We start from the raw sequence: 56,074 nt of genomic DNA on the forward strand, positions 1-56,074 counted from the left end.
ACAGTTTCGCGTCGAGGTCCTGGGACCGTTGTGAGCCGTCGATGGAGGCGCCGGGGATGTTCGAGGCGACGCGCAGGTTCTTGTAGTCGTGGAGTTCGTCGATGACCAGGTAGTCGATGCCGGTTTCCTCGAAGCTGATCCCGGGGTCGCGGGGCTGGTCGAGTTTGGCTTTGAGTTTCTCTTCGGCGCGCAGGATCTGCTTCTCGATGGCTTTGACGCGGGACTCGGCGCGGCCGCCGGCCTCAGCCGCCCGGGTCAGGGCGGCGCGGATGTCGCGGGTCTGGTCGGTGAGGTAGTCCAGTTCCCGGCGCGGGTCCAGGGAGAGGGCTTGGAAGGCGGTGCGGGTGAGGATGACCGCGTCCCAGTCGTTGGCGGCGACGCGGGCGACGAACGCGCGGCGTTTGTCGGCGGTGACGTCATCGGCGCCGGCGGCCAGGACGGTGGCGTGGGGGTAGAGCTGCATCCAGTCGCGGGTGAACTGCGCCAGCAGGTTGTTGGGCACCACGATCGCGGGTTTACGGATCATCTGGAGGCGTTTGAGTTCGGTGGCGCCGATGATCATCTCCGCGGTCTTCCCGGCGCCGACGACGTGGAACAGGCCCACGGAGGGCTCGTTGAGCATCCGCGCGACCGCCGCCCGCTGATGCGGCCGCGGGGTGAACGAGCTCACCAAACCGGGGAACGTCAGCTGTTGACCTTCGGCGCTGTAATCGCGCAGCACGATCGAGTTGAACCGGCGGTTGTACTCGGCCTGCAGCCGCGCACCACGCTCGGGGTCCTCCCACACCCACCCGGCGAACCGCTGCGCCAGCAGCCGGGCTTTCTCCTGCGCGGCCTCGGTCTCGGTGGCGTTCAACGTGTCGATTGTGCGGCCGTCACGGTCGGTGTGGGAGTCCTTGACCAGGATCTGCGTCTGGGTCAGCAGGCGCTGGATCAGTTCGGGGGCGGTGAGCCGGCGGGTCCCCCAATCGTGGGTCGCCGACATCGACCACTTGTTGCCCTCGACCACCCACTCGGAGCCATGAATATGAGTCACCTTCGCCTGCCGATCCTGCAGGACCTCGCGCATGAACAAGGCGTGATCCTCGGCCGGGATCCACACCGCCCCCAGCGCGGCGGTGATCTCTCCTGGGCCCAGGTCGGGGGGCAGCACGGCCCTTAGCGCGGCCACGTTGTGCTGCCAGCGGGGATCGACGGCGGCCGCCTGCCGGGCGAGGTCGAGTTTGTCGCGGACGTTGCCGGAGAGGTACTCGGCCCGCAACACCACACCGCTGCTGTCGCCCTCCGGGGTGGGGGTGTCGAACACCAGATCATCAATCCGTTGTCGTGCCTGGGTCTGGTCGCAGCCCAGCAGGGCGGCGATGGTGGGCAGGTCGACGCGGCCGAGGGTGTCCAGGCTGACACTGACCGCATCCGAAGGTGTCTCAGCCGAGGTGACGGGTTCCCGGGGCACGATCTGCCGGGCGGTCAGCAACCCCGCGGGCAGAGCCAGGCCGGTGTCGTCGTCGAAGCGTTCCAGGGCCGCGACCAGCGGACCGTAGGGGTCGAGGCGGGTCACCAGCCGCACCGCCGCCGGTATCAACCGCGCCGGTCTGCGGGTCGGGTCTTTCGGCTTCGTCAACGTGAACCGGTTGATCGGCCCGAACGCTTCGACGTAGCGTTCCCATGAGCGCAGCAGCCTTCGCCGGTCCTCCTCCAACCCGGGATCACCATCGGCGGCGGTGGTCTCGGCCGCGATCACGGTCCGGGCCTGGTCCCGCAGCTCGAGCAGGGCCCGCACCTCGACCCGCTGCCTGACCGGGACCTCCACCGCCACGTTCACGCCTTCTGAGACCACGGTGAACCGGCCATCGGGATGCGCGCTCAGATGCCCATCCCGCTCAGCCACCCCCTCCCCCACCAGCACAGGCGAGTCGCCGGTGGAGGGGGTGAACGTCCAGCCGTTCTCGCGGGCCCGCCGGGTGATCCCGGCCAGGGCGTCGCGGAGGGCCTCGCTGGTGTCGAGGTCGGGGGTGGGGGTGATGTGGAGGCCCGCGACACCGTGCATCCCGACCCTGCACTCGGGCTGGCCGAGCACCAGCGACGGGTTGCTGGTCAGGCGACGGTTGATGTGGAGGGTCTCCTCGGTGCCGTGGGGTCCGGGCACGGTGACCGGGTCGGTGAAGATCCAGTCATCCTCCCCCGGAGCCTCCCCTTCGACGCGGCGGCGGAGGATCAGGAGGTCGGTGACGGCTTCGGTGCCGGCGGCCGCGGTGTGGGCGCCGGTGGGGAGCCGGATGACGCCGACCAGGTCAGCGAGGTGGTGCAGGTCGCGGCGATGGGCCGGGTCACGCGAGTCGAGGGTGTAGTGGCTGGTCAGCACCGCCACCAGCCCGCCGGGGCGGGTCAGCTGCACCGACTTGGACAGGAAATGGTTGTGCATCACGTAGTGGTGCGGGTTGTGCAGCGGGTCATGGAGCCGGACATCAGCGAACGGCACGTTCCCGACCACCGCGTCGAAGTACCCGCCCGGTAGGCGGGTCTCGGCAAACGACTCGGCACGGATCAGCGCCCCGGGATACAGCAGGCCGGCGATGGCGGCGGTGGTCGGGTCGAGCTCGACGCCCATCATCGACACCGCCTCCGGGGCGGTCCCGATGAACACCCCCGCCCCGCAGCCCGGCTCCAACACCCGCCCCCCGGTGGGGGCGCCGAGTTCGATCAGCGTGTCCCAGATCGCGCGGGCATACTCCACATGCGTGTAGTGCGCGTTGATCGTGGTGCGGCGCGCCGCATCGTAGGCGGCCGGGTCCAGCAGCTCCCGCAACATCTGGCGCCGCTGCGCATGATCGGGGCGGGACTCGTCGAAGATCTGCGACAGGCCCTGCGCCCCCCACGACCCCCACCGGGCCAACACCTCCTGCTCCCCCACCGTCGCAGGGCGGCCCTCGGCCTGCACCCGGTGGAGGACGCGGATCGCGGCCACGTTGGCATCGAACCGGGCTACCGCCCCCGACGGCGCCAAACTGTCCTGCCCCCCAACCCGAAACCCCACCCCCGGGACCGCCACCGGGACCGCCACCGGCCCGGCTGCGGACGTGGCAGCGGTTGAGGGAGGGGCTGGTGGGGTGGGGGTTACTGGTCCTCGATCAGGCCCGTCTTGTCGTGGATCGCGTGGTGAGTCTCCATCAGCAGCTGCAGGATCGAGGAGGTCTGCGGGTCGAAGCCCGCGTTCTCGTCGTCCTCCTCTTCCAGGGTTTCCGGTTCCGGGGTCAGCATCTCGGCCCGGACGATCTCCTCGGCCTGCATCCGGATCGCGTTGAGCCGACCCACCTTCTCCCAGTAGGTTTCGCCGGTCGGGTCGGGGCCCTGCATCTGCTCGGCCAGCCACACCACCCGCGTCTGGGCCTCCTGACCCAACGTCGAGAAGAAGTGGTTGGGATCCTCCAACGCCGCGTACCTGGCCGGCGCCAGCATCTGCCACGACTGCTCGGCGAACCGGCCGTACTGATTCATCAACGGACTCCTCATCTGCGCTGAGCCACAACTCCTCAAGCGAGGGCTGGTCATAGCGGGATCGACTTCTAGACGCCATGCCTTCGAAGAACCCCAACTCAGGTCACACACCGCGTGAACCATCATCGCGACCCACCCCTCTCCACAGTCCTTGTAGCGTCATCATCTCGGGCCCCTCCGACACCTTCGAACCGGTGGGCCTCTGGCTGGCGAGGTTGCGCAGCACGTTGCGCAGCCCTGCTACCACTTTCTCCGGGTCGCGACCCGCCAGCCTCCGAGCCAGGGCGGTGAGGTCGGTGCCGGCGGCCTGCAACCTGGTCAGGTCCGCCTGCACGCTCCCCCACCCTTCACCCAGCAGGGTCGGGTTCACGGCCTGGGCCCAGGGACGCCAGTCGACCTCCACCGCAGCCCCCGGCTGGTGGCGTGCCAGGGTCGCGGCCGCCACTGCGGCCGGTACCTTCGCCAGCCGCCGGGCCAAGAGTGTGGTGTCGGCGCCGGCGTGGTGGAGTTCGTCGAGCCGGGCGGCGAGCTGCGGCCACTCCTCCACCCCAGCCAGGCCGGTCAGGTCGGCCCAGCGTTGCCAGCGGTCGGCTGGGGTCTGGTCGAGGCGGCGGCGTGTCTGCCGGGTCTGTTCGCGTGCGTGGTCGGCGGCCGCGGCCGGGGTGGTGGTCCAGGCGTTGATCCGCGTCACCAGGTGTCGGGTCTGCTCCTCCGGCACCATCGCCTGGTGCTGTTGCCAGGTGGCTGGGGGGCGGGCGGCGAGGATCTCGGCGACCTGCCGGCCGGCGTCGGCGGGGGTGAGGAACGTGACCCGGTCACGGATCATCAGGTCCCCCTGCGCCGTGGTGGCCTCGGCCAGCGCGTGGTGGAGGGCGTCGGGGCCGTGCTGTTGGAGTAGCTGTGCTGGGTCTCCGCCGGCTGGGAGGAGCAGGCGGCGTGGGTCGAGGCGGTGCTGGGCGAGGAGCCAGAAGGTGTTCTCGGCTGCGATGTGGCCGGCGTTGTCGGCGTCGGTGGCGATCAGCGGGGTGGGTCCGTCGCGCAGCAGGAGCGTCTGTTCCCGGGTCAGCGCGGTTCCAAGCGGTGCGACGCCGATGAAGGCCCCGTGGCCGGCGAGGGTGACCGCGATCGCGTCCATCGGCCCCTCCACAATCACCGGCACAGCCTCCGGGGTGAGGAGGTGGTGGCCGTAGAGGACGTCGCGTTTCGCGAACAGGGCGCCGGCGGGGCTGTTCAAGTACTTGGGGCCGTGGTCGTCGCCGGCGTCGGGGTGCCGGCGGCCGACGAAGCCGACGATGACGCCTTCATGGGTGATGGGGAGGATGGCGCGGTCGCGGAATCGGTCGACCACGGTGCCCTGCTTCGTGGTGGTGGCCACCCCCGCGGCGAGCAGCTCGTCTGTGTCGAATCCTTGCTTCCGCAGCGCACTGACCAGCGTCGTCCAGCCCGCGGGGGCGTGCCCGATCCGGAACCGTGGGTCGCCGGCGAGATCCTGACCGAACCGCTCCGTGAAGTAGGTGTGGCTCCATGAGCCGGGCAGCTGGGCTTCGAAGAACCCGGCCGCCGCCTCGGTGACCTGGGCGAGGCGCTGCGGGGTGTGGGGGGTCTCGGCCCAGCGGTCGGCGGCCGCGAACCCCTGCCGCAGCTCGACCTCGGTGAAGTCCGGATCGGTACGCTCCCGCAAACTCGCCGCCTTGGCGAGGTCGGCGGTGCGGGTGGACCAGTCGATGTCCTCGATCCCCTCCGGCGGCACCTCGTCGGGATGCGGCGGCTCCCCCTGCTCGTCCGGGGGGAGGGTAGTGAGGTGGTGTGTGCGCCACAGCATCGCCTGACACGCATCATCGAACCCGGACACATCCACCGTCGGGGTGATCAGGTGCTCGAGGTGGTGTCCGTGGTCGGTGGCGTGGGTGATCGCGGCGGCCAGGTGGGGCCACCAGGGGCTGGCCTCCAGCTCGGCTGCCGCCTCATACCCGAGCCGATCAACCAGATCCGATTCCCAGGCGGGGAGGGTGGGGCCGTCGACGCCGGCGGCGGCGAGGTGGCGGGCCAGTCGCCACCACAGTGCGGCCGCGGGTTGTTCCGCGGGCAGCGGGCCGTCGGCGACGGCTGCGGCGAGGTGCTCGGTCACGGGCACCCCGGCCTGATGGAGGGCGGCGAGGCGGTGCGCCAGGACGGTGGCGTAGGGGTCGCGGGGCAGATCGTGGCGGACGTCGCGCAGCAGATCGGTCCACACCCCCACCGGATGAGCAGGCCGCAACCGGTCCAGGAGACGCTGCTGCCAGCGGTGAGCTGCGGCGCCGAGCTGGGTAGGGCCGGTGGGGCGCCGGTCTGCGCGGTCGACCTGCCACGCCGCCCGCCACACCTCCACCTCCCCCACCACAGCAGAGGTCAACGTCTGCCCGGGCAGCGCCCACACCGGCCGCGACACCCCCGCCGCAGCGTCACGCACCTCGACCGCGAAGTCCTCCACCAAGCCCTGGCGCGCCGCCAGATACGGTCCCCACTGCGGATGCGCGGCGAGGGTGGCGGGGATCGCGGGGAGCCACGACAACGGCCCCACACCGGCAGGGTTCGGGAGTCGCCAGGTCAGCACCGCCGCCGGATCCGCAGCCGTCCCCAGCTCACGGGCATCGACCGCCGCCCGCAGAACTTCCAGCGGCGTAGAGGCCTGGTCGGCGGCCGCGTGCAGGAGATGGGACCGCAGCGTGGGCCACGCCGGGCAGGACGTCAACTGCTCCACCACCTGGTCGGCCTGCTCATCCAACTCGACGACCAAGTCGGCATAGAGCTGTTCGATGGCCACCGTGACGACGTCGGTGTAGCGGGCGGCCGCGAACCCCAGCCTCGTGTACGGATCGGTCGCGTGGCGGGCTTCGGTGGTCACCGAGCGTGAGGATCCGTCCCTGGCCAGGACCTGCTCCAGGACGTCGCCGGCGGTGACCGGCCGCAGCGTCGCGGGATGGATCGGGGCATTCTCCTCTCCCCCGTCGACGACCTGCACATACGCCTGGTTCGATTCGCGGCCACGGCTCATCGCCACATACAACTGCTGCCTGGCCTCCGTCCCGGTCAGCACCGTGTGGGTGGTGTCGACCGTGACCCCCTGAGCGCAGTGCACCGTCACCGCGTACCCCAACTCCACATGCTCGGCCACATACGTCGGCGGCAGCACGACCCGCAGCCCGGTGCTGCGGTGGACTGCTCGGAGTGCGCCGGCCGGGTCGACGCCGGTGACGGTCCACCGGTCGCCGTTCTTCACCCAATCCGTCGCGCTGATCGGGATCCGGCGGTCGTTCATCCGGGTCACGATCACATCCCCCACCGATGCCACGTTCCCATCCGACAACCCCACCACCACCGCCGCCGGCGTGTCGTCGGGGGTGGTGGTGAGGCGGTGGTCGCGGGCCCACCGGTTGAGTTGGGCGACGCTTTCTCGGGTGCCGGCCAGCATCACGCTGTCGAGCCCTGCTCCACGGTCGTGGAGCCATCCGGCCAGGGCGTCACGCAGCGCGGTTTCCTCGGAGCCGGCATGGATGCGTCCCTGGTCGAGGTAGAAGCCCAGCGCCTCGAGCTGGCCCTCCCGCAGCGCCAGGGAGGCTGCTGCTTCGGCGGGGTCGGCGAAGCGCATCACCTCGGTCAGCTGTACCGCGCCGTGGGTCTCGGTGATGTCGCGCAGCACGCCGCCGGCGCCGACCGCGGCGAGCTGCTGATCATCACCGATCAGCCGCACCGACGCCCCCCGCCCCATCGCGAACTCGACCACTACTGCCAGGGTGGGGGTATCGGCCATGCCGGCCTCGTCGACGATCAACAACGTCTCCGCACCGATCAACTCCTCCACGGCCGCCGGGTTGTGGTGGAGGTCGTGGGCGATCTTCGCCAGCGTCGCCGAGGCTCCGACTTGCTCCCCCAGTACCCCGGCCGCGACTGCGGAGGGGGCCAGGCCTAGCACGGTGCCGCCGCTTTCCCGCCACGCGCCGGCCAACACGGCTAGGGCTGTGGTCTTGCCTGACCCGGCCGCTGCCAACCCCACCTGCACGCGCCGGCCGCTGGTGGCCATGCGTCGCACCAGCTGGATCTGCCCCGCATTCAACGTCACTCCGCCGGCGGTGGAGGCCAGCAGCGCCACCGTGACGTCGACCTCCTCGACCCGCCGGCCATCCGTCAACCCGGCGGCCGCAGTGATCGTCTCCTCCGCTTCGATGACGGCGGTGGAGGTGAACCGGCGACCCCCGACGGTGCTGTAGACACTCTCCCCATCACTGCGCCGCAGCAGCTGCGGATCACTGACCGGATCGGTCCAGCCGGCCACCGGCAGACACCTGGCGGTCGCGGCCGCGAGCAGCGCGGCGGTCAACTCCTCCGCCTGCCGCGGGTCCGTGGCGCGTTCCCGGGCACGGCGTGAGGCTTCGGCTTGCAGGTGCCAGACCGTCCACGACGCCCGCGACAGACCCATCCGGGTCACCATCTCGTCGGCCACAGAGTCGACCCATTCGGTCGTGACCGGAGGCCCCGACTGGCGGCCGGCGGCGGTCACGTCGGTGAGCATCCGGGCCACCCCGTCGCCGCCGAGGACGGCACGGGCTTGGGTCGCCCAGGTGGTGCGCTGCTCGGCCAGGGAGCGGGGTTCGTGCTTGGCCTGCCTGGTCTCCAGGGTGGCCTGCTGCGCCAACGCGATCGCCTCGGCCGGTGTCGGCGGCCGGCCATGCGCGTGCTGGAAGTCGACTGCCAACTCCGCCTGGCGGGCCTCGATCGCCGCCCGCCGGCTCGACCACGCCTCCCGCAACCGGGCCGGCACACCCACGATCTCCCGCACCACCCGCTTACCCGGATCACGCGCCGTCTCAGCCGCGAACCGGACCCCGAGCCGGGCCACCAGATGGGCCTCCAGAGCCGTGTTGTATACCTCCGAGATGCTCACCATCCCCGCATGCAACGGGCGGCCGTCGACCGCCAACCACGCCCCATCCAAGGTCTGGACCTTGTTCGCGATCGCGACATGGGTGTGGAGATTCGGATCCCCCGCCCGCGAATCCCGATGCGTGAACGCGGCCGCGACCAGGCCAGTGACCTCGACCTGCCGCACCCCACCATGACCACGCCTCGAGAACAGGACCCGCTCCTCCAGATACCGCAGCGCGTCCGCGACCGCCGCATTGTGAGCCTCCTCAATCAGCACCGAAATAGCCTGCGGCGCCACCGCCCACAACGCCGACACCGACTTCACCGGTGTGAACGTCACGTCATAGCCCGCGCACGCAATCGTCGGGTTCCTCGTCAACGTCGCCACCTCCGACGACAACTCCACCCCGCTCGGCGCCCTCCCCATCCTCTGCTGGAAGCCAGCAGTGGCGAGCTCGTTGCGGATACCAGCCCGCACATCCACCGGCACCGTCCCATCACTGCCCAAACCGTTAGCCGCAGCCCACTGACTGCACCGGACCGCGACCTCCTGCTGGAACACCGTGGCCGCCGTCCGCACCTGGAACGGCGACCCCAGGCGGGCCGCCTTCCGGACCTGCGCCGGCGTCGCGCCGGCCGGGAGAGCAGCCAGCCGGGCCTCCATATCCGGATGGAAACCCGCCCCGAACAAGGCACGCATCTGCCCCTCCGACACCGCACTACCCGGCTGCATCTCCAAGGCTTCCAGGCCGGTGCCGACCCACCGACCCGGCACCTCACCCTTCTCCGTGTAGTAGCTCGTCAGCGACGCGTGCCCCTTCTCCGTCGAATCCTGCGCAGCAACCTGCCGGGTCAGGTAGTCATACCCCGACCCGGCAGTCAGCTTGTGCAAAGACGCCGTCACACCCCCTACCAACCCGAACCCGACCCGGCCACAGCGTGAACCGACTTCGCTGAATCTCATGGGACCGAAGCCCGGGAATCAGGCGAGGGGCGGCCGCCGAGGAGCAGACTCGTCGCATGAATCCCGAGCTTGGCGCCGACTACCAGCTGCTCGCAGCCGTAGCGCAGGTCGTCCAGGTCCTGGCATGGATCTCCATCCTCGTCGGAGCGTTCCTGCGCGAGAGCGGCACCCGCGAATACCTCAGCAAGGGCGCCGAAGGCCTGGGATGGGTCGCCCTGATCGGCTCCGGAATCGTGGGCTCGCAGATAGCCGCCCAGCAGGCGCTGAACTGCACTCTATGGGGGCGAGACTGCATCGAGTCAGACGCTCAAGCCTGGGCCTACCTCTGGGAACACCTGCTCAAAGGCATCGTCTACGACGCGGTCATCGGCGGCGTAGCTGAGCTGGTTGCATGGTCTGTGGCCCGGCTACGGAAGAGGCGACAAACCTCCGGACCATGACGCGTAGACCCGCGAACGCGAACGTACCCCCAGTCGATCATCTGCCCGGGCCAGCCACGCTTGATGTTGCATCAGATGCAACAACCCGGGCCCTTCCCCCGATGGTGCAAGAGGTGTGTAGAACTCCAGATTGGGGTACATGGCGGCGGTGGGGTGGAGAATCATGGAAGCCGCTTGGTGTCCAGCGGATGACAGCAACAACTGTCACGGTCTTGGCACCCAGTCGACATGGCCGCGTAACCTATCGCTGTGTCGAGACGAGGGGTACCGCTTGCAGATGACGACCAGCGTCACGGCACGGTTAACGGCTACGGGAACCTCGGTTGTCGTTGCGAACGATGCCGGGCTGCTCATGCGGCGGCGCACGCGGCCTACATCAAGCGTCAGCGGGAAGCTGGCCGGGTCATCGGCAATCATGGGTCGAGCGTTGCGTACGACACCGGATGTCGTTGTGACGTCTGTCGTTCCGCTCACAACGCGCGTTCCGTCGAGACGAAGCGCCGGATACGGGCTCGCCGCGCGGACGGCTAGCTAGTCTGCCGCGTCAGGGTCCTCTGCGTCGGCGTCACCGTCGAGCGACGCGTCGTTGGGATCCTCTTCATGTCCGCTCGGGTCCGAGTATTCCCACAAGACATTGCCAACCAGGGCCGTCACATTGATGGCGTCTGGGGAAGGCTCTGCCCGGCCTTCCGAATAGGCAAGCCGCACCGCCGAGATGTAAGCGAGGCGTACAGCTTGGATCACGAGCACACGACGCAGCCCCTCCGACACCTCTCCGCGCTCTCGTGCGACGGCGGCGAGTCGGGAGATGGTCTCAGCACGACGAGCAATGCGGATGTCGGGATGACTCCGGTCTTCACGGATAGCAGGGGTGATGAGATCACGCCGGAGCGACGGCGGAAGCTCGATACGGTCGGAGACGGGTGGGATCTTTTCGTTGAGGATCGCTTTGAACCGAGAGTTCTCAATCGCGTTCAGGTAGGCCGTGTACTCGGCGGCATCCAGGTGTCTCTTCGCTCCGATGTAGGCCTCAGCCTTCTTCTCGCGGAGGTTGATCGACTCGAAGTCCCAGAGCGGCCAGATTTCGACTGCAGCGACCTCGAACAGGTCCAGGATGCGCATTGCTGCCGCATCGGTTCGCTGGTTGGTGAGGTGCCGTCCGAGCCGAACCCGTAGCTGCTCGTTAGTCTGCCCGACGTAGATGGGCTCGCCGTCGTAGTCGTAGAAGGCGTAGACGCCCCACTTGGCGTCGGCCCACTTCCGACCCTCGTCATCCCTGACGCTCAAGAATTCCTTGAGCAGACGACGGAACTCTTGAACGTCGGTAGCGGGGAGCTTGCTCTTCGGAGGTTTCTTGGGCCTGGGCGCTGAACTAGATGTGCTCTTACTTGACACGCGTCTCCTGTCGCGGTGCGCTGACAGGCTTCGACATCCCCCTCACCGCAGGCATCAGGTAATGCTCTGCGAGCCACGAAACCGCGGGCACAGCCACGGCGTCGCCGAAGCCGAACAGAGCCTGGTTCGTGCGCGTCGCACTCAAGTCGTAGTCCCCCGCGCCCATTAGACGTGCATACTCGCGTGGGGTCATCCAGCGGACCTGGAGCCGCTTGTTCCCGAGGCGAACCAGGGCTTGTTTCGAGGATCCACCACGCGCGGTTCGGAGGCAACCTGAGATGTCGTCGGCTCGAACCTCCCAGACTGCGACACCGCCACGCGTCCGGCGGTATGCCGTCCGGTACTTCACGCGCGGGTCGCGGCGTAGGGCATCAACTCGCTCTCGCTGCAGCGGCGACAGTGATGCAATGAATGCCTCGGTGCGGTCACGATCCCACCAACGTTCGTCGTTCAACGCCATCTCTTCGACCATCTCCCCAAGCCCGCTTAGTTTGGGGGCAGGTGGCGCGGGCAGCGCCGCACGGTGGGTTCGGAGACTCTTGTCACCGTAGACCCACTGGAGCCAATCAGGGCGGAGCTCGGAGTTCGGTTCCGCGACGTCCTCTGGGGGGTTGGCCGCGCCTACGAGGAACAGGCGTGGGCGGGACTGCGGAACGAAACGACGAGCGTCCATCGCGAGCACATCGACCGAGTATCCGAGGTCATTGAACGCGCGAATCGCGGCAGAGAGATCGTCGCCTCCATGTGACGTGGCTAAGCCAGTTACGTTCTCAAGTACCACTACCTGGGGCCGTGATTCTCCTAGCTCTCGGAGGATGCGAATGAAGTGCCAGAACGTTCCCGACTGCGCTCCAGCCAGGCCAGCACGGCCTCCGGCCAGTGAGAGGTCAGTGCAGGGGGACGAGGCCCACGCAACTGCGGCGTCACGCGGAAGGGTCGAGGCGTCTACCTCGCCGATGTCACCGAGAGCGAAGGAGTGTCCCACCGAACCGAACTGAGCGTCGTACATCACCTTTTTGTCCGGCTCGTAGTCGTTAGCCCACGCCACACGGAATCCCGCTGACTCCAGGCCCATCCTGGCCAAGCCTATTCCTGCGAAGAACTCCAACACCTTCGGGCGAGCAGCGTCGATCGGCGTGAGAGTTCCCATGCGCCCAGCGTACCGATCCCTTGGGCGTCGACGGGCATACGATCTGGGTGTGGCGGAATCGTGGGCGTCCAGTGAACACGCTCGGCGGGTGATGGTCGCGAACCGATCGAAGGACACCGCGCCAGAACTTGCGGTGCGGACCCTCTTGCATGCTCGAGGCTTCCGTTACCGCGTGCACATGCGACCTGTTCCGTCTGTGCGTAGATCTGCTGATGTCGTGTTCACCCGCTGGAAGATCGCCGTGTTCGTCGATGGATGCTTCTGGCATGCATGCCCCCAGCACTTCGTATCGCCCGGCGCGAACGCTGACTACTGGTTGTCGAAGATCGAGGGGAACCAGCGCCGGGATCGTGAGACAGATGTCATCCTGCGCGCGGCAGGCTGGACGGTGCTTCGGTTCTGGGAGCACGAGCCACCGCACACGGTGGTTGATCGCATCGCGGCAGCGATCAGCGATGCAACCATCAGTTGATGTCTGGGCCACGAGTGATGTCTTCGGTGCCCACCGAAGGTGGTCCTCGGTGGGTGGTGGTCGCCCCCGGGGGAAGGACGGATCGAGCAGCCTGGGCTCACTACCTCGGGACGTGATGACTCCTTGTGAGCGCTCCGAGCGCCTAGAGTGAAGGAGGCTGCTGAATCGCAACCAACCCCAACAAGGAGGAAAACATGACTGCGGAGATCTGGGAAGGCTCCTTCTACTGCGTGAAGTGCAAGGAGAAGCGCGACGCGAAGGGCGAGGTCGTGGTCAACGCCAAGGGAACCAAAATGGCCAAGGGCGTGTGCCCCGTGTGCGGCACCAACCTCAACCGCATCCTCGGCAAGGCCTGAGCCAAAGCGGATCGACGCCCCAACCCGGGCTCTCAATGGGGCGGCTGCCATGGGCACCGCCCCATTGCGATGCCCGCGGCAAGTGACACCGTCTCCCCAGGCTTTGCGCCGCCAGCTCATGCCGACCCGGTCAGATCAGCTTTCAACTCTGGCGACCGCCAAGCGCCTTCGACGTGTGCGATCGACAGCGGCACTCCCTAATGCCACCGACAGACCGAACGCGTGGTCGTCGCCGACGGTATGAGAAGGATGGAAGTGTCGTTCCGCCGTGATGGTGTTGGGTGCGGGTTCTTCTTACGTGATGGGGCTTGAGGGAAGGCCCGCGACGAGGAAGGTATCGAGTGATGGCACAGAATCCACGTCTGGAAGCGCGCCGGCTGGTGCAGGAGCAGCTGGTGAGGCGCCGCGCGGAGGCGTCGGCGCGCGAGGCCCGGATCCGGGAACACGCGTTGATGGCGACGGCGGCCGCGGTGGAGCGGCAGCAGGTCGTGGAGGACACCGAGCGCCGGATCGGCCAGGCCCTGCACGCCCTCACCCAGGATCTGTCAGTTCCGGAGGCCGCCGCAATGTGTGGGTTGGAGGTCCGTGAGGCCAACCGGCTCCGACGCTTGCAGCAACACCACCACGATCCTGCGCCCTCCCCCGATCCGGCGCCGTCGGCGCCGGGCATCTAGCGGAGGGGTGGGGTTGTGTCGTTGACGGCGGAGGATCTGGCTTCGGAGGTGCTGGTTGGCAGGTTCCGGGCCAAGCTGCGGGTGCTGCCGGGCAGTGACTGTCTGTGGTGGGCGGGGGCGATCAGCCGCAACGCTGGCCACGGCCGGTTCTGGCTGGGTCCTCGCCGCGCGGTCGTGGCACACCGGTTCGCGTTCGCGTTGGCGGAGGGCTTCGACGCCCTGGCTGGCGTGGAGGTGGTGGCGCACGAGTGCGACAACCCGCTGTGTCAGCGTGTCGGTGCCGGTCATGTGGTCGCGTCGACGAGGACGCGGAACCAGATCGACTGGATCGCGCGGGGTGCGGTGTCGGCGGGCAACTACATCGGCCCGGAGTCCTCGTTCGATCGAAGCCTGGTGATGCGCAACCTGCTGCTCCTCGACACCGGGGTCGCGGAGCGGCACCTGGCCTCACTCCCCCACCGCCACGGCGTCCAACTCCCGCTGTGGTAGACGAAAGTTCGCGCCGCGACACGCGCGAAACAGCCGTTAACCTTAAGCGAATCACACTAGTGTGATTCGCATGAGTGCTCCTCGTCGCCCCCGGAAGTCCATGGTGAACCCGATCCAGTTTGGTGTGACCATCGAGACCGTCGTGAACGAGCGCCTGTCGGCGCTGGCGGCGGCTTCAGGCGCATCTCGGTCGCTGTTCGTTCAGCGACTCATCGAGAACGTGCCCCTCGACGCCAACGGCGTGCCCGTGTGGTGGCCGGCCGAGGAGTACCCCCACCGCATGGAGGAGACCCTGCCCATGACCGGGTAAACCCCCTGAAATGACAACGAGCCCCGTTGGCGCGGGGCTCGTACAAGTCATCAAGTTGTGAGGCTCGAGCTACCAACTCTTGCCGGAGGACTTTCCCTCGAAACCAAATCGTTAGGCCGGACCCGAGAGGAGGTCTTGTCGTTGAGTATAGACAGTGAAGTCGTTTCTGCCTACCCCCGTGGGGTCGGCGTGTCGCGTGTCGCGGCGTGGGACCTCGCGGTGGCGATCTCTCCCCGCGACTCTCTCCGGGTCCAGCTGCCCGACGCCAGCGGCGGGTTCTCCTCGCAGTACATCGGCCGCGCCTCGATCGACGGGCCAGCGCCAGAGGCCCCATGGGCAGTGCACCTCACCGACACCGCCGGCTTGTTCCATCTGGTCGCCTTCGACCTCGACGGCAAAACCGAGGCCGCCGCCCGGCAGGCCGTCGCGGACAGGGACAGGATCACCGGCTGGCTGGATCAGGTGGGCATCGAGTACCTGGTGTGCGCCTCGGGCGGCATCGGGCAGGGCTGGCACATCTGGGTGGCCCTGTATGACGGGGTGCCGGCTTCGGTGGTGCATGCGGTCACCGATCGGGTGAAGGTCGCCTGCCCGACCCTGGACCGGGCCCCGCTGGGGAACCTGGTCACCGGCTGCGTCCGCCCCCCCGGCGCCCCCCACGCCTCCGGCGGCACCTCCCGGATCGTGGCCGGCGACCCGCAGGCCCTGACCCGCGCCACCACCACCGCAGACGACCTCCACCGGCTTGCGGACCTGGTCGCCGAAGACGTCGCCGCCCTACCAGCGTTGACTCGCCTCGACGACGACATCGTGGCCGGACTCCCCCGCGACTCCCACGGCCACCCCTACCTCCCCGGCGCCCTCCGCCCCCTGCCCGCGGCGGTGTCGGCCGCGGTCGGGCAGTACCCCGTCGACGCCTCCTCCCACCTGTTCACGATCCTGCTGTCCATGGCCCGCTCCCGCCGACGCTTCGACGACGTGATCGGTCTGCTGCACTCCCCCGGCCTGGAACACATCCGCACCCTGCGTGACCCCCACACCGGCCACCGCACCGCCCGACCCACCGCCGGCCCCCACTCCCCGATCGCGACCCTGACCCGGCAGTGGCGCCGCGCTGTGGCGGTCGTGGCCACCACCGGCGACCGGCACGGCTCCGACCACACGTTCCTCGCCCGCGCCGAACAGCTCGCCCTCGACGTGGAGGGCAGGCAGCAGCGCGCCGACGCCTCCCCCACCCGCTGGAGCGGCCCCCACGGCGCCACAGACCGCCGCATCCTCGACGCCCTCCACCTGATCGCACTCGACGCCGTCACCCCCGACGTCGACGCCTCCATCCGCCACCTCGCCCTCCGCACCGGCATCTCCCGAGAAAACACCCGCCTGGCGCTCCACCGCCTCCAAGCAGACGGCTGGATCCAACTCGTCATCCCCGCAGCCGGCACCCACGCCGCCACCTGGACCATCGACCCCAAACGAGATATCCACAGCACCCTGGAGTCTCTTCGGTCACAAGCGGTCCCACCGCGCACCCCACCCCCGGCCACAGGCACCACCCGCGACCGCCTCCGCACCACCCTCACCGCCCGCCAAGAGGTGGCCCGACACGACCTGTTCACCCGACGCGGACTCGGCGTCGAAGTAGGAAACACCTACGCGCGCCGGCACGACACTCCCCCACCCCAAGCCGACGCGCTCCAGGACCTCGCAGACGCCGGCCTCCTCCACCCCCACACCCCCGCCCACCTCGACGCCCTCGCCCAAGCCCGAGGCGTCCACGGAACCCTCGCCAGACGCGAAACCACATACAGCATCGAACAAGCCATGTGGCGCTGGTGGATCGTCGAACTCCAACGCACCAGAGAACGACACCGCCACCAACCCGCCCTCGGCGACAAAGGCCCCTGGAGCCAATGGGGCAAACACCCACGACGACCCGACGGCCGCGCCACCTTCAGACAAGCACGCCTCCAGCTGCTCCTCGCAGCCTGACCACCAACCACACCCATGCACCCCACTCCCCCACCCACCCCTCCGCCGACGAGCCGAACTCGGCCACAGCCTCGAAGGCAAGCGGTGCGAAGCACCGCGCGGCAGCACCAAGAACGCTGGAGCAGCAGTGACGTGGCTCGTCGAACGATCCGTTGAATAGTTCTAATGGTGCTATTAGGGCTAATAGAAGAAATAGGGATAGAACTAATAGGGGTAGATGTACTCACCGCGAGCAGGCTCGCGCGCCGGGGCAGCGTGCTTGAGCGTTCGGTCGGATTGAGAGCGACGCCCAAGTTCGGGCGGTACTAATAGAACTATAAGAACTAATAGTACTTGGATGACACGCCGGCGCGGCGCCGCGTGCGAGGACGCTGATGCCCTTAGGCTACCGTGAAGAACCAATGGAACTATTAGAACCATTAGAACTAGTCGTGAGGGAGAACCCGGTGGGCGTTGGACTCGAACGTGTTGTCGCGGTCGTCAACGGCAAAGGGGGAGTCGGGAAGACGACTGTCACAGCGAACCTTGGCGGGATGCTCGCAGTCAGCGGATACCGAGTGCTGCTGGTCGACATGGACCCCCAGGGCAACCTGGCCGAAGAACTCGGTTACACGAGCAGCGACATCAACGATGACGGGCTGGCGCTGGCACAAGCGCTCACGTTCTCAGGTGTCGCCCACCCAGTCAAAGGGATCCGGGAGAACCTCGATGTCCTCATCGGGGGACCCCACCTCGACATGGCGGCGGCCGGTCTGACTATGAAAGCGCAGAAGGATCCCACCGCGGCGAAGCTTGCTCTTGCGGTGGCCTTAACGCCGTTGGCTGAGGACTACGACCTGATCTTCATTGACTGTCCACCGGGGCAGGAGACCCTGCAACAGGCGGCGCTGGCGGCGGCCCGTTGGGCACTGATACCGGTCAAGACTGATGCGTCATCCCGAAAGGGACTGCGTGACGTGGCCCGCCGTCTCGACGCTGTCGTGGGGCTGAACCCGGATCTCGACCTGCTGGGTGTCGTGCTGTTTGGGGTCAACAGGTCGGCGAAGAGAGTCTCGGAGACGGCGCGTGAGGGAATCAGGAGCGACCTGGGAGACGGTGCGCCGATCTTCAAGACTGCGATCCGGCATGCCGAGGCTGCAGCCCAGGAGAGTCGAGAACGGGGACTCCTCGCGTTCGAGCTGGAAGAGGCTGTTCTCTCTGCCCCGAAGTGGTGGGAGATTCGCCGGGACCACGCGTTGCAGCAGGATGGCCCACGCTCCCGCAGCGCGGTCGGTTTGGCGGAAGATTTCCAGTTGCTTGGTGAGGAAGTGGTGCAGCGAATCACAGAGAGTGAAGCGAGCCAAGTTGTTGCTGTTGCGGGAGAGGGGCTCCGATGACGGGGGAGACGAGGCGCCAACTGACAGGGCTTCCACCCAGGCCGCCACATCAACCACCGGTCAATTCGCGCTTGATCAGGAAGAACCGGCCCGCCGGCGAGGCTGTGACCACGCCCGTGGTCCAGTCGGGCCCAGTCGCAGAGGTTGAAGAGCAACAGGCTCCATCCGTATCCAGCTTCACCGAGCCCGCGACGAGAGTGCCTGAGGCCAACGCCATGGCACGGACCACAGCCAAGCCTGCGAAGAAGCCTGCCAGCAAGGTCAAGGTCGGGTTCTACATCGACGTCAACGATGCCGCCCGTTTGCGCGGTGCGGCGAGGTTCATTCCCAACGAGCTGCGTGCCGAGGGTGTCGACGGGTTCTCCGCCATGGCAGCGAAGCTCCTCATGGACGGACTGGCACAGCTTGAGCGCACCTACAACAACGGCGAGCCTTGGCCGAGCATGCCACCGGGCGAGGAACTGCCACGGGGACGTACGGTCCAGTAACGCTGGCCCATCCGCTTCAGCTACGAGCCATCTCACCCGCGTCGCGCGAATCTCCAGGGGGAGTGCCTTCGACTCCGCTCTGCGCTGCTGGTTAGTACTAAAAGTACTAATCGCGTCCGCTCGTCTATCCCCACACAGCTCAAAGTCGATTACGCCAGCGCTCGCATAGTCCGGGGTTCATATGTGTGAAGGCTCGCAGACAGGGGCCTGTGGACAACGGGAAGAGTGGTCTGCCGTTCCCGATCAAGGTGGTCAGCACCGCAGACGAAGCGAAAAGGGGCGAAGCGATGATTGATGGATCGTACGAGGTGTTCGTGTTGGTCGACGAGGCGTGCAACCTCATGGTTCATGACGAGGGAGTTTCGGGACTGACTGGTCTCGACATCGTCGCCTCCCGGGCGATGGCGGTGGCGCTGGCGGTCGGCGCGGAGCCGGTGCCAGTCAACGTCGAGTCCACGGTGGGGGAGTGCATCGGCAGGGCCGCCCGCCTCTCGGCCGCGTGGGACCCTGCTCAACTCACTGTCGAGGCGCTGCAGCTGGTGTTACTGCTCTCGGATGTCAACTACGAGCTGAGCAAGGCCTGACGTGGCCAGGTTCCAGACCGCCACCCGTGTGGCGGCAGGAGTACTGAACGACGGCGCACTGCCCTTGGGTGTGTGGGCCATGGTGGTGCGCCGATGCGATCAGATCCTTCATGGGTCCGATCCAGCGATGCGTCAAGCGTCTGCTCTTGTCCCACTGTTGGCCACAGGGTCGGTGGGCGAGGGTGCGCGGATGGTGACGGCGATGGGCCTGAGCCAGAGGCTCGACGAACCGTTGACCAAGGCAGAACGGCAGGAGCTGCGCCTGGTGGCTCTGTACGTGACGCGTGCAGCGTCACGGGAGGCCGACCCAGCGAACCGATTGCTGTTGGCTGGCATCGAGCGCAGTCTGCTTGGGTCCCCGCCTCCCCCCGGGAGTCTTGAGGATGCGCTTCGGCGATGGTCACAAGCGGTGGCTGGATCTTCCGCGGCGATGGCACCGGAGGAAGCGCTGGCTGCGGCAAGGGTGCAGCAGTTGCTGCTGGCCTCAGCCGTGGAGCTGATGAATGGTCTGGAGGTCGCCGATGGAGTCGGCCATGAACGGCTGCTGACTGCCATGGTGGATAGTCGGAACGCCTGGATTGATGCCCATGATGCGTGGCTGCGGATGCTGCCGCGTCAGACCGGGGTTGGACGGTTGGATGCCGCCGCTATGGAGCTCCAAAGCGCGGCCAGGGGGTCGAGGGGTGTAGACGTGATTCACGGTCTCCTGGTCACGGGTTTTGGTGGGAATCTGGCGGCCGCGTTGGCGGTGACGCCTGCTGATATGCGGGTGGAGTCTGGCCTGGTGGCTGGTGCTGTGACGTTGGAGCAGCGCAGTGATCTGGCTGCCGTCGTCCAGCCTCGTCGGCTCAGTGAGCCGGAGCCCACGGTGAGAGCGCCGGTGGGGCCGAGCGTGGGCCCGGCGGTGAAGTTCACTGCGGACACGAGTCCGACGCAGCAGGTGAGAGAGCCGAGGAGTGCGTCGCCGGACCCGGAGAGGCCGAGGATCGAGGATCGCGCGGCTCTGGTCGAGCTCGCGGGGCAACGCGACGCTGGGGTGATCGCGGCGGCGGCCAGGTCGGGCGTCGCGGAGGCCCAGGCCTTGGTGGCAGGCGCGACGCCCAGAGAGCTGGATGCCCTGGTGGACCGGGGTCGGTTGGCGCGGGCGGCGATCGTGGCCTCGGGTGTGGCGGCGGCCAAGCATTGGAGCAGGAAGATCCCACCTGATCAGGTCCATGCGCGTGACGAGTACGTGGCGGAGGCGTCGCTGCGGATGGCGGAGATCGTGGACACGTGGGACCCTCATCGCGCGCCGTGGGGGTCGTTCGCGTTCCAGCACGCCGGCTACGCGTTCTGGGACAGCAACCGCCGTCGGGCACAGAGCCGGGAGGTGGTCAGTGACCGGATCGGGGACTTCGCCAGCGGGTTGGACCGCGTCGTGGGTCCAGTCAGTGTTCCACCCGAAGATGTGGTGCTGCTCGGGCAGGAGCGTGAGCGTGTGGCGCAGCTGGTTGAGGGGTTGCCGGGTCGGCTGCGTGAGGTGATGGCGGGTCGTCTGGGACTGGCTGGTGAGCCCAAGACGCTGGCTGTGGTGGGGGAGGAGACGGGATCGTCGGTGTCCACCGCCCACCGTGATGCCCGCGAGGGGACCAGGCTTCTTGCCGCCCGCTACCTCGCCGGGCAGGAGTATCAGCCCTCGCCGACGTCGGCGGCGCCGGGTCCGGTGACGTTGCGGCTCCTGGCGCAGGTGCTGCAGTCAGGGGAGGGCCCGGCGGGGGAGTCGGTGGCGGTGAGACCTGAGCATCGGGGCGGTCGGCCCGCCCAGGGTGCACGGGGGGTGTCGCGGTGATTCAGGCCCTTATCCTGTGGGCATGTCAGTGGCAGAGCGGCTCCGTGAGGCACGGCTGGCCGCGGGCCTTACCCAGGCGCAGCTGGCCCAGCGGGTTGGTGTTGCTGACGGCACCCGGGTCGCGGCGTGGGAGCACGGTCGCTCGACGCCTCATCCGGCGACCTGGGCGGCGGTGTGTTCACTGCTTGGGATCGACGTGGAGGAGGCGGGGACGGTGACCCTGCGTTCTCTTAGACTGCGGCGTGGTTTGACTCCTGACGACGTGGCTGCGGAGCTGGGGGTTGCTGCTGGCACGGTGCGGCGGTGGGAGTCGGGGGCTCACAGGCCGCGGGCGAAGCACGCGGATCGGCTGGCGGAGCTCTACGGAGTCCCCACCCTCCCTTGAAGTGACCAAAAGTCACTAGTGATAGAAATACGTATGGGTTAGGTTTACGCCATGGGACCACTGTGCCCGGGTTGATAGAGAGTGTGACCATGACGATGCCTCCAACAGGAGACGACCAGACCGCGGCGAGGCCGCCGATCGTGGCGGCGCCGGCCGCCCGTGCGCAGCGTCGGCCGCTGTTCGCGGTGTTAGCGGGACTGCTGATCCTGCTCGGCGCGGCCGGGGGTGCGTTGGTGTTCTGGTCGACCGGCTCCACCGTCGAGGCGGTCGCGGCCCGCGTGCCCGTGGCCCGGGGTGAGGTGATGACCGCGGAGATGTTCACCACCGTCGCGATCGCCCCGAACCAGCAACTCGCCTACCTCCAGGCCGACGAGCTGCCCGCCTTGCTGGGGAAACGCGCCGCCCACGATGTCGCAGCAGGATCCCTCGTCGGCCCGACCGCAGGCGTCGAGGCCATGGTCCCGTCGTCGGGTCGCACCGTTGTCGGGTTGTCTCTTCCGCCGGGTGCGGAGCCGGCGGTCCCGTTGCAGGTCGGGGACCGGGTCCGGGTGATCCTCACCGAACCCGCCTACGCCTGCGCGGCGGGGGAGTCCGGCACCATCGACACCCCTGACGGCGCCTCGACGGCGCAGTGCACGGTCAACGTGGTGATTCCTGCGGTGGTGGTGGCTACCGCCCGCGACGAGGCTTCTGGCCAGGTCTCGGTGTCGGTGGACGTCGCGGAGGATGATGCACCGCGGACGGCTGCCGCTGCCGCTTTGGGTCGCGCGGCCCTGGTCCTCGACAGCCGGGACACCTGATGGCTGTCTACGCGTTGACTTCTGCCGCGGGTTCGCCTGGGGTGACCACCACCGCGCTGGGTCTGGCGTTGGAGTGGCCGAACCAGGTGCTGTTGGTCGACGCCGACCCCGTGGGCGGGTCGGCGATCCTGGCCGGCTACTACCGCGGCACCGTGGCTCATCCCGGCACCCTGGTCGAACTCTGGTCCGCCCACCGCCAGGGCGCCCTCGAGGCCGCCGTCCGCGAGTTGCCGCTGCGCCTGTCGGAGACCGCGTCCCTGATCCCAGGGCCCGCCGGCGCCGCCCAGGCCGGCGGACTCAGCGATCTGTGGCCCGCGCTGGCCGCGCAACTGCGGGTGCTGTCTCAGCTCGGCGTCGACGTCCTGATCGATCTGGGCCGCCTCGGCCACACGCACTTCGCCACCCCCCTGGCCCGGGCCGCCGACGAGCTCCTGCTGGTCATGCGTTCTGATCTGCCGTCGGTCGCGGCCGTCTCAGCCGCGGAGATCCCTTCGGATGCCCCGGTCCGCGGGCTGCTGATCGGCCCGAACCGGCCCTACACCGCCCACGCTGTCGCCTCAGTGATCAAACGCGACGTCAGCGTGACCTTGCCGTGGGCGCCGGAGGAGGCCAACGTCCTCAGCCACGGCCAGCCCGAGCCGAAGCGTGGCCTCAAGCTGCGCAAGGCGCTGCGCCAGGCCGGCGAGGAACTCCACACCACATCCATCACCGCCTTGACGGGGGCCTCCGCATGAGCGACGCACTACAGGCCGCGGCCGAGATCGACCCGGCCACCCTGGCCCTGTTCACCCAACCGACACCACCGGCGGGCCGTACCCGCGGCAGCTTCCGCATGCTCACCGAGGAACCACGCCGCCAAGCCCCACAGCACGAGCCCACCACGCCGCCGGAGCTGGTGCGGCCGGCGCTGGCACCCCGGGTCCAGCGCCGCCTGGCGGGGGAGATCGACTGGGACCTGGTCGACACGCTCCGCGAACGCGTCTCGGCGGAACTGTCGGAGCGCGACCCCGACCCCGCGGAGCGCGAGGACGTGGGGCGGGAGATCATCGCCCTGGTCCTGGAGGAGGAGTCCCGCGCCTCCACCGTCCGCGGCCAACTCACCTGGACCCTCGACCACCAGGACCAACTCGCCCAAGCCCTCTTCGACGCCGTGTTCCGCCTCGGCCGGCTCCAGCCCTATCTCGATGACGAGGCGGTGGAGAACGTCATCATCTCCGGCTTCGACAACGTCCTGGTCGAGAACAGCGACGGCGAACTCGTCCCCGCCGCGCCGGTGGCCTCCAGCGATGAGCAGCTCATCGAGTACCTGACCTTCATGGCCGCCCACCAACCCAAACCGCGCGAGTTCTCCGAGGCCGCGACCAAACTCCACCTCGCGCTACCGAACCGCGCCCGCCTGTTCGCCTCAGCGTGGGTGACGTCACGGCCGACGGTGATCATCCGCCGCAACCGCCTCATCGACGCCGGCCTCCACGAACTCGTCGCACTCGGCTCCCTCTCATCCGTCGCCGCGTCGTTTCTGTCGGCGGTGGTGCAGGCCCGCATGTCGCTGGTGGTCTCCGGGGACCAGGGCACGGGCAAGACCACGATGCTGCGCGCGTTGGCCCACGAGCTCCCGGCACATGTGCAGATCGGCACCATCGAAACCGAATACGAGCTGTACCTCAAAGACACCGGGGATCATCAGGTGGTCCACGAGTGGCAGGCCAACCCCGGCTCCGGGGAGATCGGCCTCAACGGCCGCCGCGCCGGCGAGTACACCGTCCGCGAAGCCCTCGAAGACTCCCTCAGGGCCAACCTGTCTTACACGATCGTCGGTGAGGTCCGCGGCTCGGAGATCGTGACCATGTTCAAATGCATGCAGTCCGGGTCCGGCTCCATGTCCACCACCCACGCCCGCACCGCTGAGGGCGCGATCCGGAAGCTTGTCACCTGTGCGACGCAGGAGGGCGCCAACATCACCCGCGAGTACGCGCTCAACGTGATCGCCGAGGACATCGATGTGATCGTCCAACTCCAGGTCGAATCCGTCCAACAGCCCGATGGGACGTGGCGGAAACGGCGCTGGGTGTCCGAGATCATCGCCGTCGAACCGGGCGAGGACGCCAAGGGCTATGCCACCACCACGATCTTCGCCGCCGAGCCGGGCAGCCACCGCGCCACCGCGCAGATCCTGCCCCCCAGGTTCCGGGTCCTGGAGCGGTTCGGGTTCGACCTGGCCGGCTTCAACGCCGAACGGGGGACCCGCCCATGACCGTCCTGGCGGCACTGTCTGGTGCGCTGATCGTCGCCGGCATCCTCGGCCTGATCTACGCGCTGACCCCCCACCCCGTCACCCCCGCGAAGGCGCCGCGGCTCCGGCTGCGCCGCCGGCTGTCGAAGGTCCGGGTCGTCGCTCTCGCCGGGCTGGCCGCCGGCGCCCTGATCGCGGTGGTGACCGGGTGGCTCGTCGCCCTGGTCATCGCACCGGCCGCCTCGGTGATGATCTACAAGATGGTCACCGGTCGGGCGACGAACCGCATCGAGCGGCTCAACGCGTTGGCGGACTTCGCCCGCGCCCTCGGCGGCGTCCTGACCGTCGGCCGCGGCCTGGAGCAGGCGATCCTGCACGCCGCCCGCTCCGCCCCGGCCGCGCTGGCCCCCGAAATCGGCCGCCTCGCGGCACGGGTCCGCGCGAACGTCGCCACCGCCACCGCGCTGCGCCTGTTTGCTGACGAGTTGGATGATGCGACCGGGGACCTGTTCGCCGCCACCCTGATCCTCGCCGCGGAACGCCGCGGCCCCGGTGTCGCGTCCGCGATGCAGGGCCTCGCGGAATCGATCGACGAGGACGTCAAGGCCCGCCGCCAGGTCGAAACCGAGCAGCAGAAGGCCCGCACCGCCGCCCGCATGATCACCATCATCTCCGCGCTCCTCCTCGGGGGGCTGTTCCTGGCCGGCAGCTACGTCGAGCCCTACCGCACCCCGCTGGGTCAGGTCCTGCTGACCGTGTTCATGGCCCTGTACCTGGCCGCGTTGGTGTGGATGGGCCGCATCTCCGCCGCCAAACCCCTGCCCCGCTTCATCGGCACCGCAGTCACCCCTCAGTTCACGAATGCTGACGCTGCCGTGAAGCAGGGGGGTGGTGTGCGATGACCGCGCTGCAGCTGGCCATGCTCGCGGGTGCCACGATCACCGCCGGCCTCATCCTGCTCGTCGCCGGGTTCGTTCCGGCGCCGACTCATCTGAAGGACGCGATCGGTCGCCTCCAACCTCGCATCAGCCTCGACACACCTACCGGGCCGGCTGTGGATGCGGAGGTGCGGCTCGGCCGCTGGGCCGAACGCCACCTTCCCGCGGTCATCTGGGGCGTCGCACCGGAGAAGGACCTTGCCCTGTTGGGACGCACGAAGGCGGCGTTCTACGGCTCCAAGCTGATCTCCGGCATCCTCGGGCTCCTTGTCGTGCCGGTGATCAGCGCCGCGACGATGATGTTCGGGCTCCCGATCCCTGTCGCGGTTCCCGTGCTCGGCTCGATCGGGTTCGCGGCGATCATGTGGTTCCTGCCCAACAGCGAGCTCCGCGACCAAGCCGCCAAGGCCCGCGACGAGTTCTCCTACGCGTTGGTGGCGTTCGTGGAAATGGTGGCCCTGGAGCGGCTCTCCGGCGCCACCGTCCCCGAAGCCCTGCTCCGCGCCGCCGACACCGGCGACTCGTGGGTGTTCCAACGCCTGGCCACCGTGTTGCGCCGCACCCAGTACACCGGGCAGAACCCGTGGGACGCGCTGGCGGACATGGGCCACCACTACGACCTCACGGATCTGGTCGACCTGGCCGACATCATGCGCCTGGCCGGCGCCGACGGCACCCGCGTCTATTCCTCACTGCGAGCCCGCGGCGCCGCCATGCGCAACGCCACCCTCAACCAACAAATCTCGCGTGCGAACGCTGACGGGGAACGCATCGCCGTCCCCGTCGCCCTGCTCGTCCTCGTCCTGGCGATCACCCTGGTCGTCCCCGCAGTCCTCCGCATGATCTAACAACCCGAAAGGAAACCCACCATGCTTGCTCTCTACTGCTACCTCACCGCCGCCCTCCACACCCACACCACGCGTGTCCGGGTCCGCGATGAGCGGGGCCTGTCCCAGGCCACCGAGAACGCGATCCTCCTCGCGGGCGCCGTTGGGATCGCCGTCATGCTCATCTCCGCGCTCACCTCATATGTGCAGGCCAACCTCCCCTCCTGACCAGGACCAGCGGGGCCTCAGCTCCTCCGTCCTGGCCAGCATCCTGTTCCCGCTGGTCCTCAGCGCCCTGTGGCTGACGATGCAGTGGGCCATGCTCACCTGGGCACACGCCACAGCCCAGGCAGCAGCACAAGACGGAGCCAGAGCCGCAGCAGCCCTCAACGCCACCGCAGGAAACGGACAATCGAAAGCCCTCACGGCCGCCGGCAACGGATCCATGGACAACCTCCACATCACCGCCCACCGCGCCGCCCGACTCACCACAGTCACCATCACCGGCACCGCCCTACAAGTCATCCCCGGCTTCCCCGTCACCATCCAGGTCACGGCCACCTCACCCACCCAACGACTCACCCCATCCTGACGGAGACGAAGAGATGATGATCACACGACTCGCACCCGCGGCCCTGGCCGCACTGTTCCTGCTCGGTGCCTGCACCCCAGAGCCGGCGGAGACGCAGTCACCGACGGCCAGCACACCGGCCGCGACACCCTCGATCACGCCGTCACCGAGCCCGTCCCCCACCGCCTCACCGTCGCCCACCAGCACCCTGTCCCCCGAACAAGAAGCCGCCCAAGCGGCAGCGGTGGAGTACTTCCGCGCACTCAACGCGGTCCGGAGCGACCTGGAGGCTGACTTTCAGCAGGTGGCCGACATCACAACAGGGACGCACACTTCGGCAGAGTCGCAGGTCATCGGTGAGTACCGCAGTAAGGGGATCGTCCAAGTCGGCGAGCGCACGTACACCTACAAGGGGGTGGGTCCGGTGGTGGAGGCCGGAGGCGTCAAGTCCGTGGAAGTCCGCGTGTGTAGCGACAGCACCAGCAGCGACATGGTCGACGCTGAGGGCAACTCGGTCCTCGACCCTGCCCGCCTGCGCTTCGTCGACTTCAGGCTCGACGTAGTCCAGGTCGGCAACAGCTGGCGGATCAACGGAGGACAGAGTGAGGCGGTCGAATCATGCTGAGACGAGTCCTACCGGTATTGGTCGTCCTCGGAACCCTCCTCGTCGGGGCATCAGTTCGGCCAGCCTCTGCAGAAGGCTCCGGCGGCGCCTTCTTGAACGAAGACACGATCGTGGTGTCGGTGAATGTGCCCGGCTCGTCGGGGGGTGGTGGCCGCGGGCAGGGGAGTGCTGGCGGTGGCGGTTCGGCTCCGTCGGGCTGCTTCACCGGTAGCGGGTCGGAGTTGCCCTGCATCCAGTGGGGCCTGGCCTGGCGGCCCGACCTGCAGTGCTACGCCCGCGTCAAGCCCTACCAGCCGCCACTGACCGACCCAGTCTGGGAGGGCAACACGACCGGGACGATCATCGAGTGCCGGACCGGCACTGAGGGTGGGTGGAGCAACACGTGGGACTTGTGGGCGGCTGCGGCGCAGTTGGCTGCTCCGCCGGATCCCGCGGAGCTCGCCAGGCGGGCGGTGGAGCGGATGCAGCTCGAAGCGATCCGGATGGGCACCTTCCCCGAACAAGCCGAACGCGCACCCCGCGACCTCGGCTACGTCGGCTGGAATGCTTGGATGTGGGTCGCCAACCCGACCCCGTCGACGTGGGGGCCCATCACCAAGTCCGTGTCGGAGGCCGGCTACACCGTCACCGCCACCGGCCAGGTCGACAAGGTCGTGTGGGACATGGGCGACGGCACCACCATCACCTGCGGCCAAGGCAAGCCCTGGCGCTCCATCTGGGTCCACAACGAACCATCGCCAGATTGTGGCCACATGTACTCCAAGGATGGCGAGTACACGATCACCGCCACCTCCCACTGGGTGGTCAACTGGTCCGGCATCGGACAGAGCGGCACCATCACCACGCAGCTGTCCGACACCGCCACCCTGCGGATCGCCGAAGTCCAGGTCGTCAACGTCGTCACCCCCGAAAGCTGACGACGATGAGGCGTGATGGTGAGCGGGGGATGATGGTGGCCGTCGAGACCGCCATCATCCTGCCCGTCCTGCTCGGAATGGTGGGTCTGCTGGTCGTGCTGGCCACCGGAGCGTTGGCGCAGATGACGGTGGACTCGGCCGCCTCCCAGGCCGCCCGCGCCGCCTCCCTCGAACGCGACACCGGCACCGCCACCGCCTCCGCACGAGCTGTGGCCGCCTCCACCTTGACCGAGTCCGGCACCACCTGCCGCACCTCGAACGTCGCCGTGAACGCCGCAGGCCTCCGCGCACCCCTGGGGACCCCGGCCACTGTGTCGGTGACCGTGACCTGCACCGTCGACCTCCAGGTCGGCCTCCCCGGCTTCCCCTCCACCCGCACCCTCACCGCCACGAAATCCTCGCCGGTCGACACCTACCGGAGCAGACGATGAACCCCCGTCACGCGCTGACCCGCCCCGGTCGGGGTTCTCAGGGGCATGGACGTCGGCGTGGGGAGCGGGGAATGGTGTCGGTGTGGGTGTCGGTCGCGATGGTGGCGTTCATCGTGACCATCGGCATCGGGATCGATTTCGCCGGCCACGCCGGCGCCTCCCAGCACGCGCGCGCCGTCGCCGACGAAGCAGCCCGGGCCGGCGGACAGCACCTGACCCTCGACTCCGGCCGTGCCCGCCCCGATGTGCACACCGCCATCGCGGCCGCCAACACCTACGTCGCCGCCTCCCCCTACACCGGCACCACGGCGATCAGCGGCGGCGACACCATCACCGTCACCGTCACCGGGACCTACGACTGCCAGTTCCTCTCCATCATCGGCATCACCACCCTGCGCGTCACGGAGACCGGAACGGCGACCGTGAAATCCGTCCTCGGAGGAACCGAACAATGACCCGCACCCTCCGCAGCATCGCCGCCATCCTCGCCATCGCCGGGATCGTCGCCGGCGCCCCCTGGCTGCTGATCCAACTCGGACAACTCCCCGGCTTCCTCCCCTCCCTCGACCGCCTCGCGGGGATGCTGCTGGCCCCCGACTCCGGCCGCTTCCTGCTGGTCCTGGTCTGGGCCGCCGCGTGGGTGCTGTGGGCCTGGCTCACCATCCTCATCCTCATTGAGACGGTGGCGTTGCTGCGCGGGGTGAAAGCGCCGCGGCTGCCGGCCGCGTCGATGCCGCAAGGCCTGGCCAGGGCACTGGTCGTCGCGGCCGCCGCCGCCTTCATTGCCACACCCCTCAACGCCGGCGCAACCCAACCAGAGATCCCCCCAGCCGCCGTCCCGGCGGCCGCTGCAATGCCGGGGGCGGTGGCGCTGCCCAGCCAGGACCCCCGCCCCGAACCACCCACCGCACCAGCTCCAGTAGTGGAGTCGGTGGTCGTCGACGAGGGCGACACCCTGTGGGATCTCGCCGAGGAACACCTCGGCGACCCCACCCGGTGGCCCGAGCTCTACGACGCCAACAAAGGCACCCCCCAGCCCACCGGGCACGTCCTGCAGGACCCCGACCAGATCGACGTCGGCTGGACCCTCACCATCCCCGGCCAACCAGCCCGAGCCTCCGAAGCCGAACCGGCACCCCAGACCCAGACGCAGCCGGAGACTCCTCGCCGCGAAGCCGTCACCGCACTGCTCCCCGCCGAAGACACCACCCCCTTCGAGACGACGCCACCCGCCGCCACCCCGTCGACGACACCCTCGGTCACGCCCTCCGCCACGCCGTCTGCCGCGTCTGCCGCACCCCAGGCGGCCTCCTCCGCGACCGCGGTGCCGGTGACCCCGCTCCGCGCAGAAGCCACCGCCGTGGACATCGCCGACAACACCGTCGATGCCCCGATGTATGCGTGGGAGGTCGCTGGGCTCCTCGGTGCCGGCACGTTCCTCGGCGTCGGGATCTCGACCCTGCTCGGCGCGCGACGCAGGGAGCAGTTCCGCACCCGCCGACCGGGGAGGATGATCGCCACGCCAGACCCGGTGGTGGCCCCGATCGAGCAGACCGCGCAGCTGGCCACGAGCCTCTCCGGCCTCCTGGTGGCCCGCCTCGACCAGGTGCTGCGCCGCCTCGACCCCCACACCGCCCTCACCGCAGCCGTCGTCGCCCGCGACGCTTCGATCGTCGTGCACACCCCCGACCAGCTCCCCGCCCCCTGGCAGCAGGACCGGGACGGGTGGCTGCTGCCCAACACCGCCCGCGTGGAGACCGTCGGGGACCTGGTCCCGGACCGGCCGTGCCCCTGGCCGCTGCTAGTTACCATCGGCGCCGACACCGCCGACCGGGTCGTGCTCCTCAACCTCGAACACGCCGGCCTGGTCACGGTGTCCGGGGATCGGGTGATGAGCGCCGACTTCACCCGCTACCTCGCCGCCGAACTCGCCATCAACCCCTGGTCCGACGGGGTTCGGATCGCCTGCGAGGGACCCGCCACCCAGGTCATTGGCATGTCCCCCGAACGCCTCGACGCCCACCTCGACGAGATCCTCACCATCGCCACCACGAACGCCGCACGCGCCGCCCACAACGCGGTGGCAGCGTCTGAGGGCCGCGCCGCACAGGCCGGCGACGAAACCTGGCCCGCGGCCGCCGTCATCACCGGCAAGCCATCAGACGACCTCGAGCAGCTCGCCGCGCTCATCGCGAACCACCCCCACCAAACCGGCACCGCCCTCCTCACCCTCACACCCAGCGGAGGAGATCTGGCGCTAACACCAGCCGGACGAATCCGCGGCTACGGGTTCGAGCTCACCGCCGTCGGCCTCACCGAAGACGAAGCAGCAGGCTGCGCCGACCTCCTCGCCGCCGCCACCCGCGACGACACCCAACCAGCCAGGGCGGACGAGCTTGTCGACGTCACCGGCAACCTACTCCCCGAGCATCGCGCCGACCGCGACAACGGCACCGACACGGTCGAGTCGGTGCTCCCCGAACCCGACCACTCCTACATCGAGACCGCCGCTGTCACCGCCGACGACCTCATCACCCTCACCCCCCGGGTGCCGGAACCGGTCGCCGAGACGCTGCAGGACCGGGATCCGGACCTCGACGCGCAGGTGCGGGCCTGGTTCTCCCCGCGCTGCCCCTACCCCCGCCTGTCCCTCCTCGGCCCCGTCACAGCCCGCTGCCACGGCAAGCCGCTGACCAAGCAGAAGGCCTACTTCACCGAAGCCCTGGCCTACCTCGCCCTCCACCCGCACGGCGTGACCGGCGACCAGGTCGCCGCAGCCCTCGGCATCACCATCGAACGAGCCCGCACCGTCATCTCCACCCTGCGCCTATGGCTCGGCACCAACCCCGCCACCGGAACCCCCCACCTCCCCGACGCGAAAAGCTCCCCCCAAGCCAGAGCCAGGGGAGTGGGCCTCTACCTCGTCGACGACCTCCTCGTCGACGCCGACCTGTTCCGCCGCCTCCGAGCACGCGGCCTCGCCCGCGGCCGAGACGGCATCGCAGACCTCGAAACCGCGCTCCAGCTCGTAACCGGCCGACCGTTCGACCAGCTCCGCCCCGCCGGCTGGACCTGGCTCATCGACGGAGACCGCGTCGACCACCACATGATCTGCGCAGTCACCGACGTCGCCCACATCCTCGTCACCGGTCACCTCCAGGCTGGTGACCTCGACGCCGCGAAACACGCCGCCACCATCGCCCTCACAGCCGACCCCGACTCCGAAACCGCACGCCTCGACCTGGCCGGGATCATGATCCACGACGGTCACACCACCTCCGCCCGCCAGATCGTCGCTGACGCCCTCGGCGACGACGCCGACCTCGACCTCACACCCAGAGCCACCGACATCCTCAACGGCAAGAACTGGCTCAAGACCGGATAGCTGATGTCGACGATCGGGAGACGACGACGCTAAGAGTCCTCCCCGATAACTGGGCTTTGGGGTGGGTTAGTCGTCGGCGTCGAGTGTGGGGGTGCTGATTCGGCATGGTTCAGGTCAGCGATGTGTTTGAGTGCGGTGTCGGCGGCTGCGGCGAGCTGTGTCGCGGAGGGCATGAGGTCTTGCAGTGCTGCGGGCAGGGAGTCGTAGGTGTAGTCGGCCACGGCGAGGGGTTGGCTGGTGCCTGCCAGGGAGTAGCGCACGACGTTGTCGTTGCGGCCTGCGCACAGGAGGATCCCGACGGTGGGGGAGTGCCGGTCGTGGTCGCGGAGGTTGGCGTCGACCCAGCTGACGTAGAAGCCGAGCTGACCCAGATGTTCGGGGGAGAACTGGCCGACTTTGAGCTCGACAACTACGAACCGTGACTGGGCCCAGTTGAAGAACAGCAGGTCGATGTAGAAGTCGTTTCGGTCGACCTCGAAGTGGTACTGGCGGCTGATGAAGGCGAACCCGTGGCCGAGTTCCAGGAGGAAGTCCTGAAGCCGGTCCATGAGTGCCTGCTCCAGGTCGCGTTCCGCCACCGGGCCTGCGATGTTGAGAAAGTCGAGGACGTAGGGGTCGCGGGTGAGTTGCTGGGCCAGTTCGGAGTCCGCCTCCGGCAGTTGGGTCGGGAAGTTAGAGGGCGCGGCGCCTTCTCTGAGGTGTAGCCGGCTCATGATCTGATTGAGCAGGACGTTGCGGGACCAGCCGTAGCGGTTGGCTGCGGCGGCGTACCAGTTGCGCTGCTGGGGGTCGTCGAGTTTGGTGAGCAGGAGCGTGACGTGGCCCCACGGCAATTGTCCAACAGGCTGTTGGACAATTGCGGTTTGGTCCCACGCGGCCGCGAAGGAGCGCATGTGGAAGAGGTTGCTGCGTGAGAATCCACGCATGTCCGGGAACGCTTCACGCAGGTCGGCGGCGAGGCGCTCGACCACCCCGCCGCCCCACTTCTCGGTCTGCTGTCGGGTCAGGATGGCGTCGCCGACGCGCCAGTACATCTGAAGCAGCTCGTTGTTGACCACCCGGTGTGCTCTCCAGCGAGCCTGGGAGACCGCGGTCTTGAGTTCAGCAAGCAGTTCTGCGTAGCCGTCGGGCAGGGGAAGAAGTTGTCGAGATGCGCTCTACTTTGTATAAACGGGCCTCTATATAATATAGATCACAAAGTTGGGGGCATCGTCCGTTGTCAGCGACACTTTGGGCATGGTTTCTCATCGAGAGTTCAGTACATGAGTCCGCGACGGAGGCTCCGGGCCAATCGTGAACGGTGGCGTGCGCAGCAAGTCATGCGTGACTATCGACGACGCACGGCCGCTGACCTTGCCGGAGTCTTGGCCTTGTTCGGCCACTGTGCAGTCCCTGGCAATGCTTGGACAGCGGCAGAGGTGGCCCACCGTTTTGCGCGGGATGGGGCTGAGGCTGCTAGCGCGGCGGAGCCGGCCATGCGTTTGTGCTCGGGTTGCCCGGTGATCGAGGAATGTCGGCAGTGGGCGTCAATCGACCGTTACACGGGTTTGGCCGCGGGTAGTTCGTGGGTGCGCGGATCCGAGTATGACGCGGCGACGACCATCAACAATTCGCGGCCGCGAGTCTCCGCTTGATCCACTGTCTGGCGGCCAGTGCGTCTGCTGCGTCGATCATCTCTCGGCTTTGGAGACTGGACCGAAGCGCGTTCCAGAGTTCGCGGATGCCCATGGCTCTGCACCATGTGGCACGCAGGACTGGCTGCAGGTAGGTGTCGCGGTCTGAACCGAGAGGGGTGCGCCCGGTCGGGGCCGTTTGGATCGCTGCCGCTACGTCAGAGTCCGAAGGCTCCGCCGCTGACGAGGATCACGATGCCGAGGCCGATGAGAACGATGGGGAAGAGGATGTGCTCCCAGCGTTCGAGCACTTCGGCGATCGGGGGGCGGGTGGCGACGAACTTTGCCAGGGCCACCAGGACCGCGACGAGCGCGAGGAAGACGATGCAGTAGGCGACTACTGCGAGAGGTTCCACGCTGAGGAAGACAGGGGTGTAGACGCCGATGTTGTCGCCGCCGTTGGCAAGGGTGACGCCTGCGACTGTCCACACGCCGACCTTCTTGCCGGCAACCTTGGCCTCGTCGTCATCGTCGTCATCGTCTCCGCGCCAGGCCTGCCATGCGGCCCAGAGGCCGAGGCCCAGAGGGATGAGACCGAAGTACGGGATGGCTGCCGAGGGCAGGAATGCTCCGGCACCGATGGTCACCAGGACCGCGGCACCGAGGATGCCGGCGAATCCGAGGTACTGGCCGGCCAGAATGCGGGCGGTAGTGCCGCGCTGGCCTGCCCCTCGCGCGAAGAAGAGGGAGAGCACGATGATGTCGTCGATGTTGGTCGCTGCGAACAGGCCCATCGCCTGCAAGACCGAGGTGAGGATCATGCGCCCTCCCCAGCTGCGTCGCATCCGGGAAGCGAGCAGGCGGGATCGATGCACGGAGCGTCTTCGTCCACTGTCAGGGTGGCATCGACCAGTGCCGTCAGCGCCTGCGCCAGGTGCGAATCGGCGATCTCATATCGTGTCCGACGACCCTCGGGCTCGGAGACGACGATCCCGCAATCGCGCAGGCATGCCAGGTGGTTGGACACGTTCGGGCGTGTCAGGTCCAGATCTCGGGCCAGTTCCGCCGGGTAAGCGGGATGGTCGAGCAGGGTCAAGATGATCCGGGATCGAGTGGGGTCGGCCAGTGCACGACCCAGGCGGTTCATCACGTCGAGACGCGAAGCAATAGTCAGCATGGACTGAACTATACAGCGCGCACTGAACACTCGGTCACAGGCGTCAGCCGCTGAGGGCGGCCGCCCTACTTTGTACGAATCGCGGGCCAGCACCCCGATTCACAAACTGGTACGCGGGAAGTCGTACAAACTGCAGTGCATCTCGACAGAAGTCCCTGATCGGTCATGGTGTTTCCTTCTGCTCGACAGATGGCCAGGCTCCGTGCGGGGCCGGGCCTCTTGGGCGAGTAACGAGTGGATCTCCCGTCCCGCCCTGCGCGTCGTCGCCGACCCTTGCAGCTTGAGCGACGCCAGTAGCGCCACGTGCTGCTGACACTCGTGAGTCGAGGACTCGAGTTGTCAGCTCGACTGTGGCGAGGTACCACCAGAAGATCCAGTCCAGGAACACGGGGTCGTAGTCAGAGCGTTGGCGAGCATCCTTGTGACGGATGGAGAACTTGTTGGCGATCTCGAACAGAGCGGACTCATCCTTCGTGACCAGCACGTCTTTGAGCAGCGCCCGCCGTTCCTCAAGTACACCTGCAAGGGCCCGATTGGCGGACGTCTTGTCCTGCACTGTGGCACCTCGCGATCGGTAGAGAGCGATGGCGTGCAAGACATCGTCGCGAGGTTCGCGTGCTGGGTCGGTCATCTTCTCGATCAGTTCGTGACGTGCGGGATCGAGGACATGGACGAGACGGCCGCGATCCTCCCCAGCCTCAGCGAGGTAGAGGTCTGCTGCCGAGTCTTCAAGGAGCCTGTTGACGCGCCACCTGTAGACCTCCTGACCTCGTGAACCCGAGTAGTCACCGTGATGCCAGCCACAACCTCCGAAGGGGTGCATCCACCTGGCACGAGGGGCAGACACAAGATCGTGAAGAACCTCGATCAGATCGAACAGCAGCGTCGGGTCCTTGCGGCATAGCTCCGGATCGATGGGCCACAAACCAGGGCGGGACAGCTTCAGCGCGATTGCATCAGCGGGGTCGACGGCTGTGGGATCGTCTGGGCAATCCTTCCCCATCGTCTCCTCAAAGTAGCCAAGGTCTTCAAGCTCGCTGAACAGACTCACGAACAGCCCTGCCGCTGACTCGATAGACCTCGCAGCCGTCCTTGTCGAGACCGCATGGCGTTGGGAGAAGTACGGTCTTGCTGTGGTGGTGATAGTGGGCAACGTGTCTACCCTGCTGAGTAGCTGCTGCAGCCAGCGCTGCTGATCAGTCAGTCGTGGCGCGGCCGAAACCATCGACCGGCCCCAGGGATCGGCTGGCTCTGGTTGATGAGCTCGGAAGTCGTCCACAGCACGCCGGCTCACGAAGGCCTGCTCCAGCAGCAGCTCACAGCGTTCTCCCCAGTCCTTGACGGTGCGATGGTTGAGTTCTCGGGAGAGCTCCCTCTTCAAGAGCGTGGGGGGCCACCGCAGCGTGTAGTCCTCATCCTGACGCTGTGCAGGGCTGACCTTGGAGACGCTCATCTGTGATCTGCCGCTAGTGAGAGAGACCTCCTCGAGGTCAGCGTGGAACGACTCCGGGAGCCCCGGAGGGAAACCGAGAACGGCCGCAGGCGGCGGGGACACGGCGCTGCCCAATCAGCGGAGAGGTCGTCGGTGATCGGGCGAAGGCTCGGAAGGGCTCGGCTGGACACCTAGCCATTGTGCCGGAGCACTCCGACACCTATCGAGGCCGGTGTGACTACTAAGCCCGGTGTATCTGCACTGGTCGGCCCAGTCCGCCGACCGGTGCAGTACCGGGTCAGTCGCGCACTCCGGGTGCTCCACGAGGCAGCCACCCGCACCGAAGCCGCCCAACCGCACAGCCCGCACAGCTACCCCCGCGTAGGCCGTGGCCGCAGCTCCGAACCACGAGGAAAGTCCTAGGCCGTCGGTTACGCGCTGGCTGATGCTGGTCCGGGTTCTAAGAGGGCAGGACCAGCAAAGGCAAGAGAGAAGGGGTGACCGTGGCATGTTGGATGAGGAGACGCAGCAGCTGATCGTGACCGCGGAGAGGCGGAGGCCTGTGTGTGGACGACGCCCGAAACTGGTCGGTTTCGACGGGCGAAAACTGGACGGGTGTGGGTAGTTTAGCTGGGGGTTTCGGTGGTGGTGCGGATGCTGGGGAGGGTCGACGCCTCGGTTGCGGAGTCGGTAGCTGGCGCCTTTGAGGGTGAGGACGTCGGCGTGGTGGACGATCCGGTCGTCAGCTATCCACCCGAGTACGTCGACAAGCTCGTCGAGACCCTGCTGACGGAGCTTCTACATGTCCTCTCCGCCCAGAATCCCGGTCTCCTGCTAGCTCGCCCCAGGGTCTGCGGACTCGCTGACGAGAAGCGCCGGCCGTCGAAGCCGTTGACGAACTGACTCTGCCCTCCGCGGGGCACTGGGCGGTCGGCGCGGTGCGCTGTGGCGGGTCGCTTGCGCTCGGGGGTGGGGTGGATGGTGACCGCCGCAGGCTGCTGGTGTGTGCAAGCCTGGCTGCCCCTATGTAGCGCCTATATAGGGCGCAGTATGGACCCCTATATAGCGGTCGGCTCCATGACGGATCAGGCAAGCTCGGCTCAGAGGATCTGTAGGCGGGCTCGGAAGGGCCCCAACTCGTCCAGGAGGTATGCGCCGGGGATTACTCCCGCTCTGACGAGGGCACGGGGTCCTGTTCTGCACAGCCAACCCTTGAGCTGATCCGTCATCAGGTAGCATTAGCTGTCTACGGATCATTTCAAAGGGGGTGGGTGGGGTGGGGACGTTGACACCGGCTACGGCGCACCAGGTGGGTCTGTCTCGGAGTGGTTTGTATCGGGCTGCCCGGGATGGGCGGTACGAGCGGATCGCTCGGGGGATCTACGTGCCGGTTGATGACGCGGGCGTGGACTGGGATCTGGTTGAGGCCGCGAGGCGGCGTCGGGATGCGACGGTCTGTCTTGCCTCTGCGCTGGCCCATCATGAACTCACTGACGCGATTCCGGCTGGGTTGGATGTGGCGATCCCTCGTGGGTCGAGGATCCCTGCCGGCGGCGGTTCGATCGTGTGGCATTCCTTTGACCGTGACACGTTCGGTGTGGGACGTGTGGAGGTGCTCATTCCGGGGTCGGATCTGCGGATCGGGTTGTACTCGGCGGAGCGGTCGATCGTTGACGCGTTCCGGCTCCGCGGGGAGGTGGGCTACGAGTTGGCACGGGATGCGTTGAAGGAGTGGCTGCGGCGGGGCGGTAAACCGGCCCGCCTGGTTGAGCTGGCCCTCGTGTTGCCGCGTGCGAAGGCGCCGACGTTGGCGGCGTTGGAGGCGTTGACGTGAGTACGGGGGAGGAGGTGTTCCGCCGTTTGCAGGCGGCGGCGCGGTCGACGGCGTCGAAGACCGGGAGCCCGGCGCCGACTCAGGAGTATCTGACCCGGCATGTTTTGGAGTCGTTCCTGGATCGGCTGACTCGTAGCCGCCATGGTGATGCTTTTGTGATCAAGGGAGGGATCCTGCTGGCCTCGTACGGGTGGCGGCGGTCGACCAAGGATGTCGATGTGAACGCGATCTCTGCGGATGTGTCGCCGGTACATCTGACGGAGGTGGTGCGGGACGTGGCCGCGATGGAGCTCGACGATGGGGTGGTCTTCGACGTGGGCAGCATCGAGGTGGCTGAGATCCGCGAGGAGGCTGACTATCCCGGGTTCCGGGTGCGGGTCGGGGCCAGGATCGGGGTGTGGCGAGGTGTCGCGGCCTGGGATGTCTCCACTGGGGATCCGATCGTCCCGCCACCGAGGATGGTGCGCATCGAGCGTGTCGACGGTGATCCGATCGAGGTGCTCGGCTATGCCGCTGAGACCAGCATCGCGGAGAAGGGGGTGACGATCCTGGAGCGCGGGATCACGAGCACCCGCTGGCGCGACTACGTCGACATCGTCCAGCTGGATGGTCAGGGGATCAACCGCGACGATCTGCGCCTCGCCGCGGCGGCGGTGGCTGCCCACCGGGGTGTGATCCTCCAACCGGTCAGCCGCGTGCTGGCGGGCTACGGGCAGGTTGCCCAGGCCAAGTGGGCCGCGTGGCGCCGCAAGGAACGACTCGAGGCCGTCGCGGACGAGCTCCTTGACGACCAGATCGCGCGGGTGGCCGCTGTCCTCGACCCGATCTTCGGCCCTCCGAGCACCCGGGAGGATCTGTGACCGTGGGCGTGTCTCGGTGTGGGGCGTTCGGATGCATGACGCAGACGGCTGATCTGCTGTGTGTTTTCCACGCGGGGAGGGTCCGCCGGGGTCTGGGGCTGCCGACCGTTGACGATCTGAGGGTTGGGGACCCGAGTGGCCATGGCGTGTGGGGAGTGGTGGACCGCACCGCCGAGGGGGTCTTGTGCCATGAGTGTGGGCAGCGGTTCGCCAGTCTCGGTATCCATCTGGCCCGTGCCCATGAGCTCAGGGTCCGGGTGTATCGGGATCGGCACGGGATCCCTGATGAGGAGTCGCTGGCGGTCGTGTCGGCGGGTAGGCCGCGGCGTCGTGCGCATCCGTGTGGGCGGTGCGGCACGATCCTGACGGTGCCGGGGAAGCTGTGTGACGACTGTCGCGCCACGCGCCTAGTTGAGCTTGAGAATCGCCAGACGGCTCTGGCGGAGCCGAGACCGGTCAAGGCGCGGTGGCGGCGCCTGACCGGCGAAGAACGCGACGACCTGCTGCGGGCGGCGCCCGAGGAAGTTGGGTCGTTGATCGCGGCGCTGCAGCGGAGCCGGGTCACGTCGGCGGAGATCGCCGCAGTCCTGGGTCGTAGTCAGAAATGGATGGCGCGCACCCATCCCCGCCCTGACTGGGGAACCCCACGCTGAGGACCGCAACCCGTGTTGTGCACAGCGTTGTCCACCGCGGTGGGTGAAACGATCACAACGCCCCAGGGCCCCCCGGGACAGTAGGCGTCGGCGCGGCCTTGAGACCCGCAGAGCACGTGGCACCACCCCTAGCTCATGCCTTGGAGCGTGGCTGTCCAGCGGCCCGGGGTGAGTTTCGGGGGTAGGTTCATCGCCCCTAGCCAAACACCGAATCGGGGTGGCGTACCCCTCGTGGGGCGGGCTTTGGGGGTAGGGAACGGGAGAGGTGCCCGCGGGAGGTTCATCGCGAACCAACCGCGAAAGGACCCCTGCGATGAGCGTGCGCGCCGCCCTCCATCTCGACCCTCTACTTCAGGCAGCCGACGACACCTGGCCACAGTGGACCAGGACCGAACCCCTGCTGACCCGGTTCGCCTCGCACCGGGAGATCGCGCAGTGGCGGATTGATGATGCCGAATGGCAGGAGGACCGGGAGATGTTCCTCGCTCTGGGCCGGCTGACGTTGGTGGAGGAGTCACGGGTCGCCGCGACAGCGGTGCTGGTGTTCCTGGTGCTGCCCGCATGTGAGGCCACCGTCATGCGGCGGGCCTCCATGACCCATGACGTGAGGCAGCTGGAGGATGTGGCGGCTGGCTATCTGTGGACCGAGGTGGCGCAGTATCCGTGGGACGATCCGCTGAAGGGCTGGATCCCGCAGGGGGTCGCCCGCCGCGTCGGTCGAGCGATCGACCGCGACTTCGGCTGGGGAGAGACCGCAGAGCGGATCTGGCGTGATCGGGCCACGCTGGACTTCGAAGCAGTGGAGCGCCTCAATCATCGCGGGGCGCACATGAGGCCACTGCACACCACCGACCTGTACTGGTGGGCGGTGGCCGAAGCGGGGCTCAGCCGCGAAGACATGGATCTGCTGGTCGCGCTGGCGGTCACCGCCCACGAGGACGGGATCACCTCGCGGTCCAGCGCGGGAATCACAGCCCGGTCGGCGTGCGTGCAGCTGGTCCAGCCCGGAGAGACCGTCGACCAGCTGCAGTACCGCGCCAGGAAGGCGTTGACGGTCCTCCGCGAAGCAGCCCGCAGCACCGCCGCCTGACCCATTCGTCGGTCTGCCCGCGCACATCGAGGGCTGCACACCGACCCTGAGTTCCACCGACATTGGTCGCCGCTCGAATCGGTGAGGCGAGTCGGTGACCGATCTGTTGGAGATGATCTAGACCATGAACCCACGACGTGCAGCGGTAGTAGCCGTGACCATGACCGCCTTGAGTGCACTCCTGGCTGGCTGCGCTGCTGCCGGTCAGCCCACCCAGAGCCCCGCCGCGTCCCCGACGCCAGTCACCTCCAGTGCACTGCCGACCCCAGACCAGTCTCCGACCCCTGGCCAGTCTCCGACCCCTGCCTTGTCTCCGAGCGCGGAGTTGTCGGTGAGCCAATGGTTTCCCGATCAGCCGGCGGGTGAATCTGGCGTGCAGGCTGAGATCCGCGACGCCTGGGAAACCCACGAGATCACCATGGACAAGTTCACCCGGAATCCCGACCTGATCGATCTGACGGAGATCCAGCTCGTCTCCACAGGCCAGGAGGCCACCGATGCCGTCCAGGTCATTGCGCGGCTTCGGGGCAACAACCTGATCCGCAAGGGGTATGTGATCTTCCGTGACGCAGTGATCGCTGAGCCGACCACCGACACCGATGGAGTCACCACCTCTGAAATCAACTACTGCTTCGACCCAGCCCACCTGCAGACCGTCGACATCGACACCGGCCAGCCCGGCGAGAGCGTCATCCAGCCTGATCAGACGATGAAGGTCATGGTCCTCATGGAACAGATGCCCGACGGGAGTTGGCGGGCGGCACTGTCCGAGACCGAATTGGCTCCGTGCTGAGAGCCCTAGCTTCGATCACAGACGGCCTCTTCGGCATGACGCCAGGGGTCACCGGATTGTTCCTAGCGCGTTGATGGAGTGCCCGCCTCGGGTCGGTGCCTGACGCCGGCTCGCCGGGCATTGCTGCGCTCTGGACACTCCGGCCCACGACGTTGCTGGCTTCCCCCACCCGGCCCTCTCCATGGAGAAGCCCTGCCACTCCCACGGTCAAGCAGCCGCTGGTAGCCGGCTTCCCTCCTGCCACGCACGTAGGGGCTCCCTGTCTGCGTGGAGTCGCTGGAACTCGTTTACGCGCTGGCCGGGATTGGCCCGGGTTCATAGAGGGCAGGACAGCACGAGGACAGGGAAAGGGGCCACCGCGATGTCGGATGAGGAGACGCAGCAGCTGATCGTTGCTGCGAAGGGGGAGGCGGAGGCCTGCGACCAGTTGGTGTTCTGGACACAGCGGCTGCAGCACGCGCTGGATGCCCGCCGGCAGCTGCTGGACGTTCCGCCGGAGGAACTGAAGGCCGCCCTGGAGGCGCGGCGATGACCACGGCCACGTTCTCGCTGGCTGAGCTGCGCGCCGCCTACACCGCCCTCCACACAGGCATCTTCGCCACCGAACCGACCCCCCAACCCGAAACGACCGCCGCAGCAGTGGCGGAGCTGCCGGCTGCGGCTGAGGTGGTGGTGGGTGTGGTCGGTGTTTCGGGTGGTGTGGGGACCACCACGGTGGCGTTGGCGATCGCCGAGGCTGTCGGCGCGAGTCGCCTGGTGGAGCTCAGCGTGCCGCACACCTCGGGTTTGGCGGCCGCGTCGACGGCTGAACTCGGCCTCCAGCATGGCTGGAGTATCGGGACCCGCGACGGGCTGCGGCTGGAGCGCCGCACCGACCCCGACGCCACGATCCTCCCCGCCACCAGCACAGGGGTCACGGTCCTCGACCTCGGCGCTTGGGCCGAGCCTCTGCTGGCGGTGTCTGTGTTGGTGGTGGTGGCGGCGTGTTCGGTGCCGAGCGTGCGGCGTCTCAATGCCCGTCTCGACACTGTCGACGGCCTGCGGGTGGTGCCAGCGATCACCGGTGTCCCGGGTCGGGTGCTGCCCAAACCGGTCGGTTCGGTGTGTGGGCCGAGGCTGCGTGCCGCGGCGGCCGACGGGCGACTCCTGCTGGTGCCGGAATGCGCGTTTTTTCGGGTTGGTGGGGTTACTGCCGATCCGCTTCCTCGTCGGCTGCAGTCCGCGGTCGATGTCATCAAGTCGTGTGTGGAGGAAATCTCATGATCGTTCAGTTTGTAGCCGAGGCCGTCGCGTCAGGTGTGGTGGTGCCGGCGGAGGGGCGGGGGATGGTGTGCCCGGTGGCGCCGGCGGGGGCGCAGGTCCTGGTCGATGAGTTCTTGGGCTGGTTCTCGTGGGCTCTGGTGTGGGTGGCGTTCCCGGCGGGGATCCTGGCCGCGGTCGCGGCGGTGATCATGGGCAAGGTGTTCTCGATGCCCCACGTGTCGAAGGGTGGCCTGATCGGGGTGTTCGTCGTCCTCGGCGCCGCCCTGCTCTACCTGGTGATTCCCGGGATCTTGTCGGGGTTCCTCGGCGACGGCTGCGTCACCCGCTAAACCATGATGAGGCCTGATCGCGCGCACCTGACCCTGCTGGCCGCCGTCACGGCGGTGGCGTTGCTGCTGCTCTCCGGCCTGGGGTTCGCCGTCTACTTCGCCGTCGCCGATGACCCGACCCCCACCACGACGGGGCAGGTCGTTGAGGCGCTGCCGGCCGGTGGCGTCTCGGTGCGCGATGAGATCGCCGCCGCCCCGATGCTGGCGGTGTCGCCGGCGGATGCGACGGGCGGTACCCCTGCCCTCGGCACCCTGCCGACGATCGACATCCCGCTGGTTGCCCAGATCGGTGCGGAGGGTATCCCGACCGGCTACCCGAAGACGCCGGAGGGGGCGGTGGGGCAGTTGGGGGAGATCCTGGTCTCCGTCCTGGGCTCGATGGACCTGACGCATGCGCAGCGGGTGCAGCAGTCCTGGTTCGAGGACCCCACTGGCTCGGCGGGGTCGTGGCCGGTGTCGGGGTTGATTCAGTCGTTCTTGACAGCTGGGAGGATGCCGGGAGGTTTGGAGCCGGGGGCGTCACTGACGGTGATCCCCTCGGCGGGACAGGTGAAGGGCTCGGACGGCGATGGCTGGCATGTGGTGTGTGTGTTGGTGGAGATCACCTACAGGTTCCGCGACCAGGCCCGCCTGGCCTATGGGCACTGCGAACGCATGACCTGGCGAGAAGACCGGTGGCTGGTCGGGGCGGGGGCGCATCCGGTGCCGGGGCCGTCGACGTGGCCGGGCACCGAACTCGCCGTCGAAGCGGGCTGGCTCACGTGGCGGGACGTCTGAGCCATGTGGGAGCAGATCGGGGAGTTGTTCGGTGATCTGGCCGCGGCTGGGGGTCAGATTGTGGTGGATGCGTGGGTGGCGATCTGCATGGCGGTGTGGGGCGCCGGGCTGTGGGTGATGCGCGCGATCCTGCAGCTGGGGGACTGGTTCCTCACCCCCAACCTCAACCCTGATGGGTCCTCCTCGGCGCTGTGGTCGGTCTACGGCCTCACCCTCTGGCTCGGCCTCTCGTTGGCGCTGATGCTGTTGATCGTGCAGCTGGTCGGCACCGTGCTCCGCCGAGACGCCCTCTCCCTTGGCGGCGCCCTCTTCGGCGCGGTGAAGTTCCTGCTGGTGTGCACCCTCTGGTACACCTACGGCGCCGCCCTGGTCACCGCCGTGGAGGGCCTCAACACGGCGCTGCGGATCCAGTTGCTGGGCACAGCGGATCTGGCCGACTGGGAGCCTGCCGGTCTGGACTTCACCGAAGGGGTGATGACCGGCACCACCGCCACCGTGCTCATGTTGCTGGGGTTGGTGTTGTGGCTGGCCGCGTTGGCGCATCTGGTGGTGATGCTGGGCCGGGCGGTGTCGCTGATCGTGATCGCCGCCACCGCACCGATCGCCGCGGCCGGACTGATGTTCAAGCCGTTCGAATCGTGGTTTTGGAAGGCGTTTCGCTGGTTCCATGCCGCCGCCATCGCGCCCTTGTTGATGACGTTGATGCTCGGGTTGGGGGTACAGCTGGCCACCGGCGTCTCCCTCGGAATGGAGGACTCCGGCCAGGAGGCCGTCGCTCTGGCGTTGCCATCGGTGGTGATGATCGCGGTGGCCGCCCTGTCGCCGGTGGCTCTGTTCCGGTTGTTGGCGTTCGTGGATCCGGGCACCACCAGCGGCGCCTCGTTCCGCGCCGGCCTCGCCGGCACCACCGGCGCCTCCTCGGCCGCCGGCTACGCCCACACCGCCGTGACCCGCAGCAGCGGAGGCTCTGGGGGTGGGGGAGTTGCTGGTGCGGGCGAGTCAGCCACGGCGAGCCGTGCCGCCGCGGCGCAGAGCTCCAGCCTCAGCCCCGCCGCAGCGGGCGCCGGCGGCGGCGGAGCCGGTGGAGCCGCCGGGGGAGCCGCGGGCGGCTCCGCTGGTGTTGCTGGGGGAGCTGCAGCCGGCGCGGGCGCTGCAGCTGGTGGGGGAGCGGCCGGCGGCGCTGCTGCTGGTGTGGGTGCGGTGGCGGGTCCGGTGGGTGTGGTGGCGGCCGGGGTGATCCTCGGCGCGAAGAAGCTCGTCGACGGTTTCCAGCAGGTCGGCGCCCGCGCCACCGGCCTGGTCAACGACACCACCTCCGGCATGGGGGCTGGCGACCCGTCCTACCCGTACGACCCGGCCGGCGACATCCGCCGCGCTCCTCATCCGGCGCAGGTCGCCACCACGACGACATCGACCCAGCCGCAGCGTGCGGCGCAGCCTCCTGTGGCTGTGAGAGAAGCGGAGGACCACAATGGCGGCCAGAACCTTTGACGCGTTCACGACCCCGAAGGCCGGCGTGATCTGGGGCCTGACCGTCCCCCAGCTGCTGTTCCTGTCGGTGGCGACGTTCCCGGCGTGGATGGCGATCAGCTCCCAGCGCTGGTTGGCCGGGATCATGTGGGTGCCGGTGTGGCTGCTGCTGCTGTTCCTCACCGTCGTCCCCCTCGGCGGCCGCCCGGCCGTCGGCTGGCTCGCCGCCGCCGCCGCGTTCGCTATCGCCGGCCTCAGCGGGTGGTTGACCTTCCGGTCGAGGGCTGCCACCGGAACACTGCGGGACCTCGGCGAGCTGGACATGCCAGGCTCCCTGACCGGGGTCGAGGTCCTCGACGGCCCACCGGTCGGACTCGCCCAGCGGCGGGTGGCGGTGATCAAACATGCTGCGGCCAGGACGTGGGCGATCACGGCCCGGATCGAGCATGACGGGATCGCGATGGCCACCGACGCCCTGTGCAACCGGTACGCCGACGGCCTGACCGAACTGCTGGACACCGCGGCCCGGGGGGAGTTGATCTCCGAGATCCACCTGATGGTGCGCACCACACCGGATGATTGCACGGAGCGGGAACTGTGGCTGCGCGCCAACATCACCCCCGATGCGCCGGTGACGTCGGTGGCCACGCAGATCGAGCACCTGCGCTGGTCCCAGGCAGGGGTCCGCACCGAAGCCTTCATCACCCTCGTCATCCCCGACAACCGCCTCAGCCGAGAGGCGCGCCACATGGGCGGCGCCACGGATGGGCGGATGAACACCCTCCTCTCGCTGGCGGCCGAGATCGGGGCAGTGGTCACCGGCCCTATGGGCGCACGCGACATCGAATGGCTCACCTCCCCAGAGTTGGCGCAGGTCGTGCGGCTCGGGTTCGCCCCCGGCGACCGCGCCGGCCTCGTCGCCGCCGCCCACGACGCAGCCACCGATCCGACGATGTGCGCCTCGGTGCCGTGGGCGTTGGCGGGACCCTCGCAGGCGTATGCGGCGGTGAGGCACTATGCGCATGATGCGTGGGCGACGGTCACCTCGACGGTGAAGCTGCCCGAGCGCGGTGCGACCATGGGCGGCTGGGGACACGTCCTGGCCCCCAGTGAAGCCGTGGAGCGGCGCAGCGTGGCGATCGTGTTCCCGATCGAGAAGCAATCCGCTGCGGATCGGAAGGCGGCGCAGCAGGAGTTCGGTCAGAGCCTCGGCCAGGGGTTGAAGGACCGGCTCGGGGTCCGCACCGGCGCCAAGGACCACCGCCGGCAGGCGAAACTGGACCGGGTCGAGGTGCAGCTCGCGATGGGCGCCACCATGAGTCACCCCTACGCCCTCTGCTCGGTCACCGTCCCCGCGACGGCTCCGGTGGCTGAGTTCGGCCGCCGGTTGGATGCGGCGATCCGCCGCGGCGGCATGGCGCCGCAGCGACTCGACATGTCCCAGGACCTGGCGTTCGTCACCGCCACCCTCCCACTCGGGGTCAGCCTCACCACCAGGCACCAGTGATGGCCCGCAGCATCAACCGCCTCCTCGCCGACTTCGGCCACGACCTCCCCACAAGACCAGCCACCGTGGATGAGCGGCCGGCCCGCGAGTTCACCTCCGCCCCGCCGTGGCGCGGCCGACCGGCGAGGGGGGCGGGGTGGGTGGCGGCGCGGCCTGCAGTGAAGCGGTACCAGATGACCTCCGACCAGGCCGGCGTGTTCTGGCCCTTCCTCACGAGCAGCCCTTTGCCGCCGACCGGGGCGGCGATGGGTACCGACATGAGCAACGGCGCCACCTTCTATGTCGACCCTCACGGCTGGGTCCTCAACGACTCGATACCGGTCACCAATCCCAACATCTTCGTGTTCGGGAAACCCGGGCGGGGGAAGTCGGCGTGGGTGAAGGCGTTCCTCAACCGAATGTTCGCGTTCGGCTACCAGGCCCTGATTCTGGGGGATCCGAAGGACGAGTACGAGCTGATGTGCCGCCACTTCGGCGTCGAACCCTTCACGATCGGCCCCGGCATGCCCACCCGCCTCAACCCCCTCGACCCCGGACCGCTGGCCACAGGCTGGGGCCAGCTCGACCGCGGCGAGCAGGAGCGGCGTCAGGCGATCATCTTCGGACGCTGGCTCGTCCTGCTCAGGTCGTTGATCGGGTCCCAGAGCGTGGGGGATAGGAAGGTTGCGGTGGGGCCGACGGAGGAGCAGGTCCTCATGGCCGTGCTCCACGAACTCACCCACACCAGTTCGGACACCCGAGCGTTGCGGCCGATCGTGATCCCGCAGGTCTGGCAGCAACTTCACTCACCCAGCGACCACCTGATCGCCGAGCTGCGCTACCCGGACCGGCACACCTTCCTCGACGACACCCGCCTCCTGCGCGACGCGGTCGCGCAACTCATCTCCGGCGTGTTCGCCGGGATCTTCGACGCCCCCACCACCGTCACCATCGACTGGAACGCGCCGATCCAATCCCTATCGCTGTCCCGACTGATGCCGTTGGGTGACGATGCCGTCGGGATGGCGCTGATGTGTCTCAACTCCTGGGGCACCGCCATGCGCCAAGTCAGTGGCCGGCGGCGGATCAACGTCCGCGACGAAGTCTGGCGACAACTCCGCCTCGGCACCGGCGCGGTCTCCTCCTTCGACGCAGATCTGCGCCTGTCACGCTCGCACGGCGATATTGAGATCGCCAACGCCCACAAACCCTCCGACTACCTGGGGGCGGGGCATGCCGGGTCGCAGGCGCAGCAGATCGCCAAAGACCTCCTCCACCTCGGCGACATCAAGGTCCTCTTCGGCCAGGACGCCGAGGTCGCAGACGACCTGGAGCAGCTCCTCGACCTCGGCCCGGTCGCCCGCGACATCGTCACCGGCTGGGCCATGGGCGGCAAGGGCCGAGCCCTCATCGCGGTGGGTCCACGCCTCCACAAGGTCGCGCTGACCCTCCACGCGGATCTCGAGCTGCCCTTGACCGACACCAACCAGAAACTCCTGACCTGATGTGGAAGGCCTTGGCCGTCATCGCAGCGGCGTTGACGGTTCCGCTGGCGCCGATCCTGGTGTTCGCCGGGGCGCTGACGGGGCCGCAGGTTCAGACGCAGACCGTCAGCGCCACGTGCGCAGGCTGGGCCGGTGACACACCCGCCAGCATCGAGTTGGATGCGTCGCAGATGAACCGCGCCGCCCTCATCTACGCCGCCGCGCTCGAGACAGGTGTCGGTGCGGCGGGTGCGGTGGTCGGGATCGCCACCGCGATGCAGGAATCCGCCCTCGGCGCCCACCCCGCCAGTCGCACCCCCAACTCCGATGGCGACGTCGGACTGTTTCAGCAACGCTCCCTGGTCGGCTGGTACGCCGACGGCACCACCCAGGCCGAGAACCTCCGCATCTTGGCCGACGACGCCTACCAGGCCCGCACCTTCTACCAAGGCCACACCACCACCACCGGCTGGCACATCCCCGGCCTCACAGACATCGACGGTTGGCAGCAACTCACGGTCGCCCAGGCGGCGCAGAAGGTTCAGGTATCGGCCTACCCCGACGCTTACGCCAAGCACGAAGGCCTGGCCCGCACACTCGTCGCCCTCTTCGCCGGCCAGCCCGCCGGCCTCGCCAACTGCGGAACCGTCGACGGAGACCTGGACTGTGCGCCGACGGGAATGACCTCTGAGCAGGGCCAAACCCCCGACGCCCTGCGCGTGATGCGCTGCATCCACAGCCGCTGGCCCCAGATCCGGTCACTGCTCGGCGTCCGCCCCGGCGACCCGAAAGATCACGGTTCCGGCCGCGCCGTCGATGTCATGATCCCCAACTACTTCTCCCCAGCCGGAATCGCTCTCGGCACGGAGATCGCGGAATGGGCCCGCACCAACGCCACCGCCCTCGGCGTCACCTATGTGATCTGGCGCGAACACCTCTGGTCCACCGCCAGAGCCGACGAAGGGTGGCGACGCTGCGGTCAAGCCGCGTCCTGCTACACCGGCCCCAACCCGTCCGCCGCGCATCTGGATCACGTCCACATCTCCGTCCACGGCACCCAAGGAACCGGCACCACCACCCTCGGATCAGGTTCGGTGGTGTTGCCCGTCGACCGCTACCGCCTCACCTCCCGCTTCGGCGACACAGGACCCCGGTGGAAGAAGGCCCACACCGGGCTGGACTTCGCCGCCCCCACCGGCACACCCATCAAAGCCGTCACCGACGGCACCATCACCCGCGCCAGCGTCGCCGGCGTCTACGGCAACCTCACCACCCTCACCACCGCCGACGGCACCGTCATCTATTACGCCCACCAATCCGCCATCCTCGTCACCGCCGGCCAGAGGGTTACCGCCGGCACCGTCATCGGAAAGGTGGGCGCCACGGGGAACGTGACCGGCCCCCACCTCCACCTCGAAGTCCGTATCGGCGGTATCCCCACCGACCCTGACCGCTGGTTCCGCAGCCGAGGGCTCACCCCATGACCCCATACCCAGCCGCCCGCCTCCTCACCGTCACGGGGCTCGTAGTGCTGCTCGTCGGCTGCAGCTCCACACCGAACCAGATACCCACCCCGGTCGAGACCACCGCAGTTCGGGTTCCCTCGCCCGTGGTGGTGGGGGAGAGCGGCCCGGCCGAGGGCTGGGTGGGCGGCGACGAACTCGACACCACCACGCCGATGGCCGACGCGCATCCCCACGACCCGCCCGAGGATGCCCAGATCGTCGCCGCAGTCACCGCGGCCGGCGAGTTCGTCGCCGGCTGGTTGACCGTCGACCAGCAGCTGAGGCGTGAGCGCCTCGAGGGTGTGGCGGCGGAGGCGCTGATCGCCGCCTTCGACGACCCCCGCTTCACCCCCGCCGCCGGCACCCAGCACGGCCCAGCCCATGTCGTCGAAGCCGATCCGATGCAGATCACCACCCGCCACCGCCTCGACACCGGCGTCGTTATCGACGTCACCCTGATCCTCGACCCCGACAGCACGCATGGCTGGATCGCCATCGCCATCACCACCTGACAAGCCCACCCATCGGAACAGCGGGGCGGCGCGCCTGGAACGGCAGCCGATGGTAGGTATCCACGATTTGCCCCAGCCGGGTAGTGTCCGGAACCACACCCAAATCGGTGTCGACGTCCATCGACACCATCCAGCGGAAGCCTCCAGCGACCCCCCATAGCCGGAGGCTTCCGTGCACCCCAGCCCACGAACAATCCTTCCTGTCTGTTGTGCTCACGCTGTGGACCGGTCTCGTCCGGGTTCTTCAGGGGTATGACAGATTCGCAGCACGACGACGGCTACGCCTGGACCTGGGAACCCGCCGTCGGCGCCCTCACCACCGTCGCCCTCCTCGGGGTGGTCGCCGTCCAGGCGGGCCGCAGTCTCACCCTCGCCGTCGCCGGGGCCGGGTGGCACTGGCCACCGTCGGCCGCGCTGTTCACCAGCAGCTGGGGCATTCTCACCGGCAACCTCCACGCCGGCCTCACCACGCAAGGCGCCGCCGCCGTCTGGGTTGCGTGGGCGATCGCCGCAGCGCTGTTCATCGCCGGCCTCACCGCCGCCATAGTCATTGCGATTCGGGTCACGGCAGGCCGCCGATTCAAGGGGATGGCGACCACCGGACAGGCGGAACAGCTCCTTGGGCTGGGCCGGCTCCGCGCCAACCGTGCCGTGATCCGCCCCGACCTGTACCGAAAGAGTCACCGGCGATGAGGGGCCGGTTTGAGCCGACAGCGGTGGGGTGGCGGATCGGGACCAGCAAGGTGCCGCTGGGGGTCTCCTTGTGGCAGCCGTGGGACCGTACCGCCGGCGTCATCGGCCCCCAGGGCTCTGGCAAGACCCTCGACATCCTCACCCCCGCCCTCCTCCAGGCCCCCGGCGCCGCGCTGGTGACCCTCACCAAACCCGACGACCTCCTCCTCACCCTCGCCGCCCGCCAAGCCCGCGGCCCGGTGGCGGTGCTGGACCCGTTCGGCGCCGCGCCAGGGTTGCCGGAGTTGATCTGGGACCCGATCGACGGCTGCGTCGACGCGACGGTGGCGGAAAAGCGCGCCAAGGCGTTCTGTGCCGGCACCCTCGGCAGTGGGGGAGACGGGGCCGACTCCGCCGCCCGCTTCTACGCCGCCGAAGCCGCGAAAGTCATCCAGTGCTACCTCCACGCCGCAGCCCTGGCCGGCTACACACTCAACGACATCCTCGAATGGTCCGCCAACCCCCGCACCGCCACCCTCCCCTCAGAGATCCTGCGCTCGCACCCGATGGCAGAGCCGAACTGGTCCGGCCTCCTCGCCGGCGCCGTCAGCAACACCGACGAACGCACCGCCGGCAACACCAAATCCACCGTCGACCAAGCACTGGCCCTCTTCGCGACGAAGGACCGACGCGAACGCTGCGTGCCCAGCGACGGCCGCCCCGCCGTCGACATCGCCGACCTCATCCGCAGAGACGGCACCATCTACCTGCTCGGCCGCGAAGACCCCTACGTGTCCGCCTCACCGCTCATGACGGCCGTCGCCGAGCACGTCCTCGACACGGCCCTCCAGCTCGCGAACGAGAGCGGGTTCGGCCGGCTGTGTCCGCCGATGCTGGCCTGCCTCGACGAACTCCCCTCCACCGCACCACTGCCGACGCTGGCGACCAGGATGGCGAACGAGCGGGCGTTGGGGATCTCGTTCATCTGGGCCTCCCAAACCTGGGCCCAGCTGACCCGCATCTTCGGCGAGCAGCAGGCCCGCGCGATCAAGGACCTCACCAACAGCCTGATCATCTTCGGCGGCTCCAAAGACGCCGGGTTCAACCGCGAGATCAGCGACCTCCTCGGCACCCGCCGGATCACCCGACGGAATCAACAGCGCGGTCAGCATGGCTCGATCTCCACCCACGGCGAAGACACCCCCGTCATCCGACCCGAACAACTCCGCGAACTGCCCACCCGCACCGCGCTGGTGGTGGCGGAGAACGGGAAGCCGATCCTCGCCACCCTCCACCGCGCCATCGACGGCAAACCCGGCAAACGCCTCCTCGACCAGCAGCACGCAGCACGCCGGCTCATCACCAACACCCCCGACGCCCGCCTGATGAGCCCGGGGGAGAGAACCGCCATGGCGCACTCCTACGCCCGCCAACTCGGCCTCACCGACTGAAGGACCTGAATCGCTATGGCTCAGCTACTGCCGTTTCCCGATCTCACACAGCGCATGCTCGCCGCCTACATCGACCTTGCAGCTTTCGCCCGCGGGGGAGAGGCCGCTGAGGAGATCATGGCCACAGGTGAGATCCTGCCCAGGATCTGGGACCTCACCACCATCGCCGACCCGGATCTCCGCTGGGACTGCTGGACGTGGCTCGACGAGTTCGTCGTCTGGCTCAACGCGCAGCACGCCTGGTACTCCGCCGACCACACCCCCGCCTGCTGGCCCGAGCACCCACCCCTGGTCCGGGAACTCGGCACCCTGGCGTTCCTAAGATTCCAGGCCGGCGAAGCCACCGGGCCGCTGCCGTTGGAGGAGTGGCACCGCTACGCCCTGCCCGGTTACCTCGACCGGACACGCGACCAGCGCCGCGCCTGCGAGGAGAAGCACCAACCCTGGCCCGGCCGAGCCGCCCACACCCGCCACACCAACGACGACGCCGCAGCCCGGCGCCTTCGGCTGTTTCGGGACGATTGCGACCTGACCTCCGACGACGGTGAAGAGACGGTCACCCTCAGGGCCCTCTAGAGGCGTTCGGTCGCGCTGAGGGGAGAGGGCTATAGCTCGATGGTGGAGATCCTGTCGCCGCTGACCCAGCCCACCAGTAACTCACCGTCCTCGACCCGCACCACCTGCCCTTCCCAGCGGCCGGCGGTCTTGCGGCGGTCAACCACCAAGGCAGGGCAGGTGCTGTCGAGCCAAACATGACGCACCCACTGATCGTCGAGAACCCTTGGCATTCGTCCGAGACGATCGCCGAGAGACCCAAACTCAGATCGCTTCATGGTCATGGTGGGACGGTACGCAGCAGTGCCGACATCTTCAGCGCTAGACGAGTCCTCGACACACAGGGGTCGCGATTCGCCTGCCTACCTCCGAGACGGCAAGCGCTAGCAGCACATGACCGAGGGGTGCCACGACAAGATCGCACAGCGACAATCCGCGATGGCCGAGGCCTACCGTACGGTCGTGGACCGCCGCCCATTCCTGTCGCGCCGGCTGACCTACACGCGGACGGCTGCCCCCCTTCACCCCGTAGGGAAGGCGTTGAGGTACCGCTGGGTCCACTTGCTGCCCCAGCCCCTCGAACGCCGCCGGGGCGCTGCCCGCGGACGACGAGTCGTCACCAGCAGCTCCCCGAACAGGGATGTCATCGCAAACCCCTAACAATGACGGGCTCCGGGACAGTAGGGGTTCTACCTGCGCCGACGTATGTCGAGGCCGCTTCGGTGGCCCTGGCCACCGCTCGCAGCAGTGCCGCGGATCGGTCCATGCCTTCGGCAACGTATGCCGCGTGGAACTCGAGTCCCACGGTGGCACCGAAGACGTCGCCGGCCCCGACTGGGGCCAGTTCGTCGGCGACTGGTTGCGTCAGGATATGTGTTGCGGTGCCGTGGTGGCAGAGGGTGGCGCCGCGTGGTCCTTGGGTGACCACGAAGCCGGTGTCCCGCGCGGCGTCGTTTGCTGACCAGCGTGTGGCCTTGGCGAGGGCGTCGGTCAGGTCGTCGTCGGAGAAGACGACGAGGTCGAAGCAGGACCACGTCGCGGCCTCATCGTCATCGATGTCGCGACGCAGCACCTGCCGGTAGACGTCGTGGGTCGTGGGGCCGCTGGTTCGCATCAGGCCTTGGGCCAGGAGCACGCGGACGGGGAGTCTGTCCTGGCGTGCCGCGGCGATGGTCTCGATGTCGTCGGTTCGATCGTGGTCGGGGACCAGTGGGCAGAAGTAGAGCAGGTCGAAGGCCCCCCCGGGAGGCTGGCACGCGATGGGCTGGAGTGGGCGGTCGGCGGGGCGCCAGTACTGGACTCGTTGCTGGTCGGTGACGTGGTCGGTCTCGGTTCGCCTGGTCGGCTCGACCACGTTCCTGTAGGACAAGGAGCGCTGGCCGGAGGGTCCCTGGTCGCAGGCGAACTCGTCGAGGAAAGGAAGCAGATCCGAGGCATAGGGGCCGCTGACCACGGGGCGCAGCCCATGCTCCAGTCGAAGGTGCCGGGCGATGAACAGGGTCGGTGACCCCCACGTCGAGGCGAGGGCCTGCCTGCCCACCGTGTTGTGGTCGATGCACCGATCGCCGATCACGATCGCCGAGGGAGGCTCTCCGTGCGGGGTCGCCTGGGACGGGTGGGCTGACTGGACAGATGCCGTGTGCAGGTCCCGTCGTCGTGCCGCCGTGGTACCAGACGGATGGATGCCGTGGGGAGCGGCGCTTCTGGTCACTGGTACCCCCCTTGCCTTGGGCGTTCGCTTGGTTTGTGTGGTGGGGTCGGAGCCTCCGCCGCGGCCAAGTTCAGTGGCGGTGCCCGGCGCCTGGGCGGCCGTGCATGAAGAGCATCATGCCTGCGCAGAGGAGGCCTCCGATGAGGGCGCCTGCGCCGCCTCCGCTGAACAGGGACCACAGGCCGAACCCGATCAACGGTAGGCACATCAGGAGCATGTGCCACAAGTGGCCACCATGGCCTTGGTGCTGCTTGGCGGGTCCGGTGGCCGCGGGTGGGGCGTCGGGGCCTGTGTCGGTGGGGTGGTGTTGGCTGTGGAGGCTCATGGGCCGGGTTCCTCTCGTGCGGGTGCTACTTCTACTGTGCCGGGGGCGGATTCAGATCCGGTCCGCGGCTGGTCAACCTCTGATCAAGAACGGTTCAGCGGACCAGGCGGGCGATGGCTGTGGAGGCTTCGGCGACCTTGGCGCCGCGGTAGGCGGGGTCGGGGGAGTCGATGGCCTGGGTGAGGCAGTGGCGGAGGTGGGTGTCGACCAGGTCCAGGGCGACTGAGCGCAGCGATCCGGTGACTGCTGAGGTCTGCGTGAGGATCTCGATGCAGTTGGCGTCCTGGTCGACCATGCGGGCGATGCCACGGATGTGGCCCTCGATCACCGCGAGTTGGCCGATGAGTTCCCGACGCTGTGGGTTGCTGGTCATGTCGTCCTGGACCTGGTCTGGTTCGGCGCCTAGTGGTGGTGCGGGGCGGGGGTGGGCTCGTGGTGGTGCTCGCCGTCGATCTGGGGGTGTCCGTAGCGGGCGGGGTCCGCGTCGAAGGCTTCGGCGCAGTGGGTGGAGCAGAAGTAGATCGTGGTCCCCGCGATGGTGCGGGTGGCGGCCGCGCTGGCGGGCTTGACCTTCATGCCGCAGACGGGATCGATGTGGGTGGCGGCGGGGGTCTTCTTGCCGAACATGGGGGTGTCCTTTCCTGTGGTGTGGTGCTGGGTGGTGGGGGTCTCGCCGCCGATCTCGACGACGGGAGTGACGGGGGTGCCGAGGGTGGGGGTCTGGTCGATGGGGTGTGGTGCCCAGCGGCGGAGCCGGTTGGCGTTGGTGACCACCGACAGTGAGGACAGCGCCATGGCTGCGGCGGCGACCATGGGGCTGAGCAGGATCCCGAAGACGGGGTAGAGCAGACCGGCGGCGATGGGGATGCCGAGGGTGTTGTACAGGAACGCGAACACCAGGTTCTGTTTGATGTTGCGCATGGTGGCCCGGGACAGGTCAACGGCGGTGACCACCCCTGACAGGGCGCCGGAGATCAGGGTGATGTCGGAGGATTCGATGGCCACGTCGGTGCCGGTGCCGATCGCGGAGCCGACGTCTGCCTGCGCGAGGGCGGGGG

The 56,074-nt window shown here is 68.2% G+C and carries 56 protein-coding genes; 42 read left to right on the forward strand and 14 right to left on the reverse strand.

The features are described 5' to 3' along the window. From ACZK39_RS15370 to mobF, 3 genes are all read right to left on the reverse strand, one after another. Positions 1-2,965, reverse strand: a 2,965-nt coding sequence (locus ACZK39_RS15370; protein WP_527252183.1) for a DUF8437 domain-containing protein, incomplete at its 3' end; no start/stop codon positions are given. 149 nt (positions 2,966-3,114) lie between these two features. Continuing rightward, on the reverse strand, positions 3,115-3,495 hold the full coding sequence (locus ACZK39_RS15375; protein ID WP_463613823.1) for a TnpV protein: 381 nt from the start codon (positions 3,493-3,495) through the stop codon (positions 3,115-3,117). A gap of 103 nt (positions 3,496-3,598) precedes the next feature. Further along, positions 3,599-9,301: a MobF family relaxase gene (gene mobF, locus ACZK39_RS15380; protein ID WP_463613824.1), complete on the reverse strand. Its 5,703-nt coding sequence runs from the start codon at positions 9,299-9,301 to the stop codon at positions 3,599-3,601. Positions 9,302-9,417: 116 nt separating this feature from the next. Here mobF and ACZK39_RS15385 point away from each other — a divergent pair, with 116 nt between their 5' ends. Continuing rightward, positions 9,418-9,801 carry a hypothetical protein gene (locus ACZK39_RS15385; RefSeq protein WP_463613825.1) on the forward strand — a complete coding sequence of 128 codons (384 nt, stop codon included), beginning with the start codon at positions 9,418-9,420 and terminating at the stop codon, positions 9,799-9,801. A gap of 531 nt (positions 9,802-10,332) precedes the next feature. On the opposite strand, the gene ACZK39_RS15390 is transcribed toward ACZK39_RS15385, so the two are convergent. Together ACZK39_RS15390 and dcm are read right to left on the reverse strand one after the other, a co-directional pair. Beyond that, positions 10,333-11,088 carry a GIY-YIG nuclease family protein gene (locus ACZK39_RS15390; protein ID WP_463613826.1) on the reverse strand — a complete coding sequence of 252 codons (756 nt, stop codon included), beginning with the start codon at positions 11,086-11,088 and terminating at the stop codon, positions 10,333-10,335. 97 nt (positions 11,089-11,185) lie between these two features. Further along, the gene (dcm, locus tag ACZK39_RS15395; RefSeq protein WP_463613827.1) at positions 11,186-12,346 is read right to left on the reverse strand and encodes a DNA cytosine methyltransferase; all 1,161 of its coding nucleotides are present in this window, start codon (positions 12,344-12,346) and stop codon (positions 11,186-11,188) included. On the opposite strand from dcm, the gene ACZK39_RS15400 reads away from it, so the two are divergent. The 23 genes from ACZK39_RS15400 (at position 12,345) to ACZK39_RS15510 (ending at position 32,024) form a co-directional block, all read left to right on the forward strand. Beyond that, the gene (locus ACZK39_RS15400) at positions 12,345-12,818 is read left to right on the forward strand and encodes a very short patch repair endonuclease (RefSeq protein ID WP_463613828.1); all 474 of its coding nucleotides are present in this window, start codon (positions 12,345-12,347) and stop codon (positions 12,816-12,818) included. The two genes, dcm and ACZK39_RS15400, sit on opposite strands and share 2 nt — an antisense overlap. A 194-nt stretch (positions 12,819-13,012) precedes the next feature. Further along, positions 13,013-13,174, forward strand: coding sequence for a DUF5679 domain-containing protein (locus ACZK39_RS15405; protein ID WP_463613829.1), 162 nt, complete (start codon positions 13,013-13,015; stop codon positions 13,172-13,174). 344 nt (positions 13,175-13,518) lie between these two features. Then, positions 13,519-13,848: a hypothetical protein gene (locus ACZK39_RS15410; protein ID WP_463613830.1), complete on the forward strand. Its 330-nt coding sequence runs from the start codon at positions 13,519-13,521 to the stop codon at positions 13,846-13,848. A 15-nt stretch (positions 13,849-13,863) separates the two neighbouring features. Beyond that, positions 13,864-14,337 carry a hypothetical protein gene (locus tag ACZK39_RS15415; protein ID WP_463613831.1) on the forward strand — a complete coding sequence of 158 codons (474 nt, stop codon included), beginning with the start codon at positions 13,864-13,866 and terminating at the stop codon, positions 14,335-14,337. Between the two features lie 70 nt (positions 14,338-14,407). Continuing rightward, positions 14,408-14,647, forward strand: coding sequence for a hypothetical protein (locus ACZK39_RS15420; protein WP_459056756.1), 240 nt, complete (start codon positions 14,408-14,410; stop codon positions 14,645-14,647). A 189-nt stretch (positions 14,648-14,836) separates the two neighbouring features. Next, positions 14,837-16,636: a hypothetical protein gene (locus ACZK39_RS15425; RefSeq protein ID WP_463613832.1), complete on the forward strand. Its 1,800-nt coding sequence runs from the start codon at positions 14,837-14,839 to the stop codon at positions 16,634-16,636. A gap of 431 nt (positions 16,637-17,067) precedes the next feature. Continuing rightward, a complete protein-coding gene (locus tag ACZK39_RS15430) occupies positions 17,068-18,012 on the forward strand; it encodes a ParA family protein (RefSeq protein WP_463613833.1) in 945 nt (314 codons plus the stop codon). 215 nt (positions 18,013-18,227) lie between these two features. Beyond that, the gene (locus ACZK39_RS15435) at positions 18,228-18,500 is read left to right on the forward strand and encodes a hypothetical protein (RefSeq protein WP_459056618.1); all 273 of its coding nucleotides are present in this window, start codon (positions 18,228-18,230) and stop codon (positions 18,498-18,500) included. A 287-nt stretch (positions 18,501-18,787) separates the two neighbouring features. Beyond that, positions 18,788-19,084, forward strand: a complete 297-nt coding sequence (locus ACZK39_RS15440) for a hypothetical protein (RefSeq protein ID WP_463613834.1) — start codon at positions 18,788-18,790, stop codon at positions 19,082-19,084. Positions 19,085-19,868: 784 nt separating this feature from the next. Further along, complete coding sequence (locus ACZK39_RS15445) at positions 19,869-20,912, forward strand: sigma-70 RNA polymerase sigma factor region 4 domain-containing protein (RefSeq protein ID WP_463613835.1); 1,044 nt, start codon at positions 19,869-19,871, stop codon at positions 20,910-20,912. A 22-nt stretch (positions 20,913-20,934) separates the two neighbouring features. Then, positions 20,935-21,297 carry a helix-turn-helix domain-containing protein gene (locus ACZK39_RS15450; protein WP_463613836.1) on the forward strand — a complete coding sequence of 121 codons (363 nt, stop codon included), beginning with the start codon at positions 20,935-20,937 and terminating at the stop codon, positions 21,295-21,297. Between the two features lie 89 nt (positions 21,298-21,386). After that, positions 21,387-22,097, forward strand: coding sequence for an SAF domain-containing protein (locus tag ACZK39_RS15455; RefSeq protein WP_463613837.1), 711 nt, complete (start codon positions 21,387-21,389; stop codon positions 22,095-22,097). Next, positions 22,097-22,831, forward strand: a complete 735-nt coding sequence (locus ACZK39_RS15460; RefSeq protein ID WP_463613838.1) for a CpaE/TadZ family protein — start codon at positions 22,097-22,099, stop codon at positions 22,829-22,831. Before ACZK39_RS15455 ends, ACZK39_RS15460 begins: the two co-directional genes overlap by 1 nt. Further along, positions 22,828-24,351: a TadA family conjugal transfer-associated ATPase gene (locus ACZK39_RS15465; RefSeq protein WP_463613839.1), complete on the forward strand. Its 1,524-nt coding sequence runs from the start codon at positions 22,828-22,830 to the stop codon at positions 24,349-24,351. The genes ACZK39_RS15460 and ACZK39_RS15465 overlap by 4 nt, the downstream gene beginning before the upstream one ends. Next, on the forward strand, positions 24,348-25,232 hold the full coding sequence (locus ACZK39_RS15470; RefSeq protein WP_463613840.1) for a type II secretion system F family protein: 885 nt from the start codon (positions 24,348-24,350) through the stop codon (positions 25,230-25,232). Before ACZK39_RS15465 ends, ACZK39_RS15470 begins: the two co-directional genes overlap by 4 nt. Then, on the forward strand, positions 25,229-26,116 hold the full coding sequence (locus tag ACZK39_RS15475; RefSeq protein ID WP_463613841.1) for a type II secretion system F family protein: 888 nt from the start codon (positions 25,229-25,231) through the stop codon (positions 26,114-26,116). Before ACZK39_RS15470 ends, ACZK39_RS15475 begins: the two co-directional genes overlap by 4 nt. A 21-nt stretch (positions 26,117-26,137) precedes the next feature. Then, complete coding sequence (locus ACZK39_RS15480; protein WP_463613842.1) at positions 26,138-26,323, forward strand: hypothetical protein; 186 nt, start codon at positions 26,138-26,140, stop codon at positions 26,321-26,323. After that, complete coding sequence (locus tag ACZK39_RS15485) at positions 26,298-26,687, forward strand: TadE/TadG family type IV pilus assembly protein (RefSeq protein ID WP_463613843.1); 390 nt, start codon at positions 26,298-26,300, stop codon at positions 26,685-26,687. The genes ACZK39_RS15480 and ACZK39_RS15485 overlap by 26 nt, the downstream gene beginning before the upstream one ends. Positions 26,688-26,700: 13 nt before the next feature. Further along, complete coding sequence (locus ACZK39_RS15490; protein ID WP_463613844.1) at positions 26,701-27,291, forward strand: hypothetical protein; 591 nt, start codon at positions 26,701-26,703, stop codon at positions 27,289-27,291. A 92-nt stretch (positions 27,292-27,383) separates the two neighbouring features. After that, entirely contained in the window at positions 27,384-28,208 is an 825-nt protein-coding gene (locus tag ACZK39_RS15495; RefSeq protein WP_463613845.1) for a hypothetical protein, read from the forward strand. Positions 28,209-28,213: 5 nt separating this feature from the next. Further along, complete coding sequence (locus ACZK39_RS15500) at positions 28,214-28,639, forward strand: TadE/TadG family type IV pilus assembly protein (protein ID WP_182784607.1); 426 nt, start codon at positions 28,214-28,216, stop codon at positions 28,637-28,639. Positions 28,640-28,710: 71 nt separating this feature from the next. Further along, a complete protein-coding gene (locus ACZK39_RS15505; protein WP_463613846.1) occupies positions 28,711-29,094 on the forward strand; it encodes a pilus assembly protein TadG-related protein in 384 nt (127 codons plus the stop codon). Then, entirely contained in the window at positions 29,091-32,024 is a 2,934-nt protein-coding gene (locus tag ACZK39_RS15510) for a tetratricopeptide repeat protein (protein WP_463613847.1), read from the forward strand. Before ACZK39_RS15505 ends, ACZK39_RS15510 begins: the two co-directional genes overlap by 4 nt. A 29-nt stretch (positions 32,025-32,053) precedes the next feature. Here ACZK39_RS15510 and ACZK39_RS15515 read toward each other — a convergent pair whose 3' ends face one another. From ACZK39_RS15515 to ACZK39_RS15530, 4 genes are all read right to left on the reverse strand, one after another. After that, positions 32,054-33,157: a PDDEXK nuclease domain-containing protein gene (locus tag ACZK39_RS15515; protein ID WP_463613869.1), complete on the reverse strand. Its 1,104-nt coding sequence runs from the start codon at positions 33,155-33,157 to the stop codon at positions 32,054-32,056. A 698-nt stretch (positions 33,158-33,855) separates the two neighbouring features. Beyond that, positions 33,856-34,458: a cadmium resistance transporter gene (locus ACZK39_RS15520; RefSeq protein WP_016997609.1), complete on the reverse strand. Its 603-nt coding sequence runs from the start codon at positions 34,456-34,458 to the stop codon at positions 33,856-33,858. Continuing rightward, a complete protein-coding gene (gene cmtR, locus ACZK39_RS15525) occupies positions 34,455-34,814 on the reverse strand; it encodes a Cd(II)/Pb(II)-sensing metalloregulatory transcriptional regulator CmtR (protein WP_182800757.1) in 360 nt (119 codons plus the stop codon). The genes ACZK39_RS15520 and cmtR overlap by 4 nt, the downstream gene beginning before the upstream one ends. 163 nt (positions 34,815-34,977) lie before the next feature. After that, positions 34,978-36,267, reverse strand: a complete 1,290-nt coding sequence (locus ACZK39_RS15530; RefSeq protein ID WP_182784850.1) for a hypothetical protein — start codon at positions 36,265-36,267, stop codon at positions 34,978-34,980. Between the two features lie 633 nt (positions 36,268-36,900). Here ACZK39_RS15530 and ACZK39_RS15535 point away from each other — a divergent pair. From ACZK39_RS15535 to ACZK39_RS15625, 18 genes are all read left to right on the forward strand, one after another. Next, a complete protein-coding gene (locus ACZK39_RS15535; protein WP_463613848.1) occupies positions 36,901-37,149 on the forward strand; it encodes a hypothetical protein in 249 nt (82 codons plus the stop codon). Positions 37,150-37,522: 373 nt separating this feature from the next. After that, complete coding sequence (locus ACZK39_RS16770) at positions 37,523-38,080, forward strand: type IV toxin-antitoxin system AbiEi family antitoxin domain-containing protein (protein ID WP_527252184.1); 558 nt, start codon at positions 37,523-37,525, stop codon at positions 38,078-38,080. 14 nt (positions 38,081-38,094) lie between these two features. Continuing rightward, positions 38,095-38,940 (forward strand): nucleotidyl transferase AbiEii/AbiGii toxin family protein, encoded by an 846-nt coding sequence (locus tag ACZK39_RS15550; RefSeq protein WP_463613870.1) that lies wholly within the window; start codon positions 38,095-38,097, stop codon positions 38,938-38,940. 35 nt (positions 38,941-38,975) lie between these two features. Then, positions 38,976-39,593, forward strand: coding sequence for a MucR family transcriptional regulator (locus ACZK39_RS15555; protein ID WP_463613849.1), 618 nt, complete (start codon positions 38,976-38,978; stop codon positions 39,591-39,593). A 313-nt stretch (positions 39,594-39,906) separates the two neighbouring features. Then, the gene (locus ACZK39_RS15560) at positions 39,907-40,683 is read left to right on the forward strand and encodes a hypothetical protein (protein ID WP_463613850.1); all 777 of its coding nucleotides are present in this window, start codon (positions 39,907-39,909) and stop codon (positions 40,681-40,683) included. 373 nt (positions 40,684-41,056) lie between these two features. Next, complete coding sequence (locus tag ACZK39_RS15565; protein ID WP_463613851.1) at positions 41,057-41,476, forward strand: hypothetical protein; 420 nt, start codon at positions 41,057-41,059, stop codon at positions 41,474-41,476. A gap of 361 nt (positions 41,477-41,837) precedes the next feature. Beyond that, a complete protein-coding gene (locus ACZK39_RS15570) occupies positions 41,838-42,008 on the forward strand; it encodes a hypothetical protein (RefSeq protein ID WP_463613852.1) in 171 nt (56 codons plus the stop codon). After that, positions 42,005-42,739, forward strand: coding sequence for a hypothetical protein (locus ACZK39_RS15575; protein ID WP_463613853.1), 735 nt, complete (start codon positions 42,005-42,007; stop codon positions 42,737-42,739). Before ACZK39_RS15570 ends, ACZK39_RS15575 begins: the two co-directional genes overlap by 4 nt. Continuing rightward, positions 42,736-43,068, forward strand: a complete 333-nt coding sequence (locus ACZK39_RS15580; RefSeq protein WP_463613854.1) for a hypothetical protein — start codon at positions 42,736-42,738, stop codon at positions 43,066-43,068. The genes ACZK39_RS15575 and ACZK39_RS15580 overlap by 4 nt, the downstream gene beginning before the upstream one ends. Positions 43,069-43,071: 3 nt before the next feature. Then, the gene (locus ACZK39_RS15585; RefSeq protein WP_463613855.1) at positions 43,072-43,845 is read left to right on the forward strand and encodes a hypothetical protein; all 774 of its coding nucleotides are present in this window, start codon (positions 43,072-43,074) and stop codon (positions 43,843-43,845) included. A 3-nt stretch (positions 43,846-43,848) separates the two neighbouring features. Continuing rightward, positions 43,849-45,336 (forward strand): hypothetical protein, encoded by a 1,488-nt coding sequence (locus ACZK39_RS15590; RefSeq protein WP_463613856.1) that lies wholly within the window; start codon positions 43,849-43,851, stop codon positions 45,334-45,336. Continuing rightward, positions 45,317-46,822, forward strand: a complete 1,506-nt coding sequence (locus ACZK39_RS15595) for an SCO6880 family protein (RefSeq protein ID WP_463613857.1) — start codon at positions 45,317-45,319, stop codon at positions 46,820-46,822. Before ACZK39_RS15590 ends, ACZK39_RS15595 begins: the two co-directional genes overlap by 20 nt. Then, the gene (locus ACZK39_RS15600) at positions 46,822-48,306 is read left to right on the forward strand and encodes a putative type IV secretion/conjugal transfer ATPase (protein WP_463613858.1); all 1,485 of its coding nucleotides are present in this window, start codon (positions 46,822-46,824) and stop codon (positions 48,304-48,306) included. The genes ACZK39_RS15595 and ACZK39_RS15600 overlap by 1 nt, the downstream gene beginning before the upstream one ends. Beyond that, the gene (locus ACZK39_RS15605) at positions 48,306-49,769 is read left to right on the forward strand and encodes a M23 family metallopeptidase (RefSeq protein WP_463613859.1); all 1,464 of its coding nucleotides are present in this window, start codon (positions 48,306-48,308) and stop codon (positions 49,767-49,769) included. Before ACZK39_RS15600 ends, ACZK39_RS15605 begins: the two co-directional genes overlap by 1 nt. After that, positions 49,766-50,302 (forward strand): hypothetical protein, encoded by a 537-nt coding sequence (locus tag ACZK39_RS15610; RefSeq protein ID WP_463613860.1) that lies wholly within the window; start codon positions 49,766-49,768, stop codon positions 50,300-50,302. The genes ACZK39_RS15605 and ACZK39_RS15610 overlap by 4 nt, the downstream gene beginning before the upstream one ends. Positions 50,303-50,554: 252 nt before the next feature. Further along, positions 50,555-50,995 carry a hypothetical protein gene (locus tag ACZK39_RS15615; protein WP_463613861.1) on the forward strand — a complete coding sequence of 147 codons (441 nt, stop codon included), beginning with the start codon at positions 50,555-50,557 and terminating at the stop codon, positions 50,993-50,995. Then, positions 50,992-52,425: a type IV secretory system conjugative DNA transfer family protein gene (locus tag ACZK39_RS15620; protein WP_463613862.1), complete on the forward strand. Its 1,434-nt coding sequence runs from the start codon at positions 50,992-50,994 to the stop codon at positions 52,423-52,425. The genes ACZK39_RS15615 and ACZK39_RS15620 overlap by 4 nt, the downstream gene beginning before the upstream one ends. A 15-nt stretch (positions 52,426-52,440) precedes the next feature. After that, the gene (locus tag ACZK39_RS15625) at positions 52,441-53,001 is read left to right on the forward strand and encodes a hypothetical protein (protein ID WP_463613863.1); all 561 of its coding nucleotides are present in this window, start codon (positions 52,441-52,443) and stop codon (positions 52,999-53,001) included. Positions 53,002-53,030: 29 nt separating this feature from the next. Here the strand turns inward: ACZK39_RS15625 and ACZK39_RS15630 are convergent, their stop codons facing one another. The 5 genes from ACZK39_RS15630 to ACZK39_RS15650 form a co-directional block, all read right to left on the reverse strand. Then, a complete protein-coding gene (locus ACZK39_RS15630; RefSeq protein WP_463613864.1) occupies positions 53,031-53,264 on the reverse strand; it encodes a hypothetical protein in 234 nt (77 codons plus the stop codon). Between the two features lie 359 nt (positions 53,265-53,623). Next, positions 53,624-54,553 (reverse strand): PfkB family carbohydrate kinase, encoded by a 930-nt coding sequence (locus tag ACZK39_RS15635; RefSeq protein ID WP_463613865.1) that lies wholly within the window; start codon positions 54,551-54,553, stop codon positions 53,624-53,626. A gap of 208 nt (positions 54,554-54,761) precedes the next feature. Beyond that, the gene (locus tag ACZK39_RS15640) at positions 54,762-55,016 is read right to left on the reverse strand and encodes a hypothetical protein (protein ID WP_463613866.1); all 255 of its coding nucleotides are present in this window, start codon (positions 55,014-55,016) and stop codon (positions 54,762-54,764) included. 94 nt (positions 55,017-55,110) lie between these two features. Further along, positions 55,111-55,389 (reverse strand): metal-sensitive transcriptional regulator, encoded by a 279-nt coding sequence (locus ACZK39_RS15645; protein ID WP_463613867.1) that lies wholly within the window; start codon positions 55,387-55,389, stop codon positions 55,111-55,113. A 29-nt stretch (positions 55,390-55,418) separates the two neighbouring features. Continuing rightward, positions 55,419-56,074, reverse strand: a 656-nt coding sequence (locus ACZK39_RS15650; RefSeq protein WP_463613868.1) for a YHS domain-containing protein, incomplete at its 5' end; no start/stop codon positions are given.

Source organism: Tessaracoccus luoxuelianae (genome assembly GCF_055326245.1).

What these genes read in the sequence shown, in the direction of transcription:
- ACZK39_RS15375 (WP_463613823.1), bottom strand. Translation starts at nt 3,495, where the DNA reads ATGAATCAGTACGGCCGGTTCGCCGAGCAGTCGTGGCAGATGCTGGCG.
- ACZK39_RS15385 (WP_463613825.1), top strand. Translation starts at nt 9,418, where the DNA reads ATGAATCCCGAGCTTGGCGCCGACTACCAGCTGCTCGCAGCCGTAGCG.
- ACZK39_RS15400 (WP_463613828.1), top strand. Translation starts at nt 12,345, where the DNA reads ATGCGCCCAGCGTACCGATCCCTTGGGCGTCGACGGGCATACGATCTG.
- dcm (WP_463613827.1), bottom strand. Translation starts at nt 12,346, where the DNA reads ATGGGAACTCTCACGCCGATCGACGCTGCTCGCCCGAAGGTGTTGGAG.
- ACZK39_RS15405 (WP_463613829.1), top strand. Translation starts at nt 13,013, where the DNA reads ATGACTGCGGAGATCTGGGAAGGCTCCTTCTACTGCGTGAAGTGCAAG.
- ACZK39_RS15410 (WP_463613830.1), top strand. Translation starts at nt 13,519, where the DNA reads ATGGCACAGAATCCACGTCTGGAAGCGCGCCGGCTGGTGCAGGAGCAG.
- ACZK39_RS15420 (WP_459056756.1), top strand. Translation starts at nt 14,408, where the DNA reads ATGAGTGCTCCTCGTCGCCCCCGGAAGTCCATGGTGAACCCGATCCAG.
- ACZK39_RS15435 (WP_459056618.1), top strand. Translation starts at nt 18,228, where the DNA reads ATGGCACGGACCACAGCCAAGCCTGCGAAGAAGCCTGCCAGCAAGGTC.
- ACZK39_RS15440 (WP_463613834.1), top strand. Translation starts at nt 18,788, where the DNA reads ATGATTGATGGATCGTACGAGGTGTTCGTGTTGGTCGACGAGGCGTGC.
- ACZK39_RS15450 (WP_463613836.1), top strand. Translation starts at nt 20,935, where the DNA reads ATGTCAGTGGCAGAGCGGCTCCGTGAGGCACGGCTGGCCGCGGGCCTT.
- ACZK39_RS15455 (WP_463613837.1), top strand. Translation starts at nt 21,387, where the DNA reads ATGACGATGCCTCCAACAGGAGACGACCAGACCGCGGCGAGGCCGCCG.
- ACZK39_RS15460 (WP_463613838.1), top strand. Translation starts at nt 22,097, where the DNA reads ATGGCTGTCTACGCGTTGACTTCTGCCGCGGGTTCGCCTGGGGTGACC.
- ACZK39_RS15465 (WP_463613839.1), top strand. Translation starts at nt 22,828, where the DNA reads ATGAGCGACGCACTACAGGCCGCGGCCGAGATCGACCCGGCCACCCTG.
- ACZK39_RS15470 (WP_463613840.1), top strand. Translation starts at nt 24,348, where the DNA reads ATGACCGTCCTGGCGGCACTGTCTGGTGCGCTGATCGTCGCCGGCATC.
- ACZK39_RS15475 (WP_463613841.1), top strand. Translation starts at nt 25,229, where the DNA reads ATGACCGCGCTGCAGCTGGCCATGCTCGCGGGTGCCACGATCACCGCC.
- ACZK39_RS15480 (WP_463613842.1), top strand. Translation starts at nt 26,138, where the DNA reads ATGCTTGCTCTCTACTGCTACCTCACCGCCGCCCTCCACACCCACACC.
- ACZK39_RS15485 (WP_463613843.1), top strand. Translation starts at nt 26,298, where the DNA reads ATGTGCAGGCCAACCTCCCCTCCTGACCAGGACCAGCGGGGCCTCAGC.
- ACZK39_RS15490 (WP_463613844.1), top strand. Translation starts at nt 26,701, where the DNA reads ATGATGATCACACGACTCGCACCCGCGGCCCTGGCCGCACTGTTCCTG.
- ACZK39_RS15500 (WP_182784607.1), top strand. Translation starts at nt 28,214, where the DNA reads ATGAGGCGTGATGGTGAGCGGGGGATGATGGTGGCCGTCGAGACCGCC.
- ACZK39_RS15505 (WP_463613846.1), top strand. Translation starts at nt 28,711, where the DNA reads ATGGTGTCGGTGTGGGTGTCGGTCGCGATGGTGGCGTTCATCGTGACC.
- ACZK39_RS15510 (WP_463613847.1), top strand. Translation starts at nt 29,091, where the DNA reads ATGACCCGCACCCTCCGCAGCATCGCCGCCATCCTCGCCATCGCCGGG.
- ACZK39_RS15520 (WP_016997609.1), bottom strand. Translation starts at nt 34,458, where the DNA reads ATGATCCTCACCTCGGTCTTGCAGGCGATGGGCCTGTTCGCAGCGACC.
- cmtR (WP_182800757.1), bottom strand. Translation starts at nt 34,814, where the DNA reads ATGCTGACTATTGCTTCGCGTCTCGACGTGATGAACCGCCTGGGTCGT.
- ACZK39_RS15530 (WP_182784850.1), bottom strand. Translation starts at nt 36,267, where the DNA reads ATGAGCGTCTCCAAGGTCAGCCCTGCACAGCGTCAGGATGAGGACTAC.
- ACZK39_RS15535 (WP_463613848.1), top strand. Translation starts at nt 36,901, where the DNA reads ATGCTGGGGAGGGTCGACGCCTCGGTTGCGGAGTCGGTAGCTGGCGCC.
- ACZK39_RS15555 (WP_463613849.1), top strand. Translation starts at nt 38,976, where the DNA reads ATGACGCAGACGGCTGATCTGCTGTGTGTTTTCCACGCGGGGAGGGTC.
- ACZK39_RS15560 (WP_463613850.1), top strand. Translation starts at nt 39,907, where the DNA reads ATGAGCGTGCGCGCCGCCCTCCATCTCGACCCTCTACTTCAGGCAGCC.
- ACZK39_RS15570 (WP_463613852.1), top strand. Translation starts at nt 41,838, where the DNA reads ATGTCGGATGAGGAGACGCAGCAGCTGATCGTTGCTGCGAAGGGGGAG.
- ACZK39_RS15575 (WP_463613853.1), top strand. Translation starts at nt 42,005, where the DNA reads ATGACCACGGCCACGTTCTCGCTGGCTGAGCTGCGCGCCGCCTACACC.
- ACZK39_RS15580 (WP_463613854.1), top strand. Translation starts at nt 42,736, where the DNA reads ATGATCGTTCAGTTTGTAGCCGAGGCCGTCGCGTCAGGTGTGGTGGTG.
- ACZK39_RS15585 (WP_463613855.1), top strand. Translation starts at nt 43,072, where the DNA reads ATGATGAGGCCTGATCGCGCGCACCTGACCCTGCTGGCCGCCGTCACG.
- ACZK39_RS15590 (WP_463613856.1), top strand. Translation starts at nt 43,849, where the DNA reads ATGTGGGAGCAGATCGGGGAGTTGTTCGGTGATCTGGCCGCGGCTGGG.
- ACZK39_RS15595 (WP_463613857.1), top strand. Translation starts at nt 45,317, where the DNA reads ATGGCGGCCAGAACCTTTGACGCGTTCACGACCCCGAAGGCCGGCGTG.
- ACZK39_RS15600 (WP_463613858.1), top strand. Translation starts at nt 46,822, where the DNA reads ATGGCCCGCAGCATCAACCGCCTCCTCGCCGACTTCGGCCACGACCTC.
- ACZK39_RS15605 (WP_463613859.1), top strand. Translation starts at nt 48,306, where the DNA reads ATGTGGAAGGCCTTGGCCGTCATCGCAGCGGCGTTGACGGTTCCGCTG.
- ACZK39_RS15610 (WP_463613860.1), top strand. Translation starts at nt 49,766, where the DNA reads ATGACCCCATACCCAGCCGCCCGCCTCCTCACCGTCACGGGGCTCGTA.
- ACZK39_RS15615 (WP_463613861.1), top strand. Translation starts at nt 50,555, where the DNA reads ATGACAGATTCGCAGCACGACGACGGCTACGCCTGGACCTGGGAACCC.
- ACZK39_RS15620 (WP_463613862.1), top strand. Translation starts at nt 50,992, where the DNA reads ATGAGGGGCCGGTTTGAGCCGACAGCGGTGGGGTGGCGGATCGGGACC.
- ACZK39_RS15625 (WP_463613863.1), top strand. Translation starts at nt 52,441, where the DNA reads ATGGCTCAGCTACTGCCGTTTCCCGATCTCACACAGCGCATGCTCGCC.
- ACZK39_RS15630 (WP_463613864.1), bottom strand. Translation starts at nt 53,264, where the DNA reads ATGACCATGAAGCGATCTGAGTTTGGGTCTCTCGGCGATCGTCTCGGA.
- ACZK39_RS15640 (WP_463613866.1), bottom strand. Translation starts at nt 55,016, where the DNA reads ATGAGCCTCCACAGCCAACACCACCCCACCGACACAGGCCCCGACGCC.
- ACZK39_RS15645 (WP_463613867.1), bottom strand. Translation starts at nt 55,389, where the DNA reads ATGACCAGCAACCCACAGCGTCGGGAACTCATCGGCCAACTCGCGGTG.